General features: G+C 55.8%; 52 protein-coding genes (2 of these 52 running past the window's edge). 31 read left to right on the plus strand and 21 right to left on the minus strand.

All coding sequences use genetic code 11. From position 1 onward, the window contains the following. Positions 1-678 carry the 5' portion of a polyamine aminopropyltransferase gene (gene speE / locus ACOTZC_RS08345; protein WP_023310424.1) on the minus strand. Its footprint begins 192 nt before the window's first position, so 678 of the gene's 870 nt are visible here — the first part of the coding sequence; it begins with the start codon at positions 676-678; its stop codon lies beyond the left edge, outside the window. Positions 679-793: 115 nt separating this feature from the next. Next, entirely contained in the window at positions 794-1,141 is a 348-nt protein-coding gene (locus ACOTZC_RS08350) for a YacC family pilotin-like protein (RefSeq protein WP_014882582.1), read from the minus strand. Between the two features lie 145 nt (positions 1,142-1,286). Here ACOTZC_RS08350 and cueO point away from each other — a divergent pair, with 145 nt between their 5' ends. After that, on the plus strand, positions 1,287-2,855 hold the full coding sequence (gene cueO / locus ACOTZC_RS08355; RefSeq protein ID WP_163354417.1) for a multicopper oxidase CueO: 1,569 nt from the start codon (positions 1,287-1,289) through the stop codon (positions 2,853-2,855). Positions 2,856-2,987: 132 nt separating this feature from the next. Here cueO and ACOTZC_RS08360 read toward each other — a convergent pair whose 3' ends face one another. Then, positions 2,988-5,378, minus strand: a complete 2,391-nt coding sequence (locus ACOTZC_RS08360; RefSeq protein ID WP_059445810.1) for a glucose/quinate/shikimate family membrane-bound PQQ-dependent dehydrogenase — start codon at positions 5,376-5,378, stop codon at positions 2,988-2,990. A 208-nt stretch (positions 5,379-5,586) separates the two neighbouring features. On the opposite strand from ACOTZC_RS08360, the gene hpt reads away from it, so the two are divergent. Further along, a complete protein-coding gene (gene hpt / locus ACOTZC_RS08365) occupies positions 5,587-6,123 on the plus strand; it encodes a hypoxanthine phosphoribosyltransferase (RefSeq protein WP_008501948.1) in 537 nt (178 codons plus the stop codon). Positions 6,124-6,184: 61 nt separating this feature from the next. Here the strand turns inward: hpt and can are convergent, their stop codons facing one another. Beyond that, positions 6,185-6,847 (minus strand): carbonate dehydratase, encoded by a 663-nt coding sequence (gene can / locus ACOTZC_RS08370; protein ID WP_008501947.1) that lies wholly within the window; start codon positions 6,845-6,847, stop codon positions 6,185-6,187. 107 nt (positions 6,848-6,954) lie between these two features. On the opposite strand from can, the gene ACOTZC_RS08375 reads away from it, so the two are divergent. The 4 genes from ACOTZC_RS08375 (at position 6,955) to ACOTZC_RS08390 (ending at position 10,503) form a co-directional block, all read left to right on the plus strand. Beyond that, positions 6,955-7,881 carry an ABC transporter ATP-binding protein gene (locus ACOTZC_RS08375; protein ID WP_003856300.1) on the plus strand — a complete coding sequence of 309 codons (927 nt, stop codon included), beginning with the start codon at positions 6,955-6,957 and terminating at the stop codon, positions 7,879-7,881. Continuing rightward, entirely contained in the window at positions 7,878-8,648 is a 771-nt protein-coding gene (locus ACOTZC_RS08380) for an ABC transporter permease (protein ID WP_023310428.1), read from the plus strand. Before ACOTZC_RS08375 ends, ACOTZC_RS08380 begins: the two co-directional genes overlap by 4 nt. A 104-nt stretch (positions 8,649-8,752) precedes the next feature. Next, the gene (locus ACOTZC_RS08385; RefSeq protein ID WP_163354421.1) at positions 8,753-9,193 is read left to right on the plus strand and encodes a PTS sugar transporter subunit IIA; all 441 of its coding nucleotides are present in this window, start codon (positions 8,753-8,755) and stop codon (positions 9,191-9,193) included. A 62-nt stretch (positions 9,194-9,255) separates the two neighbouring features. Further along, positions 9,256-10,503: a polysaccharide deacetylase family protein gene (locus ACOTZC_RS08390; RefSeq protein WP_023310430.1), complete on the plus strand. Its 1,248-nt coding sequence runs from the start codon at positions 9,256-9,258 to the stop codon at positions 10,501-10,503. A 3-nt stretch (positions 10,504-10,506) separates the two neighbouring features. Here ACOTZC_RS08390 and panD read toward each other — a convergent pair whose 3' ends face one another. The 9 genes from panD to thpR all read right to left on the minus strand — a co-directional run bounded on the left by panD (position 10,507) and on the right by thpR (position 17,445). Continuing rightward, the gene (panD, locus tag ACOTZC_RS08395) at positions 10,507-10,887 is read right to left on the minus strand and encodes an aspartate 1-decarboxylase (protein ID WP_006810068.1); all 381 of its coding nucleotides are present in this window, start codon (positions 10,885-10,887) and stop codon (positions 10,507-10,509) included. A gap of 33 nt (positions 10,888-10,920) precedes the next feature. Beyond that, a complete protein-coding gene (gene panC, locus ACOTZC_RS08400) occupies positions 10,921-11,772 on the minus strand; it encodes a pantoate--beta-alanine ligase (protein ID WP_023310431.1) in 852 nt (283 codons plus the stop codon). A gap of 11 nt (positions 11,773-11,783) precedes the next feature. After that, positions 11,784-12,575, minus strand: a complete 792-nt coding sequence (panB, locus tag ACOTZC_RS08405; RefSeq protein WP_023310432.1) for a 3-methyl-2-oxobutanoate hydroxymethyltransferase — start codon at positions 12,573-12,575, stop codon at positions 11,784-11,786. 123 nt (positions 12,576-12,698) lie between these two features. After that, positions 12,699-13,178 carry a 2-amino-4-hydroxy-6-hydroxymethyldihydropteridine diphosphokinase gene (gene folK / locus ACOTZC_RS08410; RefSeq protein ID WP_126303557.1) on the minus strand — a complete coding sequence of 160 codons (480 nt, stop codon included), beginning with the start codon at positions 13,176-13,178 and terminating at the stop codon, positions 12,699-12,701. Further along, on the minus strand, positions 13,175-14,572 hold the full coding sequence (pcnB, locus tag ACOTZC_RS08415) for a polynucleotide adenylyltransferase PcnB (RefSeq protein ID WP_072162357.1): 1,398 nt from the start codon (positions 14,570-14,572) through the stop codon (positions 13,175-13,177). The genes folK and pcnB overlap by 4 nt, the downstream gene beginning before the upstream one ends. A gap of 42 nt (positions 14,573-14,614) precedes the next feature. Next, entirely contained in the window at positions 14,615-15,505 is an 891-nt protein-coding gene (gene gluQRS, locus ACOTZC_RS08420; protein WP_023310435.1) for a tRNA glutamyl-Q(34) synthetase GluQRS, read from the minus strand. A gap of 59 nt (positions 15,506-15,564) precedes the next feature. Then, positions 15,565-16,020, minus strand: a complete 456-nt coding sequence (gene dksA / locus ACOTZC_RS08425) for an RNA polymerase-binding protein DksA (RefSeq protein ID WP_001155232.1) — start codon at positions 16,018-16,020, stop codon at positions 15,565-15,567. A 176-nt stretch (positions 16,021-16,196) separates the two neighbouring features. After that, the gene (gene sfsA / locus ACOTZC_RS08430; protein WP_045401080.1) at positions 16,197-16,901 is read right to left on the minus strand and encodes a DNA/RNA nuclease SfsA; all 705 of its coding nucleotides are present in this window, start codon (positions 16,899-16,901) and stop codon (positions 16,197-16,199) included. Continuing rightward, complete coding sequence (gene thpR / locus ACOTZC_RS08435; RefSeq protein ID WP_126303555.1) at positions 16,891-17,445, minus strand: RNA 2',3'-cyclic phosphodiesterase; 555 nt, start codon at positions 17,443-17,445, stop codon at positions 16,891-16,893. The genes sfsA and thpR overlap by 11 nt, the downstream gene beginning before the upstream one ends. A gap of 73 nt (positions 17,446-17,518) precedes the next feature. On the opposite strand from thpR, the gene hrpB reads away from it, so the two are divergent. From hrpB to fhuB, 6 genes are all read left to right on the plus strand, one after another. Then, positions 17,519-19,948 (plus strand): ATP-dependent helicase HrpB, encoded by a 2,430-nt coding sequence (gene hrpB, locus ACOTZC_RS08440; protein ID WP_126303554.1) that lies wholly within the window; start codon positions 17,519-17,521, stop codon positions 19,946-19,948. A gap of 144 nt (positions 19,949-20,092) precedes the next feature. Beyond that, entirely contained in the window at positions 20,093-22,618 is a 2,526-nt protein-coding gene (mrcB, locus tag ACOTZC_RS08445; protein ID WP_023310439.1) for a bifunctional glycosyl transferase/transpeptidase, read from the plus strand. A 236-nt stretch (positions 22,619-22,854) separates the two neighbouring features. Then, entirely contained in the window at positions 22,855-25,104 is a 2,250-nt protein-coding gene (fhuA, locus tag ACOTZC_RS08450) for a ferrichrome porin FhuA (protein WP_239631937.1), read from the plus strand. A gap of 50 nt (positions 25,105-25,154) precedes the next feature. Beyond that, a complete protein-coding gene (gene fhuC / locus ACOTZC_RS08455) occupies positions 25,155-25,952 on the plus strand; it encodes a Fe3+-hydroxamate ABC transporter ATP-binding protein FhuC (RefSeq protein ID WP_033144663.1) in 798 nt (265 codons plus the stop codon). Further along, positions 25,952-26,842 carry a Fe(3+)-hydroxamate ABC transporter substrate-binding protein FhuD gene (gene fhuD, locus ACOTZC_RS08460; protein ID WP_023310442.1) on the plus strand — a complete coding sequence of 297 codons (891 nt, stop codon included), beginning with the start codon at positions 25,952-25,954 and terminating at the stop codon, positions 26,840-26,842. Before fhuC ends, fhuD begins: the two co-directional genes overlap by 1 nt. Then, positions 26,839-28,821 carry a Fe(3+)-hydroxamate ABC transporter permease FhuB gene (gene fhuB, locus ACOTZC_RS08465; RefSeq protein ID WP_248169350.1) on the plus strand — a complete coding sequence of 661 codons (1,983 nt, stop codon included), beginning with the start codon at positions 26,839-26,841 and terminating at the stop codon, positions 28,819-28,821. The genes fhuD and fhuB overlap by 4 nt, the downstream gene beginning before the upstream one ends. Before the next feature lie 93 nt (positions 28,822-28,914). On the opposite strand, the gene hemL is transcribed toward fhuB, so the two are convergent. Then, complete coding sequence (hemL, locus tag ACOTZC_RS08470) at positions 28,915-30,195, minus strand: glutamate-1-semialdehyde 2,1-aminomutase (protein WP_023310444.1); 1,281 nt, start codon at positions 30,193-30,195, stop codon at positions 28,915-28,917. A 177-nt stretch (positions 30,196-30,372) separates the two neighbouring features. Between hemL and clcA the strand changes: the two genes are divergently transcribed. Together clcA and erpA are read left to right on the plus strand one after the other, a co-directional pair. Continuing rightward, a complete protein-coding gene (clcA, locus tag ACOTZC_RS08475; RefSeq protein WP_163354433.1) occupies positions 30,373-31,773 on the plus strand; it encodes a H(+)/Cl(-) exchange transporter ClcA in 1,401 nt (466 codons plus the stop codon). Positions 31,774-31,852: 79 nt separating this feature from the next. Beyond that, complete coding sequence (gene erpA / locus ACOTZC_RS08480) at positions 31,853-32,200, plus strand: iron-sulfur cluster insertion protein ErpA (protein ID WP_023310446.1); 348 nt, start codon at positions 31,853-31,855, stop codon at positions 32,198-32,200. Between the two features lie 93 nt (positions 32,201-32,293). On the opposite strand, the gene ACOTZC_RS08485 is transcribed toward erpA, so the two are convergent. Genes ACOTZC_RS08485 through mtnN form a run of 3 tightly spaced genes read right to left on the minus strand, consistent with a single transcriptional unit; the run spans position 32,294 to position 34,436 of the window. Continuing rightward, positions 32,294-32,917, minus strand: coding sequence for a TRIC cation channel family protein (locus tag ACOTZC_RS08485; protein WP_023310447.1), 624 nt, complete (start codon positions 32,915-32,917; stop codon positions 32,294-32,296). A 27-nt stretch (positions 32,918-32,944) separates the two neighbouring features. Then, entirely contained in the window at positions 32,945-33,745 is an 801-nt protein-coding gene (gene btuF, locus ACOTZC_RS08490) for a vitamin B12 ABC transporter substrate-binding protein BtuF (protein WP_023310448.1), read from the minus strand. Further along, positions 33,738-34,436, minus strand: a complete 699-nt coding sequence (mtnN, locus tag ACOTZC_RS08495) for a 5'-methylthioadenosine/S-adenosylhomocysteine nucleosidase (protein ID WP_047173306.1) — start codon at positions 34,434-34,436, stop codon at positions 33,738-33,740. The genes btuF and mtnN overlap by 8 nt, the downstream gene beginning before the upstream one ends. A gap of 82 nt (positions 34,437-34,518) precedes the next feature. Between mtnN and dgt the strand changes: the two genes are divergently transcribed. From dgt to ACOTZC_RS08510, 3 genes are all read left to right on the plus strand, one after another. After that, positions 34,519-36,033, plus strand: a complete 1,515-nt coding sequence (dgt, locus tag ACOTZC_RS08500; protein ID WP_163354436.1) for a dGTPase — start codon at positions 34,519-34,521, stop codon at positions 36,031-36,033. A gap of 131 nt (positions 36,034-36,164) precedes the next feature. After that, entirely contained in the window at positions 36,165-37,601 is a 1,437-nt protein-coding gene (gene degP / locus ACOTZC_RS08505; RefSeq protein WP_023310451.1) for a serine endoprotease DegP, read from the plus strand. 146 nt (positions 37,602-37,747) lie between these two features. After that, positions 37,748-38,905: a CdaR family transcriptional regulator gene (locus ACOTZC_RS08510; protein ID WP_421635712.1), complete on the plus strand. Its 1,158-nt coding sequence runs from the start codon at positions 37,748-37,750 to the stop codon at positions 38,903-38,905. A 92-nt stretch (positions 38,906-38,997) separates the two neighbouring features. Here ACOTZC_RS08510 and ACOTZC_RS08515 read toward each other — a convergent pair whose 3' ends face one another. From ACOTZC_RS08515 to map, 4 genes are all read right to left on the minus strand, one after another. Continuing rightward, positions 38,998-39,384, minus strand: a complete 387-nt coding sequence (locus tag ACOTZC_RS08515) for a DUF3461 family protein (RefSeq protein ID WP_014168696.1) — start codon at positions 39,382-39,384, stop codon at positions 38,998-39,000. 111 nt (positions 39,385-39,495) lie between these two features. Continuing rightward, complete coding sequence (dapD, locus tag ACOTZC_RS08520) at positions 39,496-40,320, minus strand: 2,3,4,5-tetrahydropyridine-2,6-dicarboxylate N-succinyltransferase (RefSeq protein ID WP_008501915.1); 825 nt, start codon at positions 40,318-40,320, stop codon at positions 39,496-39,498. Between the two features lie 32 nt (positions 40,321-40,352). Next, the gene (gene glnD / locus ACOTZC_RS08525) at positions 40,353-43,028 is read right to left on the minus strand and encodes a bifunctional uridylyltransferase/uridylyl-removing protein GlnD (RefSeq protein WP_029741204.1); all 2,676 of its coding nucleotides are present in this window, start codon (positions 43,026-43,028) and stop codon (positions 40,353-40,355) included. A gap of 63 nt (positions 43,029-43,091) precedes the next feature. Further along, positions 43,092-43,886: a type I methionyl aminopeptidase gene (map, locus tag ACOTZC_RS08530; protein WP_023310454.1), complete on the minus strand. Its 795-nt coding sequence runs from the start codon at positions 43,884-43,886 to the stop codon at positions 43,092-43,094. 321 nt (positions 43,887-44,207) lie between these two features. On the opposite strand from map, the gene rpsB reads away from it, so the two are divergent. From rpsB to lpxB, 14 genes are all read left to right on the plus strand, one after another. Next, a complete protein-coding gene (gene rpsB, locus ACOTZC_RS08535) occupies positions 44,208-44,933 on the plus strand; it encodes a 30S ribosomal protein S2 (RefSeq protein WP_003856207.1) in 726 nt (241 codons plus the stop codon). 117 nt (positions 44,934-45,050) lie between these two features. Continuing rightward, positions 45,051-45,902 (plus strand): translation elongation factor Ts, encoded by an 852-nt coding sequence (gene tsf, locus ACOTZC_RS08540; protein WP_014882627.1) that lies wholly within the window; start codon positions 45,051-45,053, stop codon positions 45,900-45,902. A 150-nt stretch (positions 45,903-46,052) separates the two neighbouring features. Next, positions 46,053-46,778 carry a UMP kinase gene (pyrH, locus tag ACOTZC_RS08545; protein ID WP_008501910.1) on the plus strand — a complete coding sequence of 242 codons (726 nt, stop codon included), beginning with the start codon at positions 46,053-46,055 and terminating at the stop codon, positions 46,776-46,778. A gap of 167 nt (positions 46,779-46,945) precedes the next feature. After that, positions 46,946-47,503, plus strand: coding sequence for a ribosome recycling factor (gene frr, locus ACOTZC_RS08550; protein ID WP_003856180.1), 558 nt, complete (start codon positions 46,946-46,948; stop codon positions 47,501-47,503). Between the two features lie 95 nt (positions 47,504-47,598). Then, on the plus strand, positions 47,599-48,798 hold the full coding sequence (ispC, locus tag ACOTZC_RS08555) for a 1-deoxy-D-xylulose-5-phosphate reductoisomerase (RefSeq protein WP_239631945.1): 1,200 nt from the start codon (positions 47,599-47,601) through the stop codon (positions 48,796-48,798). A 186-nt stretch (positions 48,799-48,984) separates the two neighbouring features. Continuing rightward, on the plus strand, positions 48,985-49,743 hold the full coding sequence (gene ispU / locus ACOTZC_RS08560) for a (2E,6E)-farnesyl-diphosphate-specific ditrans,polycis-undecaprenyl-diphosphate synthase (protein WP_024907522.1): 759 nt from the start codon (positions 48,985-48,987) through the stop codon (positions 49,741-49,743). A gap of 12 nt (positions 49,744-49,755) precedes the next feature. After that, positions 49,756-50,613: a phosphatidate cytidylyltransferase gene (gene cdsA, locus ACOTZC_RS08565; RefSeq protein ID WP_023310457.1), complete on the plus strand. Its 858-nt coding sequence runs from the start codon at positions 49,756-49,758 to the stop codon at positions 50,611-50,613. An 11-nt stretch (positions 50,614-50,624) separates the two neighbouring features. After that, complete coding sequence (rseP, locus tag ACOTZC_RS08570; protein WP_023310458.1) at positions 50,625-51,977, plus strand: sigma E protease regulator RseP; 1,353 nt, start codon at positions 50,625-50,627, stop codon at positions 51,975-51,977. 29 nt (positions 51,978-52,006) lie between these two features. Beyond that, positions 52,007-54,424, plus strand: coding sequence for an outer membrane protein assembly factor BamA (gene bamA, locus ACOTZC_RS08575; RefSeq protein WP_023310459.1), 2,418 nt, complete (start codon positions 52,007-52,009; stop codon positions 54,422-54,424). A 121-nt stretch (positions 54,425-54,545) separates the two neighbouring features. After that, the gene (gene skp, locus ACOTZC_RS08580; RefSeq protein WP_023310460.1) at positions 54,546-55,040 is read left to right on the plus strand and encodes a molecular chaperone Skp; all 495 of its coding nucleotides are present in this window, start codon (positions 54,546-54,548) and stop codon (positions 55,038-55,040) included. 3 nt (positions 55,041-55,043) lie between these two features. Beyond that, positions 55,044-56,069, plus strand: coding sequence for a UDP-3-O-(3-hydroxymyristoyl)glucosamine N-acyltransferase (gene lpxD, locus ACOTZC_RS08585; RefSeq protein ID WP_045355193.1), 1,026 nt, complete (start codon positions 55,044-55,046; stop codon positions 56,067-56,069). A 102-nt stretch (positions 56,070-56,171) separates the two neighbouring features. Beyond that, positions 56,172-56,627, plus strand: a complete 456-nt coding sequence (gene fabZ, locus ACOTZC_RS08590; protein WP_010426706.1) for a 3-hydroxyacyl-ACP dehydratase FabZ — start codon at positions 56,172-56,174, stop codon at positions 56,625-56,627. 3 nt (positions 56,628-56,630) lie between these two features. Then, positions 56,631-57,419 carry an acyl-ACP--UDP-N-acetylglucosamine O-acyltransferase gene (gene lpxA, locus ACOTZC_RS08595; RefSeq protein ID WP_023310462.1) on the plus strand — a complete coding sequence of 263 codons (789 nt, stop codon included), beginning with the start codon at positions 56,631-56,633 and terminating at the stop codon, positions 57,417-57,419. Beyond that, positions 57,419-57,671, plus strand: the beginning of a protein-coding gene (lpxB, locus tag ACOTZC_RS08600) for a lipid-A-disaccharide synthase (protein WP_029741197.1). 896 nt of this gene lie beyond the right edge of the window; the window shows 253 of its 1,149 coding nt (coding positions 1-253); the start codon lies at positions 57,419-57,421; the stop codon falls past the right edge of the window. Before lpxA ends, lpxB begins: the two co-directional genes overlap by 1 nt.

Genomic DNA, 57,671 nt, shown 5'->3' on the forward strand with positions numbered 1-57,671 from the left:
GTAGGTTGGAATTGCCGCCTGATAGAAGCTGACATCATCGAAATAGGTGCTCAGCTTCCGGTGGCTATCCAGCGCTTCATCCTGCTGCAGGAAGCAGACGCCATTTTGGGCGACGAAGATCCCGCCCGGGTTCAGGCAGCGCTTGCAGCCTTCGTAGAAGGAGGATGTAAACAGCGACGCGCCGGGGCCGATTGGGTCGGTGCAGTCGGAGATAATGACGTCAAAGGTCTGCGAGGTCTGGTTAACAAAGTTAACGCCGTCGTCAATCACCAGGCTAAAGCGCGGATCGTCATAGCTGCCGGCATTGTGGTTGGGCAGATACTGGCGGCAGAAAGAGACGACGCCCGCATCGATTTCCACCATGGTGATGGTTTCAATGGAACGATGGCGGGACACTTCACGCAGCATTGCGCCGTCGCCGCCGCCGATAATCAGGACATGCTTCGCGTGACCGTGCGCCAGCAGCGGAACGTGGGTCATCATTTCGTGATAGATAAACTCGTCGCGCTCGGTGGTTTGCACCACGCCGTCCAGCGCCATCACGCGGCCAAAGGCGGCGTTTTCGAAGATGATGAGATCCTGGTGATCGGTTTTCTCATGATAGAGCACGTTATCAACGGCAAAGTACTGACCAAACTGGTCATGCAGTGTTTCATGCCACAACGTGTGGTCGGCCATACGCGGACTCCTCCTTTGTTAACATCCGTTACGCTCATAAAAAATGAGCGAAACATGATAGCTAACTATAACCGTGGTTGCACGGCTATAGGTTCAACAGGGGGCGTCGGGAAGGTTATTTGACGTAGGCGAGCAGGCTGAGTGAGTCGCGAGCCAGCGCTTTGCATTTTTTGGCAGTGGGAATACCAATACCGCTCAAGTCACGGTAGCTGTCTTCGCCGAGCGCCTTCATGTCGAAGCTGTCGTAGTTGCTGAGATCCCACTGGTTTTGCTGGGCAAAAAAGACCAGCGCGCGGCGAATTTGCCCGTTGGGTAAATTCTGGTAGCCACAATCATTTTTCAGGAATACAAAAACCGCCGTTAAATCGGCCATATCTTCCGCTTCATTTTCACTTAGCGCATAGCTGTTCGCACACATTGCCATCAGGCTTCCGAACAAAATTGTCCTGAAAAACGTCTTCATTGCTTCTACCACTTCTTCACGGAAAATTAACGTTAGCATACTTGATGCCGGTGCGACGATCTTTATTATTGCCGCTTTACTTGACCTTCCGGTAAGGGGAGGGTTTATGCTCAAAAGATCGCCTGCTGGAAATAAGGAAATGAACATGCAACGTCGTGATTTTTTAAAATATTCCGCTGTGCTGGGGGCTGCCAGCGCATTACCACTCTGGAGCCGCGCGGTTTTCGCGGCCGACAGGCCTGCCTTACCCATTCCTGACTTACTGACCGCTGACGCCCGCAGCCGTATCCAGCTTGTGGTTCAGGCCGGTAAAACGACGTTCGGCGAGCACCACGCCACGACGTGGGGCTATAACGGCAATTTGCTCGGTCCGGCGCTTCAGCTACGTAAAGGGAAAACGGTGACGGTGGATATCCACAACACGCTCGCCGAAGAGACGACGCTGCACTGGCACGGGCTGGAAGTGCCGGGCGAGGTGGACGGCGGGCCGCAGGGCATCATCAAAGCGGGCGGTACGCGCAGCGTCACCTTTACGCCCGATCAGCGCGCGGCGACCTGCTGGTTCCATCCGCATCAGCATGGCAAAACGGGCCATCAGGTGGCGATGGGGCTGGCGGGGCTGGTGCTGATTGAAGACGACGAAAGCCGCCTGCTGCGCCTGCCGAAACAGTGGGGCATCGACGACGTACCGGTGATTGTGCAGGACAAGAAATTCAACGCTGACGGGCAAATTGACTATCAGCTGGACGTGATGAGCGCGGCGGTAGGCTGGTTTGGCGACACGCTGCTGACCAACGGCGCCATTTATCCTCAGCACGCCGCGCCGAAAGGCTGGCTGCGCCTGCGCCTGCTCAACGGCTGTAACGCGCGCTCGCTGAATTTCGCCGCCAGCGATAAACGCCCGCTGTATGTGGTAGCCAGCGACGGCGGGCTGCTGCCGGAGCCGGTGAAGGTGAGCGAGCTGCCGATGCTCATGGGCGAACGCTTTGAGGTGCTGGTGGATATCAGCGACGGCAAGCCGTTTGACCTCGTGACGCTGCCGGTGAGCCAGATGGGGATGGCGGTAGCACCGTTTGATAAGCCGCATCCGGTGCTGCGTATTCAGCCGCTGCTGGTGGCCGCTTCCGGCACGCTGCCTGATACGTTAACCACGCTGCCAGCCCTCCCTTCGCTAGAGGGGCTTACGCAGCGCAGGCTGCAGCTCTCCATGAACCCGATGCTCGATATGATGGGCATGCAGGCGCTGATGGCGAAATATGGTGATAAGGCGATGGCGGGGATGCACCACGGCCAGATGATGGGCCATATGAATATGGACCACGGCAAAATGGGCGGCATGGGGAATATGAATCACGGCGAACATGGCTTTGATTTCCACAACGCCAACATGATCAACGGCAAAGCGTTCGACATGAATACGCCGATGTTTGCTGCGACAAAAGGTCAGCTTGAGCGCTGGGTGATTTCAGGCGAAGGGGACATGATGCTGCATCCGTTCCATATCCACGGCACCCAGTTCCGTATTCTTACAGAAAACGGCAAAGCGCCGGATGCGCATCGCGCGGGCTGGAAAGATACGGTGAGAGTGGAAGGCGGCGTCAGCGAGGTGCTGGTGAAGTTTGACCACGAGGCGCCGAAGGAGTTTGCCTATATGGCGCACTGCCACCTGCTGGAGCATGAAGATACGGGGATGATGCTCGGCTTTACCGTATAAAAAAAGCCGGGTGGCGGCTTCACCTTACCCGGCCTGGATTTCGCACTTGCGGCCTGATGCCCTCACCCTGACCCTCTCCCACAGGGAGAGGGAACAAACACAAAAACGGCAACCGAAGTTGCCGTTTTGCTTTTATTTGCCTTCGTCAGGCAACGCATACGCGACGATATAGTCGCCCATCTTGGTGCCAAACGAACCGTGACCGCCGGCAGAGATGACAACGTACTGCTTGCCATTCACTTCATAGGTCATCGGCGTAGCCTGCCCGCCAGCCGGCAGACGGCCTTGCCACAGTTTCTCACCGTTGGTCATGTTGTACGCGCGCAGGTAGTTATCTGCGGTTGCTGCGATGAACAGCACGTTACCGGCGGTGGAAATTGGGCCACCCAGCATTGGCATACCCATATTAAACGGCACAGGAACCGGCATCGGGAACGGCATGCTGTCCTGCGGGGTACCAATACGTTTTTTCCACACGATCTGGTTAGTTTTCAGATCCAGACCGGAGATGTAACCCCAGGCAGGCTGTTTACACGGCAGACCAAACGGCGACAGGAACGGGTTCAGCGTTACGCCGAACGGTACGCCGTACTGCGGCTGAATGCCGGCTTCGGTACCGCTGCCTTTCGCGTCTTTCGGCTGTTCCATTGGGTTGCCCGGACCGCGTGGGATCAGACGGGAAACGAACGGCAGCGCCATCGGGTTGGCAATTGCCACCTGACGGTTAGGGTCAACGGAGATCCCGCCCCACTCGAACATCCCCAGGTTACCCGGGAAGACCAGCGTGCCCTGCTCAGAAGGCGGCGTGAAGATGCCTTCATAGCGCAGCTGATGGAACATCACGCGGCACACCAGCTGGTCAAACATCGTGGCACCCCACATGTCTGCCCCGCTGAGGTCTTTCTTCGGACGGAAGCTCAGGTCGGAGAACGGCTGGGTTTTGCTGACGTAGTCGCCTTTCGCCGCACCCTGCGGAACCGGTTTTTCCGGGGCAGGCACAACCAGCTTGCCGTTGCTGCGATCCAGTACGAAGATGTTGCCGGTTTTCGCCGGAGCGTAAATCACCGGTACGGTTTTACCATCAACGGTAATGTCCGCCAGCGTCGGCTGGGACGGCATATCCATATCCCACAGATCGTGGTGTACGGTCTGATAGCTCCAGGCCAGCTTACCGGTGGTTGCGTTCAACGCCACGATAGCGCTGGCATAACGTTCCTGCTCCGGCGTGCGGTTACCGCCCCAGATATCTGGCGTGGTCACTCCCATTGGCAGGTAGACCAGGTCCAGCTTCGCGTCATACGCCGCTGGTGCCCAGGAGTTTGGCGAGTTAAAGGTAAAGGTGTGCTCGTCCGACGGGATCGCGTTGGGATCTTTCGCGCCCGGGTCGAAGGCCCACAGCAGTTTACCGGTGTTCACGTCGAAACCACGGATAACACCGGAGGTTTCACGCGTGGAGAAGTTATCCGTTACCGAACCGGCAATCACGATGGTTTTATCGGTGATGATTGGCGGCGAGGTGGGCTCATACAGACCCGGCGTGGTGTCCGGCATGTTGGTCTGCAGGTTCAGGATACCTTTGTTGGCAAAGGTTTCGCACAGCTTGCCCGTTTCGGCATTGATGGCGAACAGACGGCCATCGTTCACCGGCAGCATAATGCGGCGAGGACAGTCAGCAATGACTTCCGGGCTCGCATTATCGGCACGCGCTTCGTGGTAAGAGACGCCGCGGCAGGTTACGTGCTGGAAGGACGGGTTGGAATTCAGCTGCGGATCGAAGTGCCATTTCTCTTTACCGGTGGCCGCGTCAAGCGCGAACAGACGCTGGTGCGCCGTACACAGATAAAGCATGTTGCCGACTTTAATCGGCGTCACTTCGTTGGTCAGCTCGCCCGGATCGTTCGGCATCTTCACATCGCCGGTACGGAATACCCAGGCTTCCTTCAGGTTTTTAACGTTGTCCGCGTTGATCTGCTTCAGCGGAGAGTAGCGTTGACCTTCCTGATTACGACCATACGCAGGCCAGTCGCCGTCAGCGACCTGGGAGATAGCTGCCGCAGGCGTGGATTCTGCGTTCAGCGTACCGTTGATCTCCTGCGGGTCATTAAAGCCGGCCCAGGTCAGAATGCCGCCGGTAATAAGCAGGGCAACAACCAGGCCCGCTACCGCACCGCTGGAAGGCACAATCAGGCGACGCCAGACGAACGGCAGGATCAGCCAGATACCGAAGAAGACCAGGATGTCGCTGCGCGGCGTCAGTGCCCAGAAGTCAAAACCGACTTCCCAGACGCCCCAGATCATGGTGGCAAGAAGGAGGGCGGCATACAGCCACAGTGCAGATTGTTTTCTACGCAACAGCAGGACGGTTACGGCAACCATAACCAGACCCGCAATCGGGTAGTACCAGGAGCCGCCTAAAGCGACCAGCCAGACGCCACCGATTAACAGATACAGCGCGCAGAAGGCTGCGAATGCGGCTGTTAATGTCACCAGTAGACGCGGCTGTTTAGAGTTTGTTTCAGCCATAGAAAGTGTACTCGTCAGTTTTTGTTAATAATTTGCTAGCAACTAATTATAGGTATTAACAAGTGTGATCGGAATCACAATATTTGCTTTTTATAACTCATACGCCAGGCTTATCCATTTGCTGATATAATGGCTGGCTTGCGTATCAGTGCTGGATATTAACTCATCCGTATTGAGAGATTTTCACTAAAATCATTTGGTTAGTAATATGAAACATACTGTTGAAGTGATGATCCCGGAAGCCGAGATCAAAGCGCGTATCGCCGAACTGGGTCGTCAAATCACCGAACATTACAAGGACAGCGGCAGCGAAATGGTGCTGGTCGGTCTGTTGCGCGGCTCTTTCATGTTCATGGCAGACCTGTGCCGTGAGGTGCATGTGCCCCATGAGGTCGATTTTATGACCGCCTCCAGCTACGGCAGCGGCATGTCCACTACCCGTGATGTGAAAATCCTGAAAGATCTGGATGAAGATATTCGTGGCAAAGATGTGTTGATCGTTGAGGACATCATCGACTCCGGCAACACGCTGTCAAAAGTGCGCGAGATCCTGAGCCTGCGTGAACCAAAATCTCTGGCGATTTGTACGCTGCTGGATAAACCTGACCGTCGTGAAGTGCAGGTGCCGGTAGAGTTCGTGGGCTTCTCGATTCCGGACGAATTCGTCGTCGGTTACGGCATTGACTACGCGCAGCGTTATCGTCATCTGCCGTATGTGGGGAAAGTGGTACTGCTGGACGAGTAGTTGCAGGCTGATGCCCTCACCCCGGCCCTCTCCCACAGGGAGAGGGAGAACATTCCCGGCTTTATTTATGGTTCACATGCTTAAGCTGAAGGTTGGCAATCCCCGAACGGTAACGCTGCTCCAGCGTTTCGCGGTTGGTGGCGGTTACTTCCAGATTGCGCAGCAGGCCATCGTGAATACCGTACGCCCAGCCGTGGATAGAGACCTTCTGCCCGCGTTTCCACGCTGACTGCATGATCGTTGAGTGGCCCAGGTTATACACCTGCTCCATCACGTTGAGTTCGCAAAGGGTATCCATGCGACGTTCCTGCGGCATTTCGCCCAGCAGTGAGCTATGTTTGAACCAGATATCGCGGATGTGCAGTAGCCAGTTATCAATGAGCCCCAGTTCCGTGTTTTCAACCGCCGCCTGCACGCCGCCGCAGCCATAATGGCCGCAGATGATGATGTGCTCGACTTGCAGAACGTCCACGGCATACTGAACAACAGAAAGACAGTTGAGATCGGTGTGAATTACGAGATTGGCGACATTGCGGTGAACAAACAGTTCGCCGGGTTCAAGGCCGGTCAGGCGCTCCGCCGGTACGCGGCTGTCGGAACATCCAATCCAGAGAAAGCGTGGGTTCTGAGCCTGCGCGAGTTTTCCAAAAAATCCGGGGTCTTCCTCCACCAGCATTTTTGACCATAGTGCATTGTTGCTGATGAGTGTATCTATGTTGTTCATGGAGGTTAGCGACCTGTAACCGAGTTATTGCGTTGCGCTACTATAGGGTAACCCGACTTTTAATGAAACCACACAACGTGTGTAAGAACTGAAGGTAAGTTAATTTCATGGCAATTGCACTGGAGCTTGAGCAGCTTAAAAAAACCTATCCGGGTGGCGTTCAGGCGCTACGCGGAATAGATCTGAAAGTAGAGGCCGGTGATTTTTACGCGCTTCTGGGGCCGAACGGGGCGGGGAAATCGACCACCATTGGGATTATCAGCTCGCTGGTCAATAAAACGTCCGGCCGGGTGAGCGTCTTTGGGTACGACCTGCAAAAAGATGTGGTGAACGCCAAGCGCCAGCTGGGGCTGGTTCCGCAGGAGTTCAACTTCAACCCGTTCGAGACGGTGCAGCAAATTGTCGTTAACCAGGCGGGCTATTACGGCGTTGAGCGTAAAGAGGCCCTCGAGCGTAGCGAAAAATACCTTAAGCAGCTCGATCTGTGGGAAAAGCGTAACGAACGCGCGCGCATGTTGTCCGGCGGGATGAAGCGCCGCCTGATGATCGCCCGTGCGCTGATGCATGAGCCAAAACTGCTGATCCTCGATGAGCCGACTGCGGGTGTCGATATCGAACTTCGTCGTTCCATGTGGGGCTTCCTGAAAGATCTCAACGACAAAGGCACCACCATTATTCTGACCACCCACTATCTGGAAGAGGCTGAAATGCTGTGCCGCAACATCGGCATCATTCAGCACGGCGAGCTGGTGGAGAACACCTCGATGAAGAATCTGCTCTCCAAGCTGAAATCCGAAACCTTCATTCTCGATCTGGCGGCGAAAAGCGCGCTGCCAAAACTTGAAGGCTACAACTATCGTCTGGTGGATACCTCGACGCTGGAAGTGGAAGTGCTGCGCGAGCAGGGGATTAACAGCGTGTTCTCACAGCTGAGCGCGCAGGGGATTCAGGTGTTAAGTATGCGTAACAAAGCGAACCGACTGGAAGAGCTGTTTGTCTCTCTGGTACATGACAAACAAGGAGACAAGGCATGACGCATCTTTACTGGGTCGCGCTGAAAAGTATCTGGGCGAAAGAGATCAACCGCTTTATGCGTATCTGGGTGCAAACCCTGGTGCCGCCGGTCATCACGATGACGCTCTATTTCATCATCTTCGGTAACCTGATTGGTTCCCGGATTGGTGAAATGCACGGCTTTACCTATATGCAGTTTATCGTGCCGGGCCTGATCATGATGGCGGTGATCACCAACGCCTATGCCAACGTGGCGTCGTCATTCTTCAGCGCCAAGTTCCAGCGCAATATTGAAGAGCTGCTGGTCGCGCCGGTGCCGACGCACGTCATTATCGCGGGCTATGTTGGCGGCGGCGTGGCGCGCGGGCTGTGCGTGGGGATCCTGGTCACGGCGATTTCGCTGTTCTTCGTGCCGTTCCAGGTCCACTCGTGGCTGTTTGTCGCGCTCACGCTGCTCCTGACGGCGATCCTGTTCTCGCTGGCCGGTCTGCTGAACGCCGTGTTCGCCAAAACGTTTGACGACATCAGCCTGATCCCGACCTTCGTGCTGACGCCGCTGACCTATCTCGGCGGGGTGTTCTACTCCCTGACGCTGCTGCCACCGTTCTGGCAGGCGCTGTCGCACCTGAACCCGATTGTCTACATGATCAGCGGGTTCCGCTTTGGCTTCCTCGGTATCACCGATGTGCCGCTGTTTACCACGGTGGCGGTGCTGGTGGTGTTTATCATCGCCTTCTACCTGCTCTGCTGGTCGCTGATCCAGCGCGGACGCGGGCTGCGCAGCTAATCTTTTGCCCGGCGACGTTCTGTTTGCCGGGCACTTTCTTTGACAGTTATCACCGTAAGCTAACCTTCACTCCGCTAAACTACTTGCCTGCTAAGGAGGGAGTTATGCTGGGATGGGTTATCACCTGCCACGATGAACAGGCGCAGGAAATGCTGGATAAGCTTGAAGCCAGATTTGGCCCGCTGGTACAGTGCCGGGCGATAAACTACTGGCGCGGGTTGAGCACCAACATGCTGAGCCGCATGATGTGTGATGCCCTGCATGAAACGGACACCGGCGATGGCGTGATTTTTCTTACCGATAAATCGGGCGCGGCGCCTTACCGCGCAGCCGCGTTGCTGAGCCATAAGCACGCGTGCTGTGAAGTGATCTCGGGTATTAACTTCTCCCTGCTGGCGTTAATGTATCCGCAGCGTGGATCCTTAAGCAGCGCAGAGTTTCGCCAGGCCATCGTGGCGCAGGGCGTTCCGGGCGTCAGCAGCTTGTGGCATCAGCAGCAAAAAAATCCTCCCTTCGTCCTGCTCCACGATTTGTATAAGAATTAAACGTTGGTATTGATGTCTCATTTGTTACAATAGCGGCAGTTTTCCGCACCGATTAAGACACCATGCTACCGCGCATTCTTTTCTTGCTATTGATGCTCATTTCCGGCGTCAGCTCAGCCAGTTTACTCAGTCAGCACACGCTGCCTGCCCAGTACATGCAAACCACCGAAGACGCGGCGATCTGGGCGCAGGTGGGGAACAGCGTGATCAACGTCGGTAACGTCCGCGCCGGGCAGATCCTGGCCGTTGTGCCCGCGGCGGCGGACTACTACGAATTTCGCTTTGGTTTTGGCACGGGGTTTATCGACAAGGGACACCTGGAGCCGGTTCAGGGGAAACAGCGCGTCGAGGACAGCCTCGGGGATCTCAATAAACCCCTCAGCAATCAGAACCTGATTACCTGGAAAGACACGCCGGTGTATAACGCGCCGTCGAGCGGCAGCGCGCCTTTCGGCACGTTAAGCGCCAATCTGCGCTATCCGATACTGAATAAACTGAAAGACCGTCTGAATCAGACCTGGTTCCAGATCCGCATCGGCAATCGTCTGGCGTGGATCAGCAGCCTGGACGCGCAGGAAGATAACGGACTTCCGATTCTGACCTACCATCATATTCTGCGTGATGAAGAGAACACCCGTTTTCGACATACGTCCACGACCACCAGCGTACGCGCGTTCAACAACCAGATGGCCTGGCTACGCGATCAGGGTTATACCACCCTGACGATGTACCAGCTTGAAGGGTACGTGCGTAACAAAATGAACCTGCCTGCAAAATCGGTGGTGATTACCTTTGACGATGGCCTGAAATCCGTCAGCCGCTATGCCTATCCAGTGTTGAAAGAGTACGGCTTCAAGGCTACCGCGTTTATTATCTCTTCCCGCATAAAAGGCCATCCGCAGAAGTGGGATCCAAAATCGCTGCAGTTTATGAGCGTGCAGGAGATTAAGGGGATTCAGGATGTGTTCGATATTCAGTCTCACACCCACTTCCTGCACCGCGTGGATGGGTATAAACACCCGATTTTACTGAGCCGCAGCTATCACGTGATTTTGTTTGATTTTGAACGCTCGCGTCGCGCGCTGGCGCAGTTTAATCCACGCGTGCTCTATCTTTCCTATCCGTTTGGCGGCTACGACAATAAAGCGATAAAGGCGGCGAATGACGCCGGTTTTCATCTGGCGGTGACGACGGTGAAAGGGAAGGTGAAGCCGGGGGATAATCCGTTCTTACTGAAACGCCTGTACATCTTAAGAACGGATTCGCTGGAGACAATGTCGCGGCTGATCAGTAATCAGCCGCAGGGATAGTGCTTAAGCAACCTGAACCGGAATCGCCTTCGCGGTACGTTTCATGTCGTTGTCGCCTTCAAAGTAGGCAACTTTCGGCTGCCAGCGGCGTGCTTCTTCATCAGACATCATCACGAAGCTGGCGATAATCACAATATCGCCCACGTCCGCGCAGTGCGCTGCCGCGCCGTTAACGGAGATGATTTTAGACCCGCGCTCGGCGGCGATGGCGTAGGTTGAGAAACGTTTGCCGTTGTTAACGTTCCAGATATCAATCGCTTCGTTTTCAAGGATGCCCGCAGCATCAAGGAAATCCTGGTCGATGGCGCAGGAGCCTTCATAGTGCAGGTCGGCCTGGGTGACTTTCACACGGTGAAGCTTACCTTGCAGCATTTTGCGAATCATTACGTTTACCTTTCATCTTCCGGGTAGAGAAACCTACGCCAGTTCAACCACTTTGTTGTCGATTAGGCGGGCCTGACCAAGCCATGCCGCCACCAGAATGACCGCACGTTTGCTGGTCTGTGTAAGCTCCAGAAGCGTGTCGGCATCGCGAATTTGAATATCATCAGCGCGGAAGCCTTTATCGTTCAGCGCCTGTTCAGCCAGAGCAATAATCTCTTCGGCCGTTAACTCTTTCGCCAGCAGCTGTTCTGCCATGGTGTTCATGACCTTGCTTAAGCCCGGCGCGATTTTACGCTGGTCCGCGGTCAGGTAGCCATTTCGCGAGCTGAGCGCCAGACCGTCTTTCGCGCGTACAATCGGTACGCCGACAATCTCGATATCGTAACCCATATCCGCAACCATCTTGCGGATCAGCGCCAGCTGCTGGAAATCTTTCTCACCGAAGCAGGCAACGTCCGGCTGCACCAGGTTGAACAGCTTGCTGACGATGGTCGATACGCCGCGGAAATGACCCGGGCGGCTTGCGCCTTCCAGCATGGTGGAAATGCCCGGTACGTCAACGTAAGTGGCCTCATCGGTACCCTGAGGATAGACATCCGCCGGTGCCGGAGAGAAGACAATATCCGCATGGCGTTTTTTGAGCTTCTCGCAATCTTCCTGCAGGGTGCGCGGATAGCGTGCCAGATCGTCGGCGCGGTCAAACTGCATTGGGTTAACGAAGATACTGACCACCACGATATCTGCACGGGCTCTTGCTTCGTCAACCAGCTTCATATGGCCGTCATGCAGGTTGCCCATGGTCGGGACCAGTGCGATACGTTTACCTTCCTGACGCGCGCGGCGGATATGCTGGCGAAGCAGCGGCAGGGTTTCAATGATTAGCACAACGAGACTCCTTAATGGAAACTGTGTTCTTCACCCGGGTAAACACCGGATTCAACGTCGGCAATATACTGCCTGACCGCAGCGCGCATGTCGCCCGCTTCGGTGAGGAAATTTTTGGCAAACTTCGGAATATGCCCGCCGGTGATGCCAAAGGCGTCGTGCATCACCAGGATCTGGCCGTCGGTCACGTTGCCTGCACCGATACCAATCACCGGAATCGACAGGGCTTCAGTAATACGCTTCGCCAGTTCAACCGGCACGCACTCCAGCACCAGCAGCTGGGCGCCTGCGGCTTCCAGCGCTAGAGCATCATCCAGCAGCGTCTGGGCGGCGTCACCGCGGCCCTGCACCTTATATCCACCAAAGATGTTGACGGACTGCGGCGTCAAGCCCAAATGGCCGCACACCGGCACGGCGCGCTCGGTGAGCATCTTCACCGTATCCACCAGCCAGGCGCCGCCTTCAATTTTGACCATGTTAGCGCCAGCACGCATAACCGCTGCCGCGTTTTCGAATGCCTGCTCCGGCGTGGCATAGGCCATAAACGGCAGATCGGAAAGCAGCAGGCAGGCTGGAGCCCCGCGGCGCACCGCACGCGTATGGTAAGCGATATCCTCAACCGTGACCGGCAGGGTGGAATCATGTCCTTGTACCGTCATCCCTAACGAATCTCCGACCAGCATGACGTTGATTCCCTCTTCGGCAAAGAGTTTTGCGAAGCTGTAGTCATACGCGGTGATGGTGGCGAAGCGTTTTTTTTCCTGTTTGCATTTCTGCAGTAAGGAGATGGTGGTTGGTTTCATACTGTTTCCTGATAGCCCAAAAGCGAATCTTTGCGCATTCTAACAGTAACATTCGGGGGAACAATGATTTTAGGTAACCGATTAGCCACAATTATTTTGAGGTTAATCGGCAGGGGAACCGGATCACCAGCGGGCGGGTCTTTCCGCGTTGAGGTTGTCCATAATGGTCCTGAGTGGGATGCCATCCGGGAAGATGAGATCGGGGGCGACTTCAAACAGCGGCCAGAGCATAAACCCGCGATTTTTCATGTCGTAATGCGGAACGGTGAGACGTTCAGTGCTAATGGTCTCGTGACCAAACAGCATAATGTCGAGGTCCAGCGTGCGCGGTCCCCAGCGCTCGGCTTTGCGTACGCGGCCCTGCTGCAGTTCGATACGCTGGGTGTTATCCAGCAGCGTTTCGGCATTCAGAGCGGTTTCCAGCACCACGGCGGCATTGAGATAATCAGGCTGATCCTGCGGACCCAGCGGCGGGGTACGGTAGAAAGAGGAGACCGCCACGATCTTGCTTTGCGGGATCTCCCCCAGCGCCTGTACGGCAGCGTTCACCTGCTCCAGCGGAGAGGCTAAATTGCTGCCGATGGCGATATACGCGAGGGTCATGCTGTCCCTTCACGACGCGGCGCGCGTTTGCGCGGACGACGATGGCGGCGACGCGGTTCCGGCTCTTCATCCAGCCCGGTTAGCATATCTTTTTGCTCCGGCGGTGCGGAAACCTGGAATTCAGCCCACCACTGCGCCAGGCGCTGCAGCTCCTGGTTGCGTTCAATTTCAGCACGCAGCGACAGCAGATCGAAGGCGGCGCGGAATTTTGGATGCTCCATCAGCTTCCAGGCGCGTTTGCCCTGACGACGGGACATGCGCAGCTGAAGCTGCCAGATATCGCGCACCAGCGTGGTAATGCGTTTTGGAATAGCGAGCGTACGGCACCCTTCGTCCAGCACGTCGTTTGCGGCCAGCGCGAAGGCATCATAGTAGGCAAGCCCGCTCTCCTGGGTAATTCGCTGGGCCGTTTCGAGCAGCGGATACCAGAACATCGCCGCAAACAGGAACGCCGGATTGACGCGCATGTCGTTGCGAATACGGGTATCGGTATTTTTCAGCACCTGCGCAATCATCCGCTCCATTGGGCTGTCACCGCTTTCGGTGAAGTAGCGGGTAATGGTCGGGAACAGCGGCTGGAAAAGGTTGTATTCGCGCAGCAGATTGTAGGTTTCAAAGCCGTGGCCGGCCTGCAGCAGCTTCAGCGCCTCTTCAAACAGGCGAGCAGGCGGCACGTCGTTAATCAGCGTCGCCAGGCGCGGAATCGGCTCTGCCGTTTCCGGGCTGATGCGCATATTGAGCTTGGCGGCGAAACGCACGGCGCGCAGCATACGCACGGGATCTTCGCGATAGCGCGTTTCCGGCGTGCCAATCAAACGGATCAGACCTTCTTTCAGGTCCTGCATGCCGCCGACGTAATCACGCACGGTGAAATCCGCCACGCTGTAATAAAGGCTGTTGATGGTGAAGTCGCGACGCTGGGCATCTTCTTCGATAGAGCCGAAGATATTGTCACGCAGCAGCATGCCGTTCTGGCCGCGCTGTGACGTGGTGCGATCGGATGCGCCGGCTTCGTGGTGGCCGCGGAAGGTCGCCACTTCGATAATTTCCGGCCCAAACATCACGTGAGCCAGACGGAAACGGCGGCCAACGAGACGGCAGTTGCGGAATAATTTGCGCACCTGCTCAGGCGTGGCGCTGGTCGTCACGTCGAAATCTTTTGGTTTTTTGCCCAGCAGTAAATCACGTACTCCACCGCCCACGAGATAGGCCTCGTAGCCCGCTTTATTCAGACGATAGAGCACCTTGAGGGCATTTTCACTGATATCTTTGCGGGAAATAGTGTGCTGCTCACGCGGAATAACCGACATGTGTGGCTGTGCAATAGCATCGTTCGCCATGCTCTCTTCGCGGCTTAGCACTTTACGGCAAAAATTAGCGACTCGGGTAAAAATGGTACACCTCGTAGTGTGTTTTGTTATGAAAAAAGCGGCTAATCATAGCTCAGCGCAACGCATTTGAGAATGCTGGATTTTTGGCACTGCCGCGAGCGTCCAGTTGGCAACGGCCATTTTCAGCAGTTCGTCAATACGCAGATCCTGCCATTCGTTGGTTACATTCTGGTTGAGAAATCGCAGCGCGTCGATCAAAACAGGACGCGGATCGCCGTCTGGCAGGGCCGGGGCGTGGTTCTGCTTTGACAATTTAAAGCCCTGCGCATTGACCGCCAGCGGCAGATGAATGTAGTCCGGTGCCGTCCAGCCAAACTGGTGATACAGCGATATTTGTCGCACCGTCGGTTCGACCAGATCCGCCCCGCGCACAATTTCCGTCACGCCCTGAAAACGATCGTCGACGACCACCGCCAGGTTATAGGCAAACAGGCCGTCACGGCGGTGAATAATAAAATCCTCACGCGCCAGGCGTTCATCGGCATGAACCTCACCGGAGAGGAGATCGGTAAAGCGCGTCACCGGGGAGCGCTGCTTTATACGTACGGCGGCATTTTCCGGGGGAAGATTAAGCGTGCGGCAGTGGCCGTCATAGACGCCACCCACGCTCTGGATACGCGCGCGGGTGCAGGTGCAGTTATAGGAAAGTCCCCTATCGCGAAGCCAGGCCAGACGTTCCCGATAGGCATCGTGACGTTTTGACTGCCAGAGCACCTCGTCATCCCAGTGAAGACCGTAATGTTCCAGCTGACGCAGAATCGTCTCTGCAGCACCGGGAACTTCACGCGGGGGGTCAATATCTTCAATGCGGACAAGCCATTTTCCCAGGCGGGCGCGAGCCTGCAGGTAGCTGCCGAGCGCGGCAATTAATGAGCCGAAGTGTAATTCACCGGAAGGAGATGGCGCGAAGCGCCCAATATAGTGTGATTCAGACATATCAACAGTAACAAGGCGGGAGAGACTCCCGCCTTTAGAGTGTGTAAACAGCGCTGGTATTAACCGGCCATCTGTTTTTCGCGGATTTCGGCCAGCGTTTTACAGTCGATGCACAGATCGGCGGTTGGACGCGCTTCCAGGCGACGAATACCGATTTCAACACCGCAGGATTCACAGTAGCCAAAATCTTCGTCTTCGACTTTTTTCAGCGTTTTCTCGATCTTTTTGATCAGTTTGCGTTCGCGGTCACGGTTACGCAGTTCGAGGCTGAACTCTTCTTCCTGAGCGGCACGGTCTACCGGATCCGGGAAGTTAGCAGCTTCATCCTGCATATGAGTAACGGTGCGATCGACTTCATCCCTGAGTTGATTACGCCATGCTTCAAGAATACGCTTGAAGTGCGACAGCTGGGCTTCGTTCATATACTCTTCGCCCGGCTTCTCTTGATACGGCTCCACCCCAGCGATGGCGAGAATACTCAGGGACGATGTTTTACGGTTTTGCCCTTCTTGCATGTTGCTTCTCCTTAACACGCACTATCGATCCCCGTGTTGGGGGAAAAATCAGGTCGCTATAAATAGCAGATGCTTTTCCGTATGGCAATTATCTAAACGTAACACTTGACAAGCCTGTGAGGAAAAGCGTATTTGCGCACGCGGCCAGAACACTTATTCGACAATCGTCTAATCCCTTATAAGACAATGGGAAGAGAGGATCTCAGAGTCATATTATCGGCAGAAAGTTCCGCTTTATAAGCGAAAACCTCTACCCCCTGCTTTTGTGCCTCATTCAACAATTGCGCGTATTTAGGATCAATATGGCGGGCAGGGGAGAAACGTTCAATGGCTGAATGCAACACCGCAAACAGCAATACGGCGCGTTTGCCCGCCGCCGCAACACTCATTAGCTCTCGCAGATGCTTCTGGCCACGTAGCGTTACCGCATCCGGGAAGTAGCCATTTTCCTGTTCCGCTAACGTCACTGATTTTACTTCAATATAGCACTCGGGCCTGTCTTCCGCCTGTAACATGAAGTCAATTCTGCTGCCTTCATCGCCATATTTCACTTCACTTTTATGCGTGCCATATCCCACCAGTTCGGGAATGGTGCCAAGGGTCAGCGCTTCCTTAACCAGCTGATTTGCGCGCTGGGTATTGACGCAAATAAATGCCCCGTTTTGCGTTTCGGTCACTTCCCAGGTATGGGCATATTTGCGTTTACTATTTTCTGATGTGGAATACCAGACTCTGTCACCCGGCGTCGCGCACCCCGTCATGGCGCCGGTATTGGGGCAGTGCAGGGTGAGCTGAACCCCTTCGGGGGTAATCACGTCGGCGAGGAAGCGTTTGTAGCGTTGGATAAGCGTGGCGTGCTGCAGGGGAGGACTAAACTTCATCGGAATTCCTTTCGGTGTTGCCCAGCGTCCAGCGCTGTAGCGGCGTATAGCGGGTGCGTCCCTGTGCAAAGACGGATTCGTAAAGCGCGAATGCGTTGACCGGAAAGGCCCAGTGAAAACCCGGCGGCGGGATGGCAACGGCCTGACCGGCATCGCGCAGCAGCGTGATATGTGGATGAAACGGCTGTGGGCTCTGATAACAGCCGCTGCGCGCCGCCTGGGCGCGCAGCATACTCGCCAGCTGCAATAATCCGCGCGGCGGCTGGCGCGTTCCCAGCCACACCACGCGCGAACGCGGCCACTGGCCCGCGTCGTCGAGGTGCAGCGTAAATTCCGGCTGGGCAATACGCCCGGCCATTGCGGCTAACGCCCGCTGTTTTTCGGCACTGACGTCGCCCAAAAAGGCCAGCGTCAGGTGCAGGTTGGCCGCAGCGACAGGGCGGCCTGCTTCCGGCGGAAAGCAATCGGCACGCCAGCGAACAATTTGACGCTGTATGGTGGTGGGCAATTCAATGGCAAAAAACAGCCGTTTCGACTCAGGCATACGGAGGACTCGGTAATGATATGCGCCGATGCTACAATGTACGCCGACTAATGTTAACCCTCTGGAGCTGTTAGTGTCCTCATTGCCGGTCGCCGTCATTCTTCCTGAGCTTCTCGCTGCCTTACACCATGCCCCGCAGGTTTTGCTGAATGCTCCTACGGGCGCGGGCAAGTCCACCTGGCTGCCGCTGCAGATTCTGAAAGACGGAAACATCAGCGGGAAAATTATCCTGCTGGAGCCGCGCAGGCTGGCCGCGCGCAACGTGGCGCAGCGTCTGGCGGAACTGCTGAATGAAAAACCGGGCGAAACGGTAGGTTACAGGATGCGTGCCGAGACCTGCGTTGGCCCGACCACGCGTCTTGAAGTGGTCACCGAGGGTATTCTCACCCGCATGCTGCAAAACGATCCTGAGCTGACCGGCGTCGGGCTGGTGATCCTCGATGAATTCCACGAGCGCAGCCTGCAGGCGGATCTGGCCCTCGCGCTGTTGCTGGACGTGCAGCAGGGGCTGCGCGACGATCTCCGGCTGCTTATTATGTCGGCCACGCTGGATAACGAGCGGCTACGACAGGCATTACCCGATGCGCCGGTCATCAGCTCGGAAGGGCGGGCGTTTCCGGTTGAACGCCGCTATCAGCCGCTTCCCTCCCATCAGCGTTTAGACGAGGCCGTCGCCATTGCCACCGCTGAGCTGCTGCGCCAGGAAGCGGGTTCCCTGCTGCTGTTTTTGCCCGGCGTGGGCGAAATCCAGCGCGTGCAGGAGCAGCTTTCTACCCGCGTAGGCGGCGACGTGCTGCTTTGCCCGCTCTACGGCGCGTTGTCGCTACAGGATCAGCGTAAAGCCATCCTTCCGGCCCCGGCGGGGCAGCGCAAGGTGGTGCTGGCAACCAACATTGCTGAGACCAGTTTGACCATTGAAGGGATTCGCCTGGTGGTGGATAGCGCGCAGGAGAGGGTGGCAAGCTTTGATCCGCGTACCGGGCTGACTAAACTCCTGACGCAGCGCATCAGCCAGGCGTCGATGGTGCAGCGCGCGGGCCGCGCGGGGCGTCTTGAGCCGGGCATATGCCTGCATTTGACCAGCGCGGAACAGGCTGAACGCGCCGCACAGCAAAGCACGCCGGAAATTTTACAAAGCGATTTGTCTGGTCTGGTGATGGATCTGCTCCAGTGGGGCTGCCCGAACCCTGAGCAGCTCACCTGGCTTAATCCTCCTCCTGTCGTAAACCTCACCGCTGCGCGCATCCTGCTGACTCAGCTCGGCGCGCTGGAAGGCGAGCGTCTGACGGCGCGCGGCCAGAAAATGGCGGCGCTGGGCAACGATCCGCGTCTGGCCGCGATGCTGGTGGCCGCGCAAGGGGATGATGAAATTGCCACGGCGGCAAAACTGGCGGCTATTCTTGAGGAGCCGCCTCGCGGTGGCAGCAGCGATCTGGGGCAGGCGTTTTCGCGCAGCCAGGGGAACTGGCAGCAGCGTGCGCAGCAGTTGTGCAAACGCCTGAATAGCCGGGGAGGAGTGCCTGACAGCGATAAGATTGCCTTCCTGCTGGCCCAGGCATTCCCGGACAGGATCGCGCGTCGGCGCGGGCTGGACGGTCGCTACCAGCTGGCAAACGGCATGGGGGCGATGCTGGACAGCGATGATGCGCTGACGCGTCACGAATGGCTGATCGCCCCGCTGCTGCTGCAGGGCAGCCATTCTCCGGATGCGCGTATCCTGCAGGCGATTGCCGTAGAGATTGACGCCCTGACGCGTGCCTGTCCGCAGCTGCTTCAGCAATCTGATACCGTGGAATGGGATGACGCCCAGGGCACGCTGAAGGCCTTTCGTCGCAGCCAGATTGGCAAGCTGACGTTAGGAACGAAGCCGCTGGCGAAGCCGTCGGAAGACGAGCTTCACCAGGCGATGCTGAACGGAATTCGGGAAAAAGGGCTGAGCGCCCTGAACTGGACGCCGGAAGCGGAGCAGTACCGCATTCGTCTGCACTGTGCCACGAAGTGGCTACCGGAATACGGTTGGCCTGCGGTGGATGACGAGACGCTGCTCGCTACGCTTGAGCGCTGGCTACTGCCGCAAATGAGCGGCGTACACACTCTGCGAGCCCTTAAGGCGCTTGATGTTAAGACCGCGTTACAGAATTTACTGGACTGGTCATTACGTCAACGTCTGGATAGTGAACTGCCAGGGCATTACACTGTGCCGACCGGAAGCAGGATTGCCATCCGTTATCATGAGGATAATCCGCCGGCGCTGGCGGTTCGGATGCAGGAGATGTTTGGTGAAGCCACCACGCCGTCCATTGCGGAAGGGCGTGTGCCGTTAGTGCTTGAGCTACTGTCGCCTGCGCATCGTCCATTACAAATCACCCGAGATCTGGGGGCGTTCTGGGCGGGAAGCTACCGTGAAGTGCAGAAAGAGATGAAGGGGCGATATCCCAAACATGTCTGGCCGGACGATCCGGCGAATACGGCGCCGACGCGGCGAACGAAGAAATATTCGTAAAAGGGGAGTGCGGCCTGATGCCCTCACCCCGGCCCTCTCCCACGGGGAGAGGGAGAAAACAAATTTTGAGAGATTTCTTCTTTCACAGGCCTGTGAAAGAAAAGAAAATCTGGCCTGTGCGCCTGAAAGTTGCGGAGAAAAAGCATGGCGGGGAATGACCGCGAGCCAATAGGACGTAAGGGAAAACCAACGCGTCCGGCGAAAGAAAAGGTAAGCCGTCGTCGCCTCAGAGATGAGGACTATGACGATGACTATGAAGACGATTATGAGGATGAAGAACCGATGCCGCGTAATGGAAAAGGCAAAGGGCGTAAGCCTCGGGGCAAACGCGGCTGGTTCTGGCTGCTGCTGAAGCTATTTATTGTTTTTGTCGTGCTGATGGCGATTTACGGCGTGTATCTGGATCAGAAGATCCGCAGCCGTATCGACGGTAAAGTCTGGCAGCTACCTGCGGCAGTGTATGGCCGTATGGTGAACCTTGAGCCAGATATGTCCATCACCAAGAACGAGATGGTCAAACTGCTGGAAGCCACCCAGTATCGTCAGGTGTCTAAAATGACCCGTCCTGGCGAATTTACCGTGCAGTCCAACAGCATTGAGATGATCCGTCGCCCGTTTGATTTCCCGGACAGCAAAGAGGGGCAGGTGCGCGCGCGTCTGACCTTTGACGGCGATCGTCTGGACACCATCGAGAACATGGATAACAACCGTCAGTTCGGTTTCTTCCGCCTCGATCCGCGTCTGATCACCATGCTTTCGTCAGCAAACGGCGAGCAGCGCCTGTTCGTGGCGCGTAACGGCTTCCCGGATCTGCTGGTTGATACCCTGCTGGCAACCGAAGACCGTCACTTCTACGAGCACGATGGCATTAGCCTCTACTCGATTGGTCGTGCGGTGCTGGCTAACCTGACTGCCGGTCGTACCGTGCAGGGAGCGAGTACGCTGACCCAGCAGCTGGTGAAAAACCTGTTCCTCTCCAGCGAACGCTCTTACTGGCGTAAAGCGAACGAAGCCTACATGGCCGTGCTGATGGATGCGCGCTACAGCAAGGATCGTATCCTTGAGCTGTACATGAACGAGGTGTACCTCGGTCAGAGCGGCGATAACGAAATCCGCGGCTTCCCTCTGGCGAGCCTGTACTACTTTGGCCGTCCGGTAGAAGAGCTGAGCCTGGACCAGCAGGCGCTGCTGGTGGGCATGGTGAAAGGGGCGTCCATCTATAACCCGTGGCGTAACCCGAAACTGGCGCTGGAGCGTCGTAACCTCGTTCTGCGTCTGCTGCAACAGCAGCAGGTGATTGACCAGGAGCTGTACGACATGCTGAGCGCGCGTCCGCTAGGCGTTCAGCCGCGCGGTGGCGTGATTTCGCCTCAGCCTGCGTTTATGCAGCTGGTGCGTCAGGAGCTGCAAAGCAAGCTCGGTGATAAGGTCAAAGATCTCTCCGGCGTGAAGATCTTCACCACCTTTGACTCCGTGGCACAGGATGCGGCCGAAAAAGCGGCCGTTGAGGGCATTCCGGCGCTGAAGAAACAGCGCAAGCTGAGCGATCTGGAAACCGCGATGGTGGTGGTTGACCGTAACTCCGGTGAAGTTCGCGCCATGGTGGGCGGTGCCGAGCCGCAGTTTGCAGGCTACAACCGCGCCATGCAGGCGCGTCGCTCAATCGGCTCTCTGGCAAAACCGGCAACCTACCTCACAGCCCTGAGCCAGCCAAATCAGTATCGCCTGAATACCTGGATTGCGGATGCGCCGATCTCCCTGCGCCAGCCTAACGGTCAGGTCTGGTCACCGCAGAACGATGATAAACAGTTCAGCGGCCAGGTCATGCTGGTGGATGCGTTGACCCGTTCCATGAACGTGCCAACGGTGAACCTGGGCATGTCGCTGGGACTGCCGGCAATTGTCGATACCTGGCAAAAACTGGGCGTGTCGAAAGATCAGCTGCACCCGGTGCCGGCGATGATCCTCGGCGCGCTTAACCTGACGCCGATCGAAGTGGCGCAGGCGTTCCAGACCATTGCCAGCGGGGGCAACCGTGCGCCGCTGTCTGCCCTGCGCTCAGTGATTGCCGAAGATGGCTCCGTGCTGTATCAGAGCTTCCCACAGGCGGAGCGTGCCGTTCCTGCTCAGGCCGCCTATATGACGCTGTGGACGATGCAGCAGGTTGTGCAGCGCGGTACCGGGCGTCAGCTTGGCGCGAAGTATCCGGGTCTGCATCTGGCGGGTAAAACCGGGACCACCAACAACAACGTCGATACCTGGTTTGCCGGAATTGATGGCCGTGAAGTGGTGATCACCTGGGTAGGCCGCGACAACAACCAGCCGACCAAGCTGTACGGCGCGAGCGGGGCGATGTCGATTTACCAGCGCTATCTGGCGAATCAGTCTCCTGTGCCGCTGAATCTGGTCGCGCCGGAAGATATAGTCGATATGGGCGTGGACAGCTCCGGTAACTTCGTCTGCGGCGGTGGAATGCGTACGCTGCCTGTCTGGACCGCAAACCCGGACTCGCTGTGCCAGCAAAGCCAGCCAGAACAGCCAACGGGTAACCCGTTCGACCAGTCTTCTCAACCACAGCAGCCGCAGCAGCAACAGCCGCAGCAGCAGAATGAGAAGAAAGACAGCGACGGTGTCGCGGGCTGGATTAAAGACATGTTCGGCGGTAACTAACCTTTTAAAGCCCTCTTCCCTGGAAGGGGGCTTTTTTTTACCCGTAAACCTCATTTCGTTAACCCTTGCTTTAACTCTGATTAACCCTTCGTTTTCGCTTGATGATTTCTTAAACCCTTAATTCTCATAGGGCCGCTTACTGCTTGCTATGCAACCAGCGTTTCGCATATTATTCTGGTGCTCATAATAATAATTCTCGTTTACGTTATCATTCACTTTCACATCAGAGATTCAACATGGCGCTTTCCAATACTGCTCAGCCAATGAACACGTCGCTGCGTAAGCTCGCGGTCGTCGTCGCCACAGCGGTTGCCGGCATGTCTGCTTATGCTCACGCGGCCGAAACCCCGAAAAAAGAAGAAACCATTACGGTAACCGCAGCACCTGCGGCACAGGAAAGTGCCTGGGGGCCTGCTGCGACCATCGCCGCACGGCAATCCGCGACCGGAACCAAAACGGATACCCCTATTCAAAAGGTTCCGCAGTCTATTTCTGTGGTCACGGCCGAAGAGATGGCGCTGCATCAGCCGCGCTCGGTGAAAGAAGCCCTGAGCTATACGCCGGGCGTTGCGGTAGGCACGCGCGGCGCGTCTAACACCTATGACTATTTGATCATTCGCGGCTTCGCGGCCGATGGTCAGACGCAGAATAACTACCTCGACGGCATGAAAATGCAGGGGAACTTCTATAACGACGCGGTGATTGATCCTTATATGCTGGAGCGCGCCGAGATCATGCGCGGTCCGGTTTCCGTTCTGTACGGCAAAAGCAGCCCGGGCGGCTTGCTGAACATGGTCAGTAAGCGCCCAACAACCGAGCCGCTGAAAGAGATCCAGTTCAAAGTCGGCACGGATAGCCTGTTCCAGACCGGGTTTGACTTTAGCGATGCGATCGACGACGACGGCGTTTACTCTTATCGCTTAACGGGCGTTGCGCGTTCTAATAACGCCCAGCAGGAGCGTGCGGAAGAGCAGCGTTACGCCATCGCGCCATCGTTCTCCTGGCGTCCGGATGATAAAACCACCTTCACGTTCCTCTCCTACTTCCAGAACGAGCCTGAAACGGGCTACTACGGCTGGCTGCCAAAAGAGGGAACGGTTGAGCCGCTGCCGAACGGCGATCGTCTGCCGACGAACTTCAACGAAGGCGCGAAGAACAATACCTATTCCCGTAACCAGAAAATGGTGGGATACAGCTTCGACCACGAGTTCAACGATACCTTTACCGTGCGTCAGAACCTGCGCTTTGCCGAGAACAAAACCTCGCAAAACAGCGTATACGGTTATGGCGTCTGTACCGACCCGGCAAACAGCGGCAACAAACAGTGTGCCGCGCTAGCGCCATCGGACAAAGGCCATTATCTGGCGCGTAAATACGTTGTCGATAACGAAAAGCTGCAGAACTTTACCGTTGATACCCAGCTGCAGAGCAAATTCTCAACCGGCGAGGTGGACCACGTCCTGCTGACCGGCGTTGACTTTATGCGCATGCGAAATGACATCAACTCCTGGTTCGGTTACGACGACTCTGTTCCGCTGCTGGATCTCTACAATCCGGTGAACAGCGATTTTGATTTCGGCTCAAAAGATCCCGCGACCTCCGGTCCATATCAGATCCTCAACCGTCAGAAACAGACGGGGCTGTACGTTCAGGATCAGGCGCAGTGGGATAAAGTGCTGGTAACCCTGGGCGGCCGTTATGACTGGGCCGATCAGGAATCCTACAACCGCGTGACGAACACCACCTCCAAACGTGATGATACCCAGTTCACCTGGCGCGGTGGCGTTAACTATCTGTTTGATAACGGCGTAACTCCGTACTTTAGCTACAGCGAATCGTTTGAACCGGCTTCGCAGACCGATGCCCAGGGCAAGCTGTTCTCGCCGTCTAAAGGCAAACAGTACGAAGCGGGCGTGAAATACGTGCCGAACGATCGTCCGATCGTCGTCACCGGCGCGTTGTACCAGCTGACCAAAACCAACAACCTGATGGCGGACCCGGCGGGCTCCTTCTTCTCGGTTCAGGGCGGTGAAATCCGCGCGCGTGGCGTAGAACTGGAAGCGAAAGCGGCCCTGTCTGCGAGCGTCAACCTGGTGGGGTCTTATACCTACACCGATGCGGAATACACCACGGACACCACCTACAAAGGCAACACGCCTGCTCAGGTGCCAAAACACATGGCATCGTTGTGGGGCGATTACACCCTGTTTGACGGTGCGCTGTCTGGTCTGACGCTGGGTACCGGCGTGCGTTACACGGGCTCAAGCTATGGCGATCCGGCGAACTCCTTCAAGGTGGGCAGCTACACCGTTGTCGATGCGCTGGTCAGATACGATCTGGCACGCGTTGGACTGGCTGGCTCAAACGTGGCGCTGCACGTGAACAACCTGTTCGATCGTGAGTACGTTGCCAGCTGCTTCAATACCTACGGCTGCTTCTGGGGTGCTGAACGTCAGGTTGTTGCCACCGCGACCTTCCGCTTCTAATCTCTCTTCGGGCACGGTTCGCCGTGCCCTTTTTATTTAAGTTGGCTGATATGCAGGACATTCAAACGCAACCCGACACCACCTTTACGCTCAACCATCTCTCCTTTCGCGTACCCGGGCGCACGCTGCTGCATCCGCTCTCTCTGACGTTTCCGGCCGGTAAAGTGACGGGACTGATTGGTCACAACGGTTCCGGTAAATCCACGCTGCTCAAGATGCTGGGGCGCCATCAGCCGCCTTCAGAAGGCGATATTCTGCTGGATGACCAACCGCTGGAGAGCTGGAGCAGTAAAGCCTTTGCCCGCAAAGTGGCCTATCTGCCGCAGCAGCTGCCGCAGGCGGAAGGGATGACGGTGCGTGAGCTGGTGGCGATTGGGCGTTATCCGTGGCACGGTGCGCTTGGGCGCTTCGGCGTCGCCGACAGAGAGAAGGTGGAAGAGGCGATTGCGCTGGTCGGGCTAAAACCGCTGGCGCACCGTCTGGTGGATAGCCTGTCCGGCGGCGAACGTCAGCGCGCGTGGATCGCGATGCTGGTGGCGCAGGACAGCCGCTGTCTGCTGTTGGATGAACCGACCTCTGCGCTGGATATCGCCCATCAGGTCGACGTCCTGGCGCTGGTGCATCGCCTGAGCCAGCAGCGTGGCCTGACGGTCATTGCGGTCCTGCACGATATCAACATGGCCGCGCGCTATTGTGACTACCTCGTCGCGTTGCGCGGGGGCGAGATGATTGCCCAGGGGACACCGGCCGAGCTGATGCGCAGCGAAACGCTGGAACATATTTACGGTATTCCGATGGGTATTCTGCCTCACCCGGCCGGGGCTGCACCGGTGAGCTTTGTCTACTGATGCTGAATAACACACGCATTAGCCGCCGTCGCCTGCTGACGGCGATGGCGCTCTCGCCGCTGCTGTTAAAAATGAATACGGCGCGTGCCGCCGCCGTCGATCCGCACCGTATTGTGGCCCTGGAGTGGCTGCCGGTCGAACTGATGATGGCGCTCGGCGTCACGCCCTATGGCGTGGCGGACATTCCTAACTATAACCTCTGGGTGAACGAGCCAAAGCTGCCGGACTCGGTAATCGACGTCGGTCTGCGAACGGAGCCAAACCTTGAGCTGCTCACCCAGATGAAACCCTCGTTCCTGTTCTGGTCAGCGGGCTACGGCCCGTCAGAGGAGACTATGGCGCGCATTGCGCCAGGACGTGGATTTGCTTTCAGCGACGGTAAAAAACCGCTGGCCGTGGCGAAAAACTCGATTAACGAGATGGCGCATTTCCTCAACCGCGAAGCGGAGGCCAAAAAGCATCTCGACGAATTTGATGCCCTGATCGACTCCCTGAAGCCGCGCTTTGCTCACCGGGGCGATCGTCCGCTGCTGATGGTGACGCTGCTGGATGCCCGCCATATGCTGGTCTTCGGTAAAAACTGTCTGTTCCAGGAGGTGCTGGACAGCTTCGGCATTCGCAATGCCTGGGAAGGGGAGATGACCTTCTGGGGCAGTACCGCCGTGGGTATCGATCGTCTGGCGGCGTTTCGCGATGTGGACGTGCTCTGTTTCGACCACGGGAACGAACGCGACATGCAAACCCTGATGGCGACCCCGCTCTGGCAGGCGATGCCGTTTGTACGCGAGAAGCGCTTCCAGCGCGTCCCGGCGGTCTGGTTCTACGGTGCGACGCTGTCGGCCATGCATTTTGCCCGCGTGCTGGATAACGCCCTGGGAGGTAAAGCATGAGTACGCGTATCGCCCGCTTCCCGGCGCTGCTGTTATCCCTGCTTTTTCTGGTTGCGCTGGTATTAACCGGATTCAACCTCTCCGCGGCCTTACCACGCGCGCAGTGGGGGGCCGCTCTGGCCTCGCCGGATATCGACAATATTCAGCAGATGCTGTTCCACTACAGCCTGCTGCCGCGTCTGGCGATCTCCCTTTTGGTCGGGGCCGGCTTAGGGCTGGTGGGCGTGCTGTTCCAGCAGGTTTTACGTAACCCGCTGGCAGAGCCAACCACGCTCGGCGTCGCGACCGGCGCGCAGCTTGGGATCACCATCACCACGCTGTGGGCGCTGCCGGGAGCGTTAACCTCGCAGTTTGCGGCACTCGCGGGGGCGTGCGTGGTGGGCGCGCTGGTCTTTGGCGTGGCCTGGGGCAAGCGCCTTTCTCCTGTAACGCTTATTCTGGCCGGGCTGGTGGTGAGCCTGTACTGCGGGGCGATTAACCAGCTGCTGGTGCTGTTCCATCACGATCGGCTGCAAAGCATGTTCCTGTGGAGTACTGGCACGCTCACCCAAACCGACTGGAGCGTTGTCCTGCACCTGTGGCCGCAGCTGGCTGGCAGCGTCGTGCTGACGCTGCTGCTCCTGCGCCCTCTGACGCTCATGGGGCTGGATGATGGCGTGGCGCGTAACCTGGGGCTGGCGCTGTCGCTGGCTCGTCTGGCGGCGCTGACGCTGGCGATTGTATTAAGCGCCCTGCTGGTCAACGCGGTCGGCATCATCGGGTTTATCGGCCTGTTTGCGCCGCTGCTGGCGAAAATGCTCGGGGCGCGTCGCCTGCTGGCGCGTCTGATGCTGGCGCCGCTGATTGGGGCCCTGATCCTCTGGCTTTCCGATCAGCTTGTTCTCTGGCTGGCGCAGGTCTGGAGGGAAGTGTCCACCGGCTCGGTGACCGCGCTTATCGGGGCGCCGCTGCTGCTGTGGCTGCTCCCGCGCCTGCGCAGCATGAGCGCACCGGCGATGGACGCCGGCGATAAAGTTTACGCTGAACGTCGGTCGGTGCTGTGGTTTAGCCTTGCCGGTCTGGCTGTGCTGATTATCGCTTCGTTTGCGGCGCTCTCATTTGGACGCGATGCCGTGGGCTGGCACTGGGCGACGGGGGATTTACTCAATGAACTGGTGCAGTGGCGCTGGCCGCGTATCTTCGCTGCGCTGATCGCAGGGGTAATGCTGGCGGTGGCGGGGTGCATTATTCAGCGTCTGACCGGCAACCCGATGGCAAGCCCGGAAGTGCTCGGGATCAGCTCTGGCGCCGCCTTTGGCGTGGTGCTGATGCTGTTCTTTGTGCCGGGGAATGCGTTTGGCTGGCTGATGCCTGCCGGCAGTATCGGCGCGGCAGTCACGCTGATGATTATCCTGATTGCTGCCGGTCGCGGCGGATTTTCGCCGCACCGCATGCTGTTGGCCGGGATGGCGCTCAGCACCGCATTTACCATGCTGCTGATGATGCTGCAGGCCAGCGGCGATCCGCGTATGGCGAAGATCCTGACCTGGATTTCCGGCTCTACCTACAACGCCACCGGCAGCCAGGTCTTCTGGTCCGGGATCGCAATGCTCGTGCTGCTGGCGATGGTGCCGCTGTGCCGCCGCTGGATGACCATTCTGCCGCTCGGCGGCGAAACCGCGCGCGCGGTGGGAATGGCGCTGACGCCAGCGCGCGTGGCCCTGCTGCTGCTGGCGGCGTGCCTGACGGCTGTGGCAACCCTGACGATTGGACCGCTGAGTTTTGTCGGATTAATGGCCCCGCACATTGCCAGAATGATGGGGTTCCGCCGGACGATGCCGCATATTGTGATGTCGGCACTGACGGGCGGGATGATGCTGGTGTTTGCGGACTGGTGCGGAAGAATGGTGCTGTTCCCGTATCAGATCCCGGCGGGTCTATTGTCGACCTTTATCGGTGCGCCGTACTTTATTTATCTGTTGAGAAAGCAGAGCCGGTAATAAAAGTAAACGGCAATCCTTAGATTGCCGTTTTAGTGTTTGCTCCCTCTCCCCGTGGGAGAGGGTTGGGGTGAGGGCATCAAGCCGCACATCTTACAGCTTCGCAAACACCTTGCGCGCCGCGTCGATGGTGTTATTGATATCTTCTTCGCTGTGCGCCACGGACATAAAGCCCGCTTCGAACGCGGACGGCGCCAGGTACACGCCTTCTTCCAGCATCAGGTGGAAGAAGCGCTTGAAGCGTTCAACGTCGCACTTCACCACGTCCTGATAGCAGGTCACGGTTTTCGCATCGGTGAAGAAAATCCCGAACATGCCGCCCACATGGTTGACCACCAGAGGGATACCGGCCTCTTCTGCGGCTTCCAGCAGACCGTTTGCCAGCTGCGTGGTCAGGTCGGTCAGGGTTTCGTGAATACCCGGCTGTGCCACTTCGGTCAGGCAGGCAAAGCCCGCCGCCATGGCGATGGGGTTACCGGAGAGCGTGCCCGCCTGGTAAACCGGACCGGTTGGCGCCAGGGCTTCCATCACGTCCTTACGACCACCGAAAGCGCCGACCGGCATGCCGCCGCCGATGATTTTGCCGAGGCAGGTCAGGTCCGGCACGACGTCGTAGTAAGACTGGGCACCCGCCAGCGCGACGCGGAAGCCGGTCATGACTTCATCGATGATCAGCAACGCGCCGAACTCGTCGCACAGGGCACGCAGTCCCGGCAGGAAGTCAGGCTGCGGTGGGATGCAGTTCATGTTGCCGGCAACCGGCTCAACGATGATGCAGGCGATCTCCTGCGGATACTGCTCAAACGCCGCGCGAACGGTAGCAAGATCGTTGTAGGTGCAGGTCAGGGTGTGCTTCGCGAAATCTGCCGGTACGCCAGGCGAGTTCGGCTGGCCGAGCGTCAGCGCGCCGGAACCGGCTTTCACCAGCAGGCAGTCCGCATGACCGTGGTAGCAGCCTTCGAACTTGATGATTTTATCGCGACCGGTAAAACCGCGCGCCAGGCGGATGGCGCTCATGGTGGCTTCGGTACCGGAGTTCACCATACGCACCATGTCCATGGTAGGCACCAGCTCGGTCACCAGCTCCGCCATTTTCACTTCCATTTCGGTTGGCGCACCGAAGCTCAGGCCGCGCTGGGCGGCTTCAATCACCGCGTTACGAATGGCAGGGTGGTTGTGACCCAGCACCATCGGTCCCCAGGAACCTACATAATCGATATAGGCTTTGCCATCGACATCATACAGATACGCGCCGTCAGCACGTTCGATAAACAGCGGCGTACCGCCCACGCCGGTGAAGGCGCGCACAGGTGAGTTCACGCCACCCGGAATAAGCTCGCGGGCTGCACTGTAGAGGTTTTCAGACTTGCTCATGTCGTCGTTCCTGGTTCGAATAAAATGGTTAAGCCCACTATTCTATGTGATTCGGGGAAGGTTATGAAATTTTTAGCCGGGCAATGCTTTAAGATTTGTTAAGTAATTTTCAGGAGACGGTGGGGCCGTCTCTGGTAAAATCCTCGCGGCTTTTTGTGTGACAAATAAGAACAGGACATGAAATCAGATTCTCCGTCTTTTGAAGAACAACAGTTTACGCGCGCCCAGCACCGAATCAGCATTCGGCGGCTGCTCAATCGCGATAAAACACCGCTGGCGATCCTACTGGCCGCTGCCGTGGTGGGCACTCTCGCGGGCCTGGTTGGCGTAGCGTTTGAAAAAGCGGTTAATGCCGTACTCAACTGGCGAGTGGGCACCGTGGCCGGTTTCGCCGACAGCGAATGGCTGGTCTGGATGTGGGCATTCGGGCTGTCCGCGCTGTTTGCCATGGTGGGGTATTTTCTGGTGCGTAAATTCGCGCCGGAAGCGGGGGGATCGGGCATCCCGGAAATTGAGGGCGCGCTCGAGGAGCTGCGTCCGGTGCGCTGGTGGCGGGTGATTCCGGTTAAGTTCATCGGCGGCATGGGGACTCTGGGCGCGGGAATGGTGCTTGGACGGGAAGGACCCACGGTACAGCTGGGGGGGAACGTCGGCCGCATGGTGGGCGATCTGTTTCGGATGCGAAGCGCCGAAGCGCGCCATACGCTGCTGGCAACCGGCGCGGCGGCGGGGCTTTCCGCCGCGTTTAACGCGCCGCTGGCGGGCATTTTGTTTATTATTGAAGAGATGCGCGCGCAGTTCCGCTACAACCTGATCTCGATTAAAGCGGTGTTTACCGGCGTCATTATGTCGAGCATCGTGTTTCGCATCTTTAATGGCGAGGGCGCGGTCATTGAGGTGGGTAAACTCACCAACGCGCCGGTTAATACCCTGTGGCTTTACCTGATCCTCGGCATGATTTTTGGCGTGGTGGGGCCGCTGTTTAACACCTTTATCCTGCGCGCTCAGGATATGTTCCAGCGCATTCACGGCGGGAACACCACGAAATGGGTGCTGATGGGTGGTCTGCTGGGCGGCATGTGCGGCGTACTCGGGTTTATCGAGCCGAATGCCGCAGGCGGCGGGTTCGGGCTGATTCCCATTGCGGCGGCGGGGAATTTCAGCGTGGGTCTGCTGCTGTTTATGTTTATTTCCCGGGTTATCACGACAATACTGTGCTTCTCTTCCGGCGCGCCCGGCGGGATTTTTGCCCCGATGCTGGCGCTGGGTACGCTGCTCGGGACCGCATTTGGTATGGCGGCTGAAGTGGGTTTTCCCGCCTATCACCTTGAAGCCGGGACCTTTGCGGTGGCCGGAATGGGGGCGCTGCTGGCCGCGTCCCTGCGTGCGCCCTTGACCGGGATCGTGCTGGTGCTGGAGATGACGGACAATTACCAGCTCATTTTGCCAATGATCATTACCTGTCTCGGCGCGACACTATTAGCCCAGTTCCTGGGTGGAAAACCGCTATACTCCACCATCCTCGCGCGTACCCTGGCGAAACAAGAGGCTGAACGGGCCGCCACGCAGAATACTTGAATGAATTACCAGGGTATTAGATAATGAGACAAAGAATTGGGTGAATTTTACCCAATAGCAGTATTCATGGGAGCATAAGATGAGTGATGACGTAGTAGCTGTACCGCTCGAATTTACCGAAGCAGCAGCCAACAAAGTGAAAGTCCTGATTGCCGACGAAGACAATCCGGATCTGAAACTGCGTGTCTATATTACCGGTGGCGGCTGCAGCGGCTTCCAGTATGGTTTTACCTTTGACGATCAGGTTAACGATGGCGATATGACTATCGAGAAACAGGGCGTCGCGCTGGTGGTTGACCCGATGAGCCTGCAATATCTGGTGGGTGGTTCGGTGGATTACACCGAGGGTCTGGAAGGTTCGCGCTTTGTGGTCACTAACCCGAATGCGACAAGCACCTGCGGGTGTGGATCTTCGTTCAGCATCTAAGAGAGTGCGGGCTGATGCCGTTACTCCGTCCCTTTCTCACAGGGATAGGGCGTAAATACTCAAAACGGTAACCTTGCGGTTACCGTTTTGCTTTTACCTGCCATTATCATCCAGCGCAAACGTCGGCAGCTTCAGGTGCCAGCGTATCGCCGCTAAGCGTATCACCAGCGTCACGACCATCCCCAGCATCGCGGCATTTTCCAGCGGGAGGGCAAAGGTGTAGTACGCGGTAGCGTGAACAATCCCGCCCACAATGCAGGCCGTTGCGTAAATTTCAGTACGCAGGATCATCGGCACTTCACGCGCCAGAATGTCGCGAATGATCCCACCGCCCACGCCGGTTAATACGCCCATGCAGATCGCCACCATCGGACCGGTACCCGCATTAAACGCCTTGTTGACGCCAATACCGACAAACACGGCCAGACCCACGGCATCCAGTACCGGCAATATCCACTTGGGTAAGCGGCGGGGCTGGCGAACCAGCACAATGGTTAACAGGCAGGTGACCATCGCGACCACCAGATCGGTAGGATCTTTCACCCAAAACACCGGCCCATTCGCCAGCGCCATATCGCGGATTGTCCCGCCTCCCACGGCGGTCACCACGCCGAGCACCAGCACGCCAAACGGATCCATGCGTAGTTTTCCAGCGAGCAGGACGCCGGAGATAGCAAAAACGGCTGTGCCAAGAATATCCAGCCAATAAACGAGCATCGTTAAATCCTCGAAAAGGGTCTTATGTTAGTGACTCTCTGCCAGCGCGGCACAGAGCTGTTTTGCGGCGAGGATAATACGCGGGCTGGCGCGTTCAAACCAGTCGCTGTTGAGCGGGATCACCGGAATTTTTAGCTGCCTTTGCCAGAATTGTTCAATTTTAGGAATCTCGCTCGCATTTCCGACCACGACGATGGCCTGCGGCTGGCGCGCCAGAACCTGCTCGCGGCTCACCTGCGGCCAGGGTACCCGGCTGGCAGCAAAGATGTTTTCACCGCCGCAGACTTCCAGCACCTGGTTCTGAATCGACCCTTTTCCGGTGGTGAAAAGCGGCTGGCTGCCAAACTGCAGGAAGATGCGCTTTTTAACAGGGGTATCGTATCGGGATTTCAGCGCGGCGTAGGCGCTCAGCATCTGTTTCGCCGCAGCCTCGGCTTTTTTAGGCGTAGGGCTATAGGGTGCCAGGGCGCGTAGCGCCTGAGCGACCTGCTCAATGCTGACGGCATCAATCCACATGACCTTTATGCCAAGCGAGGTGAGCTGGTTGACCTGCCGCTCGGCGTTGCCGCCGCGCCAGGCCAGCACGAGATCCGGTTTAAGCGCCACGATGCGCTCAAGGTTCATCCCCTGCCAGGTTGCCACCTGTTCAATACCCGCGGCCTGCGGTGGGTAATCCGAATAGCTACTCACGCCAACGGGCGTGATCCCGGCGGCAAACGCCAGTTCAGTATTTGCGGGAGAGAGAGTAATCACGCGCGGTAACGCATAGAGCCACAGCGGTGCGAGAAGAAGCAGGGCGGCCAGCGCCCTGACGGTATGTTTAGCCACGTGCCAGATTCTGCACCAGGCGCTCCACCATCACGGTGGACTGTTTTGCCGCAACGGTCAGGAACTCGTCGAAGCTGATGTGGGACTGCTGGTCTGCCACGTCAGAGATGGCGCGAACCACCACGAAGGGTACGCTGAAGTTATGGCAGACATGAGCGATCGCGGTCGCTTCCATCTCAACGGCAACCGCCTGAGGGAAGTTATGACGAATTTTCGCCAGCCCAACGGAGCCGTTGATGAAGGCATCACCGCTGACAATCAGACCGCGTACCGCGTTGAGGTTGAGTTCTGCGATGCAGGTCTCTGCCGCCGCAATCAGCTTGTCGTCAGCTTTAAAACCAGCAGGGCAGCCCGGGAGCTGTCCGTACTCGTAACCGAACGCGGTGACGTCGGCATCGTGGTAACGCGCTTCGTCGGAGACAACGATATCGCCCACTTTCAGCGTCGGCGCCAGGCCGCCCGCAGAGCCGGTATTCACGATCACGTCCGGCTTGCAGCGCTCAAGCAGCAGGGTTGCACCCAGCGCAGCAGCCACTTTACCGATGCCTGATTTCAGCAGAGCCACCTCAACACCGTTCAGCTGGCCGGTGTAGATCTCACAACCTCCCAGAGAGAGGGTCTGACGGTTCTCAATTTTGTCACGCAGCAGCGTAACTTCTTCTTCCATTGCACCAATAATGCCGATTTTCATAGATTTACTCGCGATGTGCCTTGTTAAGATGCATAGTCTATCATGCGGTTAAGGGGAAACGCATTCTCACGCGGGGGAGCACATGTCACCAATCGATTTTCGTACCAAAATTAACTGGCACCGACGTTTCCGTTCGCCGCAGGGCGACAAGAGCGAACATGAGATCCTGCGTATCTTCGAGAGCGATCGCGGGCGGATCGTTAACTCGCCTGCCATCCGCCGTCTGCAGCAAAAAACTCAGGTGTTCCCGCTGGAGCGTAACGCCGCGGTGCGCACGCGCTTAACCCACTCGATGGAAGTGCAGCAGGTCGGGCGCTACATTGCCAAAGAGATTTTGAGCCGTCTCAAAGAGCAGCGTTTACTGGAAGCCTATGGTCTGGACGAGCTGACGGGGCCCTTCGAGAGCATCGTTGAGATGGCCTGCCTGATGCATGACATCGGTAACCCGCCTTTCGGCCACTTTGGTGAGTCGGCGATCAATGACTGGTTTAAGCAGCGGCTTTATCCTTCGGATGCGGTAAGCCAGCCCCTCAGCGATGACCGCTGCATCGTACGCGATTTGCGCCTGCGTGAAGGTGAAGAGGGGCTGAACGATCTGCGCCGCAAGGTGCGCCAGGATTTGTGTCACTTCGAGGGCAACGCGCAGGGGATCCGGCTGGTTCATTCCCTGATGCGCATGAACCTGACCTGGGCCCAGGTCGGCTGCATTCTGAAATATACGCGCCCCGCGTGGTGGATGGGGGATACGCCCGCGTCCCATAGCTATTTAATGAAAAAACCGGGCTATTACCTTTCTGAAGAGGCCTATATTGAGCGGTTACGTAAAGAACTTTCATTGACTGCAAATGGCCGCTTTCCATTGACCTGGATTATGGAAGCCGCCGATGATATTTCCTATTGCGTTGCCGATCTGGAAGATGCCGTGGAGAAAAGAATCTTCAGCGTCGAGGAGCTTTATCAGCATCTTTACACGGCCTGGGGCACCCATGAAAAAGGCTCGCTGTTTGCGCAGGTTGTCGAAAATGCCTGGGAAAAATCGCGCTCAAATACATTAAGCCGCAGTACGGAAGACCAGTTCTTTATGTATTTGCGGGTCAATACATTAAATAAACTGGTGCCGTATGCGGCGTCGCGTTTTATTGATAATTTGCCGCTCATTTTCAGCGGGGAATTCAACCACGCGCTGCTGGAAGATGACAGCAGTTTCAGTCAACTCCTTGAGCTGTATAAACATGTGGCGATGCGACATGTATTCAGCCATCCGGATGTCGAGCAGCTGGAGCTGCAGGGCTATCGGGTAATCAGTGGGTTACTGGAAATTTATTCCCCGTTGCTTCAGCTGTCGGTCGATGAATTCAGCGAACTGGTGGAACACGAGCGCGTGCGCAGAATACCCATCGAATCGCGGCTTTATCAAAAACTCTCTACCCGGCATCGTCTGGCGTATGTCGAAGCGATTGGCAAGCTGGAACGCAACTCTCCCGAATGGCCGGTGATGGAATATTATTATCGCTGCCGTCTTATCCAGGACTATATCAGCGGCATGACGGATTTGTATGCCTGGGATGAATACCGCAAGCTGATGGCGGTGGAATAATTCCGGAGTTTTGTAAAGACGGCCAATAAATTTTTACCTTTTCCATAAACTTATCGCCGGAACTAAGCGGTATAAAACGAATCTGAGTTACACAGCAATTTTGCGTTACCTGTAAATCGAGATTGAGAAATATGAAAAAAACCACATTAGCAATGAGTGCACTGGCTCTGAGTTTAGGTTTAGCGCTGTCTCCTCTGACTGCTACTGCAGCCGAGACCGCGTCGTCGGCAGCAACCGCGCAGCAGATGCCAAGCCTGGCACCGATGCTCGAAAAAGTGATGCCATCGGTGGTGAGTATTAACGTTGAGGGCAGCACGACCGTCAATACGCCGCGTATGCCGCGTAACTTCCAGCAGTTCTTCGGCGACAACTCGCCGTTCTGCCAGGACGGTTCGCCATTCCAGAGCTCTCCGTTCTGTCAGGGCGGCGGTGCCGGGGATGACAGCCAGGGCGGCGGCCAGCAGCAGAAATTCATGGCGCTTGGCTCGGGGGTAATTATTGATGCGGCGAAAGGCTACGTCGTCACTAACAACCACGTTGTCGATAACGCGAACAGCATTAAGGTTCAGCTGAGCGATGGCCGCAAGTTTGACGCCAAAGTGGTGGGTAAAGACCCGCGCTCCGACATTGCGCTGATCCAGATTCAGGATCCGAAAAACCTGACGGCGATTAAAATCGCCGACTCTGACGCGCTGCGCGTGGGCGACTATACCGTGGCGATCGGTAACCCGTTCGGCCTGGGTGAAACCGTGACATCCGGTATCGTCTCTGCGCTGGGTCGTAGCGGCCTCAACGCGGAAAACTACGAAAACTTCATCCAGACGGATGCGGCGATCAACCGCGGTAACTCCGGCGGTGCGCTGGTGAACCTGAACGGTGAGCTGATCGGTATCAACACCGCTATCCTGGCTCCGGACGGTGGCAACATCGGTATCGGTTTTGCTATCCCTAGTAACATGGTGAAAAACCTGACCTCGCAGATGGTGCAGTATGGTCAGGTGAAACGCGGTGAGCTGGGTATCCTCGGTACGGAGCTGAACTCCGAACTGGCTAAGGCGATGAAAGTTGACGCTCAGCGCGGGGCATTCGTCAGCCAGGTGATGCCGAATTCCTCCGCGGCGAAAGCGGGCATTAAAGCGGGGGATGTGATCACCTCCCTGAACGGTAAGCCGATCAGCAGCTTTGCCGCCCTGCGTGCCGAAGTAGGCTCAATGCCGATTGGCAGTAAAGTGACCCTCGGCCTGCTGCGCGACGGTAAGCCGGTTAACGTGAGCCTGGAGCTGCAGCAGAGCAGCCAGAATCAGGTGGATTCCAGCACCATCTTCAGCGGGATTGAAGGTGCCGAGATGAGCAACAAAGGCGCAGACAAAGGCGTGGTGGTGAACAACGTGAAAGCGAATTCACCGGCAGCCCGTATCGGCCTGAAAAAAGGCGATGTGATCATGGGCGCTAACCAGCAGCCGGTGAAAAACATCGCTGAACTGCGCAAAATTCTTGAGAGCAAGCCTTCCGTACTGGCGCTGAATATTCAGCGTGGTGATACCTCTCTTTATCTGCTGATGCAGTAATTCTCTTAAGCCCCTGTTCGCAGGGGCTTTCTCGTTTCTGTGATTCTTGCCACAACTCCATACTTCTCCCTCTCTCTTTGTGCATTCGCACAATGCAGCCGTCGCTGAACTTCCCTATGCTTGAGCTCTGCTCACGGGAGGGTTACATGGCTGGCTGGCATCTTGATACAAAAATGGCGCAGGATATCGTGGCGCGCACCATGCGCATCATTGATACCAATATCAACGTAATGGATGCCCGCGGGCGCATTATTGGCAGCGGCGATCGCGAGCGTATTGGGGAATTGCACGAAGGCGCGCTGCTGGTGCTTTCTCAGGGGCGGGTCGTGGATATCGACGATGCGGTAGCGAAACACCTGCACGGCGTACGTCAGGGCATCAATTTACCGCTGCGTCTTGAAGGCGAAATTGTGGGGGTAATCGGCCTCACCGGCGAGCCCGAGTCACTGCGAAAATACGGTGAGCTGGTCTGTATGACGGCAGAGATGATGCTGGAGCATTCGCGCCTGATGCACCTGCTTGCCCAGGACAGCCGCCTGCGTGAAGAGCTGGTGATGAACCTTATTCAGGCGGAAGAGCATACGCCTGCGCTCAGCGAATGGGCGCAGCGTCTGGGGATCGATCTCAACCAGCCGCGCGTGGTGGCGGTCATTGAGGTCGATAGCGGCCAGGTTGGCGTGGACAGCGCGATGGCCGAGCTGCAGCAGCTGCAAAATGCGCTGGCGACGCCGGAGCGCGACAACCTTGTAGCGATAGTCTCACTGACGGAAATGGTGGTGCTCAAGCCCGCGCTCAATCAGTTTGGACGCTGGGATGCAGACGATCATCGCCGTCGCGTGGAGCTGCTGATCTCCCGGATGGAGGAGAACGGCCAGCTGCGTTTTCGCGTTGCGCTGGGCAACTACTTTACCGGGCCGGGCAGTATCGCCCGCTCCTGGCGTACCGCGCGCACCACCATGATGGTGGGCAAGCAGCGGATGCCGGAGAGCCGCAGCTATTTTTATCAGGACCTGATGCTGCCGGTGCTGCTCGACAGCCTGCGCGGGGGCTGGCAGGCCAATGAGCTGGCGCGGCCATTGGCGCGTCTGAAAGCCATGGACAACAACGGCCTGCTGCGCCGGACGCTGCAGGCGTGGTTCCGCCATAACGTGCAGCCGCTGGCGACCTCGAAGGCGCTGTTTATTCACCGCAATACGCTTGAGTATCGGTTAAACCGGATTTCAGAGCTGACGGGGCTGGATCTGGGAAACTTTGACGACAGGCTGCTGCTGTATGTGGCGCTTCAGCTGGACGAACAGAGATGACTGAGTGCGGTCTGGTGCACTTACCCCATCCCTCTCCGACGGGGAGAGGGCGCAAACACTAAAAACGGCAATCAAGGATTGCCGTTTTGCTTTTATTTCCGCGTTAATTTCTCAAGATCCGCTTCAATCTCGCTGATCTTATTTGTTACAACGCTTTCAAGGTGACGCAGATCGTCAAGGATCTTACGCTTGAGATCGACTTCGGTGCGGTCGCGCTGGCAGATCTGATCGAGTTCATCGATCACATAGCGCAGGTTAGGGCTGATTTCCTGTACTTCTTTGTAGCCCTGTCCTACACCGTCAGCCACAACGGTCTTACGCTGGCGTGGATATTTAAACTTCACGCTTTTGGCGAAAAACTCTCCTTTGTCCTTGTGAAAATAGATTTTCAGAATATCGTTATTGGCTTCCTGACGGAGGCTGTAACGATCAATTTCATCAGGATTGGTAATGCCCAGACTTTTCAGATTATCGTACATAGCGGTACCCTTGATCTCAACATAACCTTTGAATAATTAACGAAAAAATCTATTTTCGCCACCCTCAGATATAAAAAAAGCGGGGTTGCCCCCGCTTTTTGTTATACCCGATTAATCGATGGTGCGCAGCAATTCGTTGATGCCCACTTTACCGCGCGTTTTCGCATCCACTTTCTTCACGATAACCGCACAGTACAGGCTGTATTTGCCATCTTTTGACGGCAGGTTGCCGGAAACCACCACGGAGCCCGCCGGAACGCGACCGTAGTGAACTTCACCGGTTTCACGGTCGTAAATACGGGTGCTCTGACCGATGTAAACGCCCATGGAGATCACGGAACCTTCTTCAACGATCACGCCTTCAACCACTTCAGAGCGCGCGCCGATGAAGCAGTTGTCTTCGATAATGGTCGGGTTAGCCTGCAGTGGCTCCAGAACACCACCGATGCCCACGCCGCCGGACAGGTGAACGTTTTTACCGATCTGCGCGCAGGAACCGACGGTCGCCCAGGTGTCAACCATCGTGCCTTCGTCAACGTAGGCACCGATGTTCACGTAGGATGGCATCAGCACGGTATTGCGTGCGATGAATGCACCCTGACGTACTGCCGCAGGCGGTACCACGCGGAAACCTTCTTTCTGGAAACGCGCTTCGTCGTAGTCAGCGAATTTCATTGGCACTTTATCGAAGTAGCGGCTTTCTGCTCCGTCGATAACCTGGTTATCGTTGATGCGGAAAGAGAGCAGCACGGCTTTCTTCAGCCATTGATGAGTGACCCACTGACCGTCGATTTTTTCTGCCACGCGCAGCGCGCCTGAATCCAGAAGGGAAATCACCTGGTTTACCGCTTCACGGGTCACGGTATCCACATTTGCCGGGGTAATCTCGGCGCGACGCTCAAAAGCGGACTCAATAACGTTCTGTAACTGCTGCATTGTTTACTCTTTCCATTTCACTAAAAAACATATCACCCTTTATCGTTTGGATTGAGGGCTGCTGTCAACCGTTGTTGCACTTCAAGCTGCAGGTCATTATTAAGGGCACGCCGGTCCGCTGTCGCGATTATAAATAAATCTTCTACTCGCTCGCCAATCGTTGTAATTCGGGCCCCATGGAGCGAAATTCCCAGATCGGCAAAAACCTGGCCGACGCGAGCAAGCAGCCCCGGCTGGTCGAGCGCGATCAGCTCCAGGAACGATTTACGGTCGGTGTGGGTCGGCAGGAAATTGACCTCGGTATCGACGGTAAAGTGGCGCAATTTCGCCGGCTGGCGACGCGGCTGCGGGGGCTGCCAGCTGCGCTGGGTAATCGCCTGTTCCAGACCAAAACGTATCCCTTCATGCCTGTCCGACGAGAGCGGGCTGCCGTCCGGCTCAAGCACGATAAAGGTGTCCATCGCCATGCCGTCGCGGGTGGTGAAAATCTGCGCGTCGTGAACGCTCAGGTTACGCCTGTCCAGCTCGGCGCAGACCGCAGCAAACAGGTAAGGTCGGTCCGGGCTCCAGATGAAAATCTCCGTCCCGCCGCGGGTGGCCTGCGGGCTCAGCAGGATCATCGGCTGGGACAGATCGTGCTTGAGCAGATGCCGCGCGTGCCACGCAAGCTGGTTTGGACTATGGCGGACAAAATAGTTGGCGCGGCAGCGGGCCCAAATCTGATGCAGCGCCTCTTCATCAATATTATCCATCCGCAGCAGCGCCAGCGCCTGCAGCTGGTGATGACGCACGCGTTCGCGCATGTCCGGGGTGTTTTGCATCCCGCGACGCAGCTGTTTTTCGGTGGCGAAGTACAGCTCGCGCAGCAGGCTCTGCTTCCAGCTGTTCCACAGGGTCTCGTTGGTGGCGCAGATATCGGCCACCGTCAGGCAGACCAGATAGCGCAGACGGTTTTCCGTCTGAACCTCTTCAGCGAACTGCTTGATCACTTCCGGATCCTGAATGTCACGACGCTGCGCGGTGACTGACATCAGCAGGTGATGGCGCACCAGCCAGGCCACCAGCTGCGTTTCACGCGAGTTCAGGCCGTGCAGTTCGGCAAATTTCAGCACGTCCTGCGCGCCCAGCACCGAGTGGTCACCGCCGCGACCTTTGGCGATATCGTGGAACAGGGCGGCAATCAGGATCAGTTCCGGATGGGTCAGGCGCGGCCACAGCTCCACGCAGAGCGGGTGGCGGGAGCGCGTCTCTTCTTTCGCAAAGCTTTCCAGCTTGAGCATCACGCGGATCGTGTGTTCATCCACCGTGTAGGCGTGGAACAGATCGAACTGCATTTGCCCGACAATGTGCGACCACTGCGGCATATAGGCCCACAGCACGCTGTGGCGGTGCATTGGCAGCAGGCCGCGGCTGACGGCGCCCGGGTGGCGGAGCATGCTCAGGAACAGCGAACGCGCTTCCGGGATATAGCACAGCGGCTGCGTCAAATGACGGCGCGCATGGCGCAGATGGCGCAGGGTGGTGGAGTAGATGCCTGTGATGGTGCTGTTGCGCACCATGGTGTAGAACATCCGCAGAATCGCTTCCGGCTCACGGATAAACAGCGTTTCGTCGCGCAGGTCGATAAGCGTGCCGCGCAGCTGGAATTCGTCATCAATCGGGCGCGGTTTTTCGTCCGCCGTCAGGGCCAGAATGGCCTCGTCGAACAGCTGCAACAGCATCTGGTTCAGCTCGGTCACCCGGCGTGTGACGCGGAAGAAATCCTTCATCATGTGCTCAACCGGCTCGTTGCCTTCGCCCTGATAATTCAGGCGCTGCGCCACGCTGAGCTGGCGGTCGAACAGCAGGCGGTTATCGTAGCGGGTGACTTCCAGATGCAGGGCAAACCGGATGCGCCACAGCAGGTGCAGGCACTCGTTCAGCTCGTTACGCTCGGCCTCGGTTAAAAAGCCGAAGCCGACCATCTCGTCCATCGAGGTGGCGCCAAAATGGCGGCGGGCGACCCACTGCAGGGTGTGGATGTCGCGCAGGCCGCCTGGGCTGCTTTTAATATCGGGTTCAAGATTATAGCTGGTGCCGTGGTAGCGCTGGTGGCGCTGATTTTGCTCCTCGACCTTCGCGGCGAAGAACTTTTCTGACGGCCAGAAGCCGTCGCTGAAGATGTGTTTTTGCAGCTCCAGGAACAGAGCGACGTCACCAATCAGCAGGCGGGTTTCAATCAGGTTGGTGGCGACGGTCAGGTCCGATAACCCTTCCAGCAGACACTCTTCCAGGGTGCGCACGCTGTGGCCGACTTCCAGCTTTACGTCCCAGAGCAGCGTCAGCAGTTCGCCAATTTTTTGCGCCTGTTCGTCCGGCAGCTTTTTGCGGCTTAAGATCAGCAGATCGATATCGGAAAGCGGATGCAGCTCACCGCGGCCATAGCCCCCGACGGCAACCAGCGCAACGTCGCTGATTTGCCCAAACCCGTAATCGATCCACAGGCGCTGCAGCAGCTGGTCGATAAATTCGGTGCGCGCTTCAATGAGCTGCTCGGCCGACACGCCTGCGTCGAACGCGCTGCCCAGCCAGCGATGGAAAACATCCATATGGGCTTTAATATGCGCGCAGGTCAGCTCGTGCGACGGCCAGACGCCCGGGTTATCGGGCTGGTCGGGGAGGGTGGGAAGTGCTGTGTTAGCATACTGTTCGGGTAAAAGATTACTCATCGTGCGCCACCCATAAGAAAAAGCTATAGCCATTAAAAAAGCCGGCATTTGCCGGCTTTTTTATCATTCATCGTGCGTCAGTATCGCCGGGATGGTGTCATCCTTGCGCAACGTCATAATTTCGCAGCCGTTGTCTGTTACCACAATAGTATGCTCGTACTGCGCAGACAAGCTTCTGTCTTTGGTTTTCACCGTCCAGCCGTCTTTCATGGTACGGATGCGATAGTCACCCGCGTTGACCATCGGCTCAATGGTAAAGGTCATGCCTTTTTGCAGCACCACGCCGCCGTCATCTGCGTCATAGTGCAGGACCTGCGGTTCTTCATGGAAGACGCGACCAATGCCGTGACCGCAGTACTCGCGCACCACGGAGAAACCTTCTGCTTCCACAAACTTCTGGATTGCTGCACCGATGGTACGCAGGCGAATACCCGGTTTAACCATTTTCAGCGCCAGATAGAGGCTCTCTTGCGTCACTTTGCACAGACGCTCGCCAAGAATAGTCGGCTTGCCAACGATGAACATTTTTGAGGTGTCACCGTGGTATTCGTCTTTAATGACGGTCACGTCGATGTTAACGATGTCGCCGTCTTTCAGCAGTTTTTCATCGTCCGGAATACCGTGACACACCACTTCATTAATAGAGATGCAGACGGATTTCGGGAAACCGTGGTAGCCGAGGCAGGCGGAAACCGCGTGCTGCTCGTTCACGATATAGTCGTTACAGATACGGTCCAGTTCACCGGTGCTGACGCCCGGCTTCACGAACGGCTCGATCATTTCCAGCACTTCCGCGGCCAGACGACCGGCGACGCGCATCTTTTCAATTTCTTCAGGTGTCTTAATAGAGATAGCCATGTAATCTGTCCATCGGTGTCGATTTTTTCGACAATACTAGTCTAAGTGTCGTCAATGGTATCAGTCAGGCACGCTCCGTGCCAAATTGAGAATCATTAACAGCACACTCCGCCAACAACAGTTGGTTTCTGATCGTGTTTTGTGGTATAAAGCGCGCCGGACTTCCGATCCATCTCAGATACACAGGCTGGACGGAAGCGACAAATCTCACTTTGTGTAACAACACACACGTATCGGCACATATTCCGGGGTGCCCTTCGGGGTCGGTAATATGGGATACGTGGAGGCATAACCCCAACTTTCAATATAGAGGTTTTAAACATGGCAACTGTTTCCATGCGCGACATGCTCAAGGCTGGTGTTCACTTTGGTCACCAGACCCGTTACTGGAACCCGAAAATGAAGCCTTTCATCTTCGGCGCACGTAACAAAGTTCACATCATCAACCTTGAGAAAACTGTACCAATGTTCAACGAAGCCCTGGCTGAGCTGAACAAGATCTCTTCCCGTAAAGGTAAGATTCTGTTCGTTGGTACTAAGCGCGCTGCAAGCGAAGCTGTGAAAGATGCTGCTAACAGCTGCGACCAGTTCTTCGTGAACCATCGCTGGTTGGGCGGCATGCTGACCAACTGGAAAACTGTTCGTCAGTCCATCAAACGCCTGAAAGATCTGGAAACCCAGTCTCAGGACGGTACTTTCGACAAGCTGACTAAGAAAGAAGCGCTGATGCGCACTCGTGAACTGGACAAGCTGGAAAACAGCCTGGGCGGTATCAAAGATATGGGCGGCCTGCCAGACGCGCTGTTCGTAATCGATGCAGACCACGAGCACATCGCAATCAAAGAAGCTAACAACCTGGGTATCCCGGTATTCGCTATCGTTGATACCAACTCCGATCCGGACGGTGTTGACTTCGTTATCCCGGGTAACGACGACGCAATCCGTGCTGTTAGCCTGTACCTGAGCGCTGTAGCTGCTACCGTTCGTGAAGGCCGTTCCCAGGATCTGGCTTCTCAGGCGGAAGAAAGCTTCGTAGAAGCTGAATAATAAGGTTTTACCCCTTATTAGTACCGTGTATGAATAGGGGCCCATTACCGGCCCCTTTTTTCAATTTACACTGTTTGGCCTCCGGCCGGGCAGTTCACATCTCCCGAGGATTTAAGAATGGCTGAAATTACCGCATCCCTGGTAAAAGAGCTGCGCGAGCGTACTGGCGCAGGCATGATGGATTGCAAAAAAGCGCTGACTGAAGCGAACGGCGACATCGAGCTGGCAATCGAAAACATGCGTAAATCCGGTGCGATCAAAGCAGCTAAAAAAGCAGGCAACGTTGCTGCTGACGGCGTGATCATCACTAAGATCGACGGCAACTACGGCATCATTCTGGAAGTTAACTGCCAGACTGACTTCGTTGCTAAAGATGGTGGTTTCCAGGCATTTGCTAACAAAGTTCTGGACGCAGCTGTTGCTGGTAAAATCACTGACGTTGAAGTTCTGAAAGCACAGTTCGAAGAAGAACGTGTTGCGCTGGTTGCTAAAATCGGTGAGAACATCAACATCCGTCGCGTATCTTCTCTGGAAGGCGACGTTCTGGGCTCTTACCAGCACGGTGCACGTATCGGTGTTCTGGTTGCGGCTAAAGGTGCAGACGAAGAGCTGGTTAAACAGCTGGCTATGCACATCGCTGCAAGCAAACCAGAATTCGTTAAGCCAGAAGACGTGTCTGCTGAAGTGGTAGAGAAAGAGTACCAGGTTCAGCTGGACATCGCGATGCAGTCTGGTAAGCCAAAAGAAATCGCAGAGAAAATGGTTGAAGGCCGCATGAAGAAATTCACCGGCGAAGTTTCTCTGACTGGCCAGCCATTCGTAATGGACCCAAGCAAGTCTGTTGCTCAGCTGCTGAAAGAGCACAACGCTGACGTAACTGGCTTCATCCGCTTCGAAGTGGGCGAAGGCATCGAGAAAGTTGAGACTGACTTCGCAGCAGAAGTTGCTGCAATGTCCAAGCAGTCTTAATGATTGAAAAGGAGCCGCCTGAGGGCGGCTTCTTTTTGTCACCCGTCACAGGAAATCAGACAGGCTCCAGTATCGCTGTGCTGATTTGCGGCATATCATGTCGCCAGAATTAACCCCCATCTTAATCGTTGACAGTCTCAGGAAAGAAACATGGCTACCAATGCAAAACCCGTGTACAAACGCATTCTGCTTAAGCTGAGTGGCGAAGCGCTGCAGGGATCGGAAGGCTTCGGTATTGACGCAAGCATCCTTGATCGCATGGCACAGGAAATCAAAGAACTGGTCGAACTGGGTATCCAGGTTGGCGTGGTCATTGGCGGTGGCAACCTTTTCCGTGGTGCTGGTCTGGCGAAAGCGGGGATGAACCGCGTAGTGGGCGACCACATGGGTATGCTGGCAACCGTCATGAATGGCCTGGCAATGCGTGATGCACTGCATCGCGCCTATGTGAATGCCCGCCTGATGTCCGCGATTCCGCTGAATGGCGTTTGCGATAATTACAGCTGGGCAGAGGCTATCAGCCTGCTGCGCAATAACCGCGTGGTGATCCTCTCCGCCGGTACGGGTAACCCGTTCTTTACAACCGATTCCGCCGCCTGCCTGCGCGGTATCGAGATCGAAGCCGATGTGGTACTGAAAGCGACCAAAGTAGACGGCGTGTTTACTGCCGACCCGGCAAAAGATCCTTCTGCCACCATGTACGATCAGCTGAGCTACAGCGAAGTGCTGGATAAAGAGCTGAAAGTGATGGATCTTGCCGCCTTCACGCTGGCTCGCGACCACAAACTGCCGATCCGTGTCTTCAACATGAATAAGCCTGGCGCACTGCGTCGCGTGGTCATGGGCGAAAAAGAAGGCACTTTGATCACGGAATAATTTCCGTTGACGATAAATACAGGTAAGATTCCGCTTTATTTTGTAGTGGTATCTTACCCGGGCGCGCCTTTGGCGTTGTCATGAATTAAACGCGACTATACTTAGCACACCTGTAGCGCTGTGCTGGCGGATAGTCTGCCTGAGACAAGTTTTCAAGGATTCGTAACGTGATTAACGACATCAGAAAAGATGCTGAAGTACGCATGGACAAATGCGTAGAAGCGTTCAAAAACCAAATCAGCAAAATCCGTACTGGCCGTGCTTCCCCAAGCCTGCTGGATGGCATCATCGTAGAATATTACGGTACGCCAACCCCTCTGCGCCAGCTGGCGAGCGTGACGGTAGAAGATACCCGTACGCTGAAAATTAACGTCTTCGACCGCTCTATGAGCCCGGCCGTTGAGAAAGCGATTATGGCCTCTGACCTCGGACTGAACCCAAGCTCTGCGGGCGCAGACATCCGTGTTCCACTGCCTCCGCTGACGGAAGAGCGTCGTAAAGATCTGATCAAAGTCGTTCGTGGCGAAGCTGAGCAGGGTCGTGTATCCGTGCGTAACGTACGTCGCGACGCGAACGATAAAGTGAAAGCACTGCTGAAAGAAAAAGAGATCAGCGAAGATGACGATCGTCGTTCTCAGGACGACATTCAGAAAATGACCGACGCGGCCATCAAGAAAATTGATGCGGCGCTGGCAGAAAAAGAAGCGGAACTGATGCAGTTCTGATTTCTGTCGTACACTGATAAACGCCGTTCAGAGGGACTTCAGGTCTTGCTGGCGGCGTTTTGCTTTTATCTGGTCTAACTTTTTTCGGGCATCCCATGAAGCATTTAATACTCCTCGGCTCAACCGGCTCTATCGGTTGCAGCACTCTCGACGTCGTTCGCCATAATCCTGAACTTTACACCGTGACAGCGCTGGTGGCCGGTAAGAATGTGCAGCGAATGGTCGAGCAGTGCCTGGAGTTTGCGCCCCGCTATGCGGTGATGGATGACGAAGAGAGCGCACGTCTGCTGAAAGCACAGCTGCGTGAAAAGGGCTGCCGAACCGAAGTGCTGAGTGGCCAGCAGGCGGCCTGCGAGATGGCGGCGCTGGACGAGGTGGATCAGGTGATGGCGGCCATTGTCGGCGCGGCAGGGCTGCTGCCGACGCTTGCCGCGATTGATGCCGGTAAGGATGTTTTGCTGGCCAATAAAGAGTCGCTGGTCACCTGCGGACGCCTGTTTATGGATGCGGTGAAGCAGCGCGGCGCGCGTCTTTTGCCGGTCGACAGCGAGCACAACGCGATTTTTCAGAGTTTACCGCAACCTTTTCAACAGAACCTGGGGTACGCTGACCTGGAGCAGAATGGCGTGGTGTCTATTCTGCTTACCGGGTCTGGTGGCCCGTTCCGTGAAACGCCACTGTCTGAACTGCGTGCGATGACGCCGGATCAGGCGTGCCGTCATCCGAACTGGTCGATGGGGCGTAAAATCTCCGTTGATTCTGCCACCATGATGAACAAAGGTCTGGAATACATTGAAGCACGCTGGCTGTTTAATGCGTCAGCGAAACAGATGGAAGTACTGATTCACCCGCAATCGGTGATTCACTCGATGGTGCGTTATCAGGATGGCAGCGTGCTGGCACAGCTGGGCGAGCCGGATATGCGTACGCCGATTGCCCATTCAATGGCGTGGCCAAATCGAGTGAAATCCGGCGTGAAGCCGCTTGATTTCTGCAAGCTAAGTTCCCTGACGTTCAGTGAACCAGACTACGACCGCTATCCTTGTCTGAAGCTTGCGATGAATGCCTTTGACCAGGGGCAGGCGGCGACGACGGCACTTAATGCAGCCAATGAAATTACCGTTGAGGCATTTCTGAATCAGCAAATTCGTTTTACCGATATCGCGTCGTTAAATTTATCGGTACTGGAGATGATGGATTTGCGCGAACCACAAAGCGTGGAAGAGGTGCTGGCGGTGGATGCAGCTGCGCGTAATATTGCGCGCCAACAGGTGACACGTCTCGCAAGCTGGTGATAAAGCAAGCACTAGTCGTCGTGCTATTTGTTAGCGTTGGGCTTCAGTGATATAGTCTGCGCCACCTGATCGCAGGTATTTGACTTAATGTGGTCAGGTGAGCCGTGGTTTGACACGGCTTTTTTATGTATAGGCTTCAGTATTCCTGAGTACCGTTAAATCCTTTTCAGGGACAAAAAACGCGTTATGTTGTCTGCGAATCAACCAATAAGCGAAAATTTGCCAGCTCATGGCTGCCGTCATGTAGCAATCATTATGGATGGCAATGGCCGCTGGGCGAAAAGACAAGGGAAGATACGAGCCTTTGGGCATAAAGCGGGGGCGAAATCCGTTCGCCGCGCCGTTTCTTTTGCCGCTAACAACGGCATTGATGCGTTAACGCTCTATGCTTTTAGCAGTGAAAACTGGAATCGACCTCTGCAGGAAGTGACTGCGTTGATGGAATTGTTTGTGTGGGCGCTAGACAGCGAAGTAAAAAGCCTGCACCGCCACAACGTTCGCCTGCGCATCATTGGCGATACCAGTCGTTTTAACTCACGTTTGCAGGAACGGATTCGTAAAGCTGAAGCGCTGACGGAAAATAATACCGGTCTTACGCTGAATATTGCGGCGAATTACGGCGGACGCTGGGATATTATCCAGGGCGTTCGGCATCTGGCCGAACAGGTTCAGGAAGGGCTATTGAGACCCGACCAAATTGATGAAGAGGCGCTGAGCAAGCAAATCTGCATGAATGAACAGGCACCTGTGGATTTGGTAATTAGGACAGGGGGGGAACATCGCATAAGTAACTTTTTGATATGGCAAATTGCCTATGCCGAACTTTACTTTACGGATGTTCTTTGGCCCGATTTTGATGAACAAGACTTTGAAGGTGCGCTGCATGCCTTTGCCAATCGAGAGCGTCGTTTCGGCGGCACCGAGCCTGGTGGCGACAAAGCCTGATGGGGGTAGCTTTTGCTGAAGTATCGCCTGATTTCCGCTTTTGTATTAATACCCATTGTCATAGCGGCGCTGTTTTTACTGCCCCCGGTGGGATTCGCTATTGTCACGCTGGTGGTGTGCATGCTTGCCGCGTGGGAATGGGGACAGTTTAGCGGCTTTACCTCGCGCACTCAGCGAGTATGGCTTGCGGTACTTTGTGGCTTTATCCTGGCCATAATGCTGTTTACGTTGCCTGAGTATCACCATGATATTCATCAGCCCCTGGTTGCCGGTTCCTTGTGGATATCGCTGGCCTGGTGGGTTGCCGCGCTGTTGCTGGTTCTTTTTTATCCGGGTTCAGCGGCATTATGGCGTAATTCAAAAGTGCTGCGACTGATTTTTGGCTTGCTCACAATTATTCCTTTTTTCTGGGGTATGGTTGCGCTGCGAGCTTGGCACTACGACGAAAACCACTACAGCGGTGCGATCTGGCTGCTTTATGTGATGATTCTGGTCTGGGGGGCTGACTCCGGGGCCTATATGTTTGGTAAACTGTTTGGCAAACATAAGCTGGCACCGAAGGTTTCCCCGGGCAAAACCTGGCAAGGATTCATCGGCGGCCTGTTTACGGCAGCGATCATCTCCTGGGGCTACGGCGTCTGGGCGAATCTTGAAGTGGCACCGTCAATACTGCTGGTGTGCTCGATTTTTGCTGCGCTTGCCTCCGTGCTCGGTGATTTAACCGAAAGTATGTTTAAGCGTGAAGCAGGGATTAAGGACAGCGGACACCTGATTCCAGGGCATGGCGGTATACTGGATCGCATTGATAGCCTGACAGCGGCTGTTCCAGTGTTTGCGTGTTTGCTTTTACTGGTATTCGGGACGATTTAACGGAAGGTTTTATGCTGAGCATTCTCTGGAATCTGGCGGCGTTCATTGTTGCACTGGGTGTACTGATTACCGTGCATGAATTTGGCCATTTCTGGGTTGCTCGCCGCTGTGGCGTGCGCGTAGAGCGGTTTTCCATCGGCTTTGGGAAATCACTCTGGACGCGCACCGACCGCCACGGCACGGAATTTGTCATCGCCCTTATCCCGTTGGGCGGCTACGTCAAAATGCTCGACGAACGCGTCGAGCCTGTCGCTCCTGAGCTGCGACACAGCGCATTCAACAATAAAACCGTTGGACAACGCGCCGCCATCATTGCTGCCGGACCGGTAGCCAACTTCATCTTTGCGATTTTCGCTTACTGGCTGGTGTTTATCATCGGCGTCCCGGGCGTACGTCCGGTGGTGGGTGAAATTGCCCCCAATTCCATCGCGGCGAGTGCGCAAATTACATCCGGGATGGAACTTAAAGCGATTGATGGCATCGAAACCCCTGATTGGGATGCCGTGCGACTGCAGCTGGTAGCTAAAATTGGCGATCCGCAGACCACCATCAGCGTATCGCCGTTTGGTTCAGATACACGTCAGGACAAAGTACTCGATTTACGTCACTGGCGTTTCGAGCCAGACAAAGAAGATCCCGTCGCTGCGCTGGGCATTCGTCCACGCGGCGCGCAGATCGAGCCGGTATTAGCCGAAGTACAGGCAAATTCGGCGGCGAGCAAAGCGGGTTTGCAAGCGGGCGACAGGATCGTTAAAGTCGATGGTCAACCATTAACAGAGTGGATGACCTTTGTTACTCTGGTGCGCGATAATCCGGGAACGTCTCTCGCGCTGGAAGTTGAAAGGCAGGGCAGTCCGCTTTCGCTGACGCTGATCCCGGATACGAAGTCGGTCGGCAAAAAGGCAGAAGGGTTCGCAGGCGTTGTGCCGAAAGTGATCCCGCTGCCAGATGAGTACAAGACAATACGCCAGTATGGGCCGTTCAGCGCCATCCTTGAAGCCACGGATAAAACATGGCAACTGATGAAGCTGACGGTCAACATGTTGGGGAAATTGATAACCGGTGATGTGAAACTGAACAACCTCAGTGGGCCAATTTCGATTGCTCAGGGGGCTGGGATGTCAGCGGAATTCGGGGTGATTTACTATCTCATGTTCCTCGCGCTCATTAGCGTGAACCTTGGGATAATCAACCTGTTCCCGCTTCCCGTTTTAGACGGGGGTCATCTGCTGTTTTTGGCGATTGAAAAGCTAAAAGGCGGACCGGTATCCGAGCGAGTTCAAGACTTTAGTTATCGCATTGGCTCGATTTTGCTGGTGCTGTTAATGGGGCTTGCACTTTTCAATGATTTCTCTCGGTTGTAAGAGAGTGTTAGGAAGAACGCATAATAACGATGGCGATGAAAAAGTTGCTCATAGCGTCGCTGCTGTTTAGCAGCGCCACCGTATACGGTGCTGACGGGTTCGTAGTGAAAGACATTCATTTCGAAGGCCTCCAGCGTGTCGCCGTTGGTGCGGCCCTCCTCAGTATGCCTGTACGCCCCGGCGATACGGTTAATGATGATGATATCAGTAACACCATCCGTGCTCTGTTTGCCACCGGCAACTTTGAGGACGTCCGCGTCCTGCGCGATGGTGATACGCTGCTGGTACAGGTAAAAGAACGTCCGACGATCGCCAGTATCACTTTCTCCGGTAACAAGTCGGTGAAAGATGACATGCTCAAGCAGAACCTTGAAGCATCCGGTGTTCGTGTGGGTGAGTCCCTGGACCGCACAACCCTTTCAGACATTGAAAAAGGTCTGGAAGACTTCTACTACAGCGTCGGTAAATACAGCGCCAGCGTGAAAGCGGTTGTCACTCCGCTGCCGCGTAACCGTGTTGACCTGAAGCTGGTCTTCCAGGAAGGTGTTTCTGCGAAGATCCAGCAGATCAACATTGTCGGCAACCACGCGTTCAGCACCGACGAACTGATCTCCACCTTCCAGCTGCGCGATGAAGTGCCATGGTGGAACGTGGTAGGCGATCGCAAATACCAGAAACAAAAACTGGCAGGCGACCTTGAAACTCTGCGCAGCTACTATCTCGATCGTGGCTATGCGCGTTTCAACATCGACTCGACTCAGGTCAGTCTGACTCCGGACAAGAAAGGCATCTACATTACGGTTAACATCACCGAAGGCGAGCAGTACAAGCTTTCTGGTGTTGAAGTGAGTGGTAACCTTGCGGGGCATTCTGCTGAAATCGAATCGCTGACCAAAATTCAGCCGGGCGATCTGTACAGCGGTTCCAAAGTAACCAAAATGGAAGACAGCATTAAGAAGCTGCTCGGCCGCTATGGTTATGCCTATCCGCGCGTACAGACTCAGCCGGAAATCAATGACGCGGATAAAACCGTTAAGCTGCACGTGAATGTGGATGCGGGCAACCGTTTCTACGTGCGTAAGATCCGCTTCGTCGGTAACGACACCTCCAAAGATTCCGTTCTGCGTCGCGAAATGCGTCAGATGGAAGGCGCATGGTTGGGAAGCGACCTCGTTGATCAGGGTAAAGAGCGTCTGAACCGTCTGGGCTATTTTGAAACGGTGGATACCGATACCCAGCGCGTACCGGGCAGCCCGGATCAGGTTGATGTCGTATATAAAGTGAAAGAGCGCAACACCGGTAGCTTTAACTTCGGTGTGGGCTACGGTACTGAAAGCGGCGTCAGCTTCCAGGTCGGCGTGCAGCAGGATAACTGGCTGGGTACGGGTTACTCTGTCGGTATTAACGGCACCAAAAACGACTACCAGACCTACTCTGAGTTCTCTGTGACGAACCCATACTTCACCGTAGACGGTGTGAGCCTGGGCGGTCGTATCTTCTATAACGACTTTAAAGCAGATGACGCGGACCTGTCTTCATACACCAACAAGAGTTACGGTGTAGACGGTACGCTTGGCTTCCCGGTTAACGAATACAACACCCTGCGTGCAGGCTTGGGCTACGTGCATAACGACCTGTCCAACATGCAACCGCAGGTGGCAATGTGGCGTTACCTGGACTCTATTGGTCAGTCGGCAAGTAAGTCCAGTGATAATAACGGTTTCGCTGCGGATGACTTCACCTTTAACTACGGCTGGACCTATAACCGCCTTGACCGTGGTTACTTCCCAACGGAAGGTTCTCGCGTCAACCTGAACGGTAAAGTTACCGTGCCGGGTTCCGATAACGAGTTCTACAAGGTCACGCTGGATACCGCATCCTACTTCCCGATTGATGACGATCATAAGTGGGTAGTCCTGGGTCGTACCCGTTGGGGCTATGGAGATGGTCTGGGTGGCAAAGAAATGCCATTCTACGAAAACTTCTATGCGGGTGGTTCCAGCACCGTTCGTGGCTTCCAGTCCAATAACATTGGTCCGAAAGCGGTCTACTACGGCGGGAACGACAAAGACAACTGTTATAAGTCTTCCTCCTCCGAAGTCTGTAGCTCTGATGATGCGGTGGGCGGTAACGCAATGGCGGTGGCCAGCCTGGAGTTCATCACACCAACGCCGTTTATCAGTGATAAATACGCGAACTCTGTCCGTACGTCCTTCTTCTGGGATGCCGGTACAGTATGGGATACCAACTGGCAGAATACAGCCCAGATGCGTGCGGCAGGCGTTCCAGATTATAGCGATCCGAGCAATATTCGCATGTCTGCCGGTATCGCATTACAATGGATGTCACCGCTGGGGCCGTTGGTCTTCTCTTACGCCCAGCCGTTTAAGAAATATGATGGAGATAAGTCGGAGCAATTCCAGTTTAACATTGGTAAAACCTGGTAATAATCCGCTGCAAAGGAATGCGTTGGCAGTGTAGCGCTGACAACTGGCGATCGGAAAACGGTCGCCTTGCCACGCAAAGAACGGTACCTTCTGGTGCCAATGGGATGGTAAGGAGTTAATTGTGAAAAAGTGGTTATTAGCTGCAGGTCTCGGTTTAGCGATGGCAACTTCTGCTCAGGCAGCAGACAAAATTGCAATCGTCAACATGGGTAATTTGTTCCAGCAGGTTGCACAGAAAACGGGTGTTTCTGCGACTCTGGAAAACGAATTCAAAGGCCGTGCAAGCGAACTGCAGGGTATGGAAAACGATCTTCAGTCCAAAATGCAGCGTCTGCAGCGTGATGGTTCTACCATGAAAGCAAGCGAGCGCAGCAAACTGGAAAAAGACGTAATGGCTCAGCGTCAGACGTTCTCCCAGAAAGCTCAGGCTTTCGAGCAGGATCGTCAGCGTCGTTCTAACGAAGAACGTGGCAAGCTGGTGACTCGCATTCAGACTGCTGTTAAAGCAGTAGCTGCCGATCAGAGCATCGATCTGGTTGTTGATGCGAACGCCGTCGCTTTCAACAGCAAAGATGTTAAAGACATCACCGCTGATGTTCTGAAACAGGTTAAATAAGTAATGCCTTCAATTCGACTGGCTGATTTAGCTCAGCAGTTGGATGCAGAATTACACGGTGATGGCGATCTCGTCATCACCGCTGTTGCGTCCATGCAATCTGCTAAAGCTGGCACGATTACCTTTATGGTAAGCCCTAAGTACCGTGAGCAACTGGCTCAATGCCAGGCGTCAGCTGTTGTTCTGACGCAGGACGATCTTCCATTTGCCACTGTAAGCGCGCTGGTAGTGAAAAACCCCTACCTGACGTATGCACGCATGGCTCAAATTCTTGATACCACGCCGCAGCCGGCCCAGAACATTGCTGCCAGCGCAGCGATTGATCCGACGGCTAAGCTGGGTAACAACGTCGCCGTTGGCGCAAATGCGGTTATCGAATCCGGCGTTGTGCTGGGCGATAACGCCGTCATTGGCCCGGGCTGCTTCGTTGGGAAAAATACGAAAATCGGCGCCGGGACCCGTTTATGGGCCAATGTGTCCGTTTATCATGATGTTGAAATTGGCGAAAATTGCCTTGTCCAGTCCAGCACCGTCATTGGTTCTGATGGCTTTGGTTACGCTAACGATCGCGGTAACTGGGTTAAGATCCCGCAGCTTGGTCGCGTTATTATTGGCGATCGCGTGGAGATCGGCGCCTGTACCACCATTGACCGTGGCGCGCTTGACGACACGATCATTGGCAATGGTGTTATCATCGATAACCAGTGCCAGATTGCGCATAACGTTGTGATTGGCGACAATACCGCGGTTGCGGGTGGCGTCATCATGGCAGGCAGCCTGAAAATTGGCCGTTATTGCATGATTGGCGGCGCGAGCGTGATTAATGGCCATATGGAAATATGCGACAAGGTGACTGTGACGGGAATGGGCATGGTAATGCGTCCTATCACTGAACCTGGCGTGTATTCCTCAGGTATTCCGCTACAACCCAACAAGGTATGGCGTAAAACAGCAGCTCTGGTGATGAACATTGATGATATGAGCAAGCGCCTCAAGTCTCTTGAGCGTAAGATCGATCAACAAGATTAAGCGTCATCCGTTGAACGCTATTTTTCCCGGCCTGTCGGCTTTCTAATAAACCGGCAGGCCGTGTTATTATTGTTATCAGTACATTTTGACAGGAAGAGTATTTTGACTACTGACACTCATACTCTGCATATTGAAGAGATTTTAGAACTTCTGCCGCACCGCTACCCGTTTCTGCTGGTAGACCGTGTGCTGGATTTTGAAGAAGGTCGTTTTCTGCGCGCAGTGAAAAATGTTTCCGTGAACGAGCCGTTCTTCCAGGGGCACTTCCCTGGTAAGCCTATCTTCCCGGGTGTGTTGATTCTGGAAGCGATGGCTCAGGCTACCGGTATTCTGGCGTTTAAAAGCGTCGGCAAACTGGAGCCAGGTGAGCTGTATTACTTCGCGGGTATTGATGAAGCGCGCTTTAAGCGCCCTGTCGTGCCTGGTGATCAGATGATCATGGAAGTCACTTTTGAAAAAACGCGTCGTGGCCTGACTCGCTTCAAAGGCGTAGCGCTGGTTGACGGCAAAGTTGTTTGCGAAGCGACGATGATGTGTGCTCGTAGCCGGGAGTCCTGATACGTGATTGATAAATCCGCCTTTATTCATCCTACCGCTATTGTGGAAACCGGTGCCATCATTGGCGCTAACGTCCACATTGGCCCGTTTTGTATTGTTGGACCCCATGTCGAAATTGGTGAGGGTACAGTACTGAAATCTCACGTTGTCGTGAATGGTCACACGACCATTGGCTGCAATAACGAGATCTATCAGTTCGCTTCCATCGGCGAAGTTAACCAGGATCTGAAATATGCTGGTGAGTCGACCCGTCTGGAAATTGGCGATCGTAACCGTATTCGCGAAAGCGTCACTATTCATCGTGGAACAGTACAGGGTGGTGGGTTGACGAAGGTGGGCAGCGATAACCTGTTTATGGTTAATGCGCATATCGCGCACGACTGTACCGTGGGTGACCGCTGTATTCTTGCCAACAACGCAACGCTGGCAGGACACGTATCGGTTGATGACTTCGCAATTATTGGCGGCATGACCGCAGTCCATCAGTTCTGCATCATTGGTGCGCACGTGATGGTAGGCGGATGCTCCGGTGTGGCGCAGGACGTTCCACCGTATGTGATTGCGCAGGGCAACCATGCCACGCCGTTTGGCGTGAACATCGAAGGCCTCAAGCGTCGTGGTTTTAGTCGCGAAGCGATTACTGCCATCCGCAACGCGTACAAACTGCTGTACCGTAGCGGTAAAACGCTGGAAGAGGCGAAGCCGGAAATTGCCGAGCTGGCGAATAAGCACCCGGAAGTGAACGCGTTCATGGAATTCTTTGACCGTTCAACAAGGGGTCTGATTCGTTAATGGTCGACAGTCGTCCGCTTACGATAGCCCTGGTCGCCGGAGAAACCTCCGGCGATATTCTTGGTGCCGGTCTCATCCGCGCGCTTAAGGCGCGTGTACCCAATGCTCGCTTTGTCGGCGTTGCTGGTCCGCTAATGCAGGCCGAAGGCTGTGAAGCCTGGTATGAAATGGAAGAGCTCGCCGTGATGGGCATCGTTGAGGTGCTGGGACGGCTACGCCGTTTGCTGCACATCCGCGCCGATCTCACCCGTC

It is taken from the genome of Enterobacter cloacae complex sp. SHL009, assembly GCF_049237205.1.
GTDB lineage: Bacteria > Pseudomonadota > Gammaproteobacteria > Enterobacterales > Enterobacteriaceae > Enterobacter > Enterobacter cloacae_M.

Bases quoted from the DNA above. Each gene is read 5' to 3' on its own strand.
- ACOTZC_RS08350 (WP_014882582.1), bottom strand. From the start codon at position 1,141: ATGAAGACGTTTTTCAGGACAATTTTGTTCGGAAGCCTGATGGCAATG.
- cueO (WP_163354417.1), top strand. From the start codon at position 1,287: ATGCAACGTCGTGATTTTTTAAAATATTCCGCTGTGCTGGGGGCTGCC.
- ACOTZC_RS08360 (WP_059445810.1), bottom strand. From the start codon at position 5,378: ATGGCTGAAACAAACTCTAAACAGCCGCGTCTACTGGTGACATTAACA.
- hpt (WP_008501948.1), top strand. From the start codon at position 5,587: ATGAAACATACTGTTGAAGTGATGATCCCGGAAGCCGAGATCAAAGCG.
- can (WP_008501947.1), bottom strand. From the start codon at position 6,847: ATGAACAACATAGATACACTCATCAGCAACAATGCACTATGGTCAAAA.
- ACOTZC_RS08375 (WP_003856300.1), top strand. From the start codon at position 6,955: ATGGCAATTGCACTGGAGCTTGAGCAGCTTAAAAAAACCTATCCGGGT.
- ACOTZC_RS08380 (WP_023310428.1), top strand. From the start codon at position 7,878: ATGACGCATCTTTACTGGGTCGCGCTGAAAAGTATCTGGGCGAAAGAG.
- ACOTZC_RS08385 (WP_163354421.1), top strand. From the start codon at position 8,753: ATGCTGGGATGGGTTATCACCTGCCACGATGAACAGGCGCAGGAAATG.
- ACOTZC_RS08390 (WP_023310430.1), top strand. From the start codon at position 9,256: ATGCTACCGCGCATTCTTTTCTTGCTATTGATGCTCATTTCCGGCGTC.
- panD (WP_006810068.1), bottom strand. From the start codon at position 10,887: ATGATTCGCAAAATGCTGCAAGGTAAGCTTCACCGTGTGAAAGTCACC.
- panB (WP_023310432.1), bottom strand. From the start codon at position 12,575: ATGAAACCAACCACCATCTCCTTACTGCAGAAATGCAAACAGGAAAAA.
- folK (WP_126303557.1), bottom strand. From the start codon at position 13,178: ATGACCCTCGCGTATATCGCCATCGGCAGCAATTTAGCCTCTCCGCTG.
- gluQRS (WP_023310435.1), bottom strand. From the start codon at position 15,505: ATGTCTGAATCACACTATATTGGGCGCTTCGCGCCATCTCCTTCCGGT.
- dksA (WP_001155232.1), bottom strand. From the start codon at position 16,020: ATGCAAGAAGGGCAAAACCGTAAAACATCGTCCCTGAGTATTCTCGCC.
- sfsA (WP_045401080.1), bottom strand. From the start codon at position 16,901: ATGAAGTTTAGTCCTCCCCTGCAGCACGCCACGCTTATCCAACGCTAC.
- thpR (WP_126303555.1), bottom strand. From the start codon at position 17,445: ATGCCTGAGTCGAAACGGCTGTTTTTTGCCATTGAATTGCCCACCACC.
- mrcB (WP_023310439.1), top strand. From the start codon at position 20,093: ATGGCGGGGAATGACCGCGAGCCAATAGGACGTAAGGGAAAACCAACG.
- fhuA (WP_239631937.1), top strand. From the start codon at position 22,855: ATGGCGCTTTCCAATACTGCTCAGCCAATGAACACGTCGCTGCGTAAG.
- fhuC (WP_033144663.1), top strand. From the start codon at position 25,155: ATGCAGGACATTCAAACGCAACCCGACACCACCTTTACGCTCAACCAT.
- fhuD (WP_023310442.1), top strand. From the start codon at position 25,952: ATGCTGAATAACACACGCATTAGCCGCCGTCGCCTGCTGACGGCGATG.
- fhuB (WP_248169350.1), top strand. From the start codon at position 26,839: ATGAGTACGCGTATCGCCCGCTTCCCGGCGCTGCTGTTATCCCTGCTT.
- hemL (WP_023310444.1), bottom strand. From the start codon at position 30,195: ATGAGCAAGTCTGAAAACCTCTACAGTGCAGCCCGCGAGCTTATTCCG.
- clcA (WP_163354433.1), top strand. From the start codon at position 30,373: ATGAAATCAGATTCTCCGTCTTTTGAAGAACAACAGTTTACGCGCGCC.
- erpA (WP_023310446.1), top strand. From the start codon at position 31,853: ATGAGTGATGACGTAGTAGCTGTACCGCTCGAATTTACCGAAGCAGCA.
- ACOTZC_RS08485 (WP_023310447.1), bottom strand. From the start codon at position 32,917: ATGCTCGTTTATTGGCTGGATATTCTTGGCACAGCCGTTTTTGCTATC.
- mtnN (WP_047173306.1), bottom strand. From the start codon at position 34,436: ATGAAAATCGGCATTATTGGTGCAATGGAAGAAGAAGTTACGCTGCTG.
- dgt (WP_163354436.1), top strand. From the start codon at position 34,519: ATGTCACCAATCGATTTTCGTACCAAAATTAACTGGCACCGACGTTTC.
- degP (WP_023310451.1), top strand. From the start codon at position 36,165: ATGAAAAAAACCACATTAGCAATGAGTGCACTGGCTCTGAGTTTAGGT.
- ACOTZC_RS08510 (WP_421635712.1), top strand. From the start codon at position 37,748: ATGGCTGGCTGGCATCTTGATACAAAAATGGCGCAGGATATCGTGGCG.
- ACOTZC_RS08515 (WP_014168696.1), bottom strand. From the start codon at position 39,384: ATGTACGATAATCTGAAAAGTCTGGGCATTACCAATCCTGATGAAATT.
- dapD (WP_008501915.1), bottom strand. From the start codon at position 40,320: ATGCAGCAGTTACAGAACGTTATTGAGTCCGCTTTTGAGCGTCGCGCC.
- glnD (WP_029741204.1), bottom strand. From the start codon at position 43,028: ATGAGTAATCTTTTACCCGAACAGTATGCTAACACAGCACTTCCCACC.
- map (WP_023310454.1), bottom strand. From the start codon at position 43,886: ATGGCTATCTCTATTAAGACACCTGAAGAAATTGAAAAGATGCGCGTC.
- rpsB (WP_003856207.1), top strand. From the start codon at position 44,208: ATGGCAACTGTTTCCATGCGCGACATGCTCAAGGCTGGTGTTCACTTT.
- tsf (WP_014882627.1), top strand. From the start codon at position 45,051: ATGGCTGAAATTACCGCATCCCTGGTAAAAGAGCTGCGCGAGCGTACT.
- pyrH (WP_008501910.1), top strand. From the start codon at position 46,053: ATGGCTACCAATGCAAAACCCGTGTACAAACGCATTCTGCTTAAGCTG.
- ispC (WP_239631945.1), top strand. From the start codon at position 47,599: ATGAAGCATTTAATACTCCTCGGCTCAACCGGCTCTATCGGTTGCAGC.
- ispU (WP_024907522.1), top strand. From the start codon at position 48,985: ATGTTGTCTGCGAATCAACCAATAAGCGAAAATTTGCCAGCTCATGGC.
- rseP (WP_023310458.1), top strand. From the start codon at position 50,625: ATGCTGAGCATTCTCTGGAATCTGGCGGCGTTCATTGTTGCACTGGGT.
- bamA (WP_023310459.1), top strand. From the start codon at position 52,007: ATGGCGATGAAAAAGTTGCTCATAGCGTCGCTGCTGTTTAGCAGCGCC.
- lpxD (WP_045355193.1), top strand. From the start codon at position 55,044: ATGCCTTCAATTCGACTGGCTGATTTAGCTCAGCAGTTGGATGCAGAA.